Source organism: Sphingomonas baiyangensis, from assembly GCF_005144715.1.
In the GTDB taxonomy this organism is placed as follows: domain Bacteria; phylum Pseudomonadota; class Alphaproteobacteria; order Sphingomonadales; family Sphingomonadaceae; genus Sphingomonas; species Sphingomonas baiyangensis.
The window spans coordinates 115,344-170,973 of the sequence record NZ_SWKR01000001.1; the positions used below are offsets into that span (position 1 = coordinate 115,344).

General features: G+C 68.7%; 55 protein-coding genes, 1 tRNA gene and 2 pseudogenes (1 of these 58 running past the window's edge). 23 read left to right on the forward strand and 35 right to left on the reverse strand.

Annotated features, from left to right (window positions below):
• From FBR43_RS00500 to pheT, 4 genes are all read left to right on the forward strand, one after another.
• On the forward strand, positions 1-88 hold the final stretch of the coding sequence (locus FBR43_RS00500) for an efflux RND transporter permease subunit (protein WP_136941296.1). The gene continues 3,125 nt to the left of window position 1, outside the view; 88 of the gene's 3,213 nt are visible here — the last part of the coding sequence; its start codon lies off the left edge, out of view; it ends in the stop codon at positions 86-88.
• Entirely contained in the window at positions 85-1,560 is a 1,476-nt protein-coding gene (locus FBR43_RS00505; protein WP_249276378.1) for an efflux transporter outer membrane subunit, read from the forward strand. Before FBR43_RS00500 ends, FBR43_RS00505 begins: the two co-directional genes overlap by 4 nt.
• 63 nt (positions 1,561-1,623) lie before the next feature.
• Positions 1,624-2,715 (forward strand): phenylalanine--tRNA ligase subunit alpha, encoded by a 1,092-nt coding sequence (gene pheS, locus FBR43_RS00510; protein WP_136941297.1) that lies wholly within the window; start codon positions 1,624-1,626, stop codon positions 2,713-2,715.
• A 100-nt stretch (positions 2,716-2,815) separates the two neighbouring features.
• The gene (gene pheT, locus FBR43_RS00515) at positions 2,816-5,182 is read left to right on the forward strand and encodes a phenylalanine--tRNA ligase subunit beta (RefSeq protein WP_136941298.1); all 2,367 of its coding nucleotides are present in this window, start codon (positions 2,816-2,818) and stop codon (positions 5,180-5,182) included.
• 31 nt (positions 5,183-5,213) lie between these two features.
• Here pheT and FBR43_RS00520 read toward each other — a convergent pair.
• The 5 genes from FBR43_RS00520 to infA form a co-directional block, all read right to left on the reverse strand.
• Positions 5,214-5,289: transfer RNA gene (locus FBR43_RS00520), tRNA-Phe, on the reverse strand.
• Between the two features lie 29 nt (positions 5,290-5,318).
• On the reverse strand, positions 5,319-5,516 hold the full coding sequence (locus FBR43_RS00525) for a DNA gyrase inhibitor YacG (protein WP_169542417.1): 198 nt from the start codon (positions 5,514-5,516) through the stop codon (positions 5,319-5,321).
• Positions 5,517-5,527: 11 nt separating this feature from the next.
• Complete coding sequence (locus FBR43_RS00530; RefSeq protein ID WP_136941300.1) at positions 5,528-6,472, reverse strand: ribonuclease; 945 nt, start codon at positions 6,470-6,472, stop codon at positions 5,528-5,530.
• Positions 6,465-7,034: a Maf family protein gene (locus FBR43_RS00535; RefSeq protein ID WP_136941301.1), complete on the reverse strand. Its 570-nt coding sequence runs from the start codon at positions 7,032-7,034 to the stop codon at positions 6,465-6,467. The genes FBR43_RS00530 and FBR43_RS00535 overlap by 8 nt, the downstream gene beginning before the upstream one ends.
• A 12-nt stretch (positions 7,035-7,046) precedes the next feature.
• Positions 7,047-7,265: a translation initiation factor IF-1 gene (gene infA / locus FBR43_RS00540; protein WP_066578926.1), complete on the reverse strand. Its 219-nt coding sequence runs from the start codon at positions 7,263-7,265 to the stop codon at positions 7,047-7,049.
• Positions 7,266-7,431: 166 nt separating this feature from the next.
• Here infA and FBR43_RS00545 point away from each other — a divergent pair, with 166 nt between their 5' ends.
• A complete protein-coding gene (locus FBR43_RS00545; protein ID WP_136941302.1) occupies positions 7,432-8,187 on the forward strand; it encodes an energy transducer TonB in 756 nt (251 codons plus the stop codon).
• Positions 8,188-8,218: 31 nt separating this feature from the next.
• Here the strand turns inward: FBR43_RS00545 and FBR43_RS00550 are convergent, their stop codons facing one another.
• Entirely contained in the window at positions 8,219-10,393 is a 2,175-nt protein-coding gene (locus FBR43_RS00550; RefSeq protein ID WP_136941303.1) for a sodium-translocating pyrophosphatase, read from the reverse strand.
• Between the two features lie 124 nt (positions 10,394-10,517).
• Complete coding sequence (gene thiL / locus FBR43_RS00555) at positions 10,518-11,408, reverse strand: thiamine-phosphate kinase (RefSeq protein ID WP_136941758.1); 891 nt, start codon at positions 11,406-11,408, stop codon at positions 10,518-10,520.
• Between the two features lie 79 nt (positions 11,409-11,487).
• Here thiL and FBR43_RS00560 point away from each other — a divergent pair, with 79 nt between their 5' ends.
• Positions 11,488-12,702 carry an MFS transporter gene (locus tag FBR43_RS00560; RefSeq protein ID WP_136941304.1) on the forward strand — a complete coding sequence of 405 codons (1,215 nt, stop codon included), beginning with the start codon at positions 11,488-11,490 and terminating at the stop codon, positions 12,700-12,702.
• 3 nt (positions 12,703-12,705) lie between these two features.
• On the opposite strand, the gene nusB is transcribed toward FBR43_RS00560, so the two are convergent.
• From nusB to hisG, 3 genes are read right to left on the reverse strand one after another with little or no spacing between them, the layout of a single operon-like run.
• Complete coding sequence (gene nusB, locus FBR43_RS00565) at positions 12,706-13,167, reverse strand: transcription antitermination factor NusB (protein WP_136941305.1); 462 nt, start codon at positions 13,165-13,167, stop codon at positions 12,706-12,708.
• A 17-nt stretch (positions 13,168-13,184) separates the two neighbouring features.
• Positions 13,185-14,474 (reverse strand): histidinol dehydrogenase, encoded by a 1,290-nt coding sequence (gene hisD / locus FBR43_RS00570; protein ID WP_136941306.1) that lies wholly within the window; start codon positions 14,472-14,474, stop codon positions 13,185-13,187.
• A complete protein-coding gene (gene hisG, locus FBR43_RS00575; RefSeq protein ID WP_136941307.1) occupies positions 14,471-15,136 on the reverse strand; it encodes an ATP phosphoribosyltransferase in 666 nt (221 codons plus the stop codon). The genes hisD and hisG overlap by 4 nt, the downstream gene beginning before the upstream one ends.
• 127 nt (positions 15,137-15,263) lie before the next feature.
• Here hisG and FBR43_RS00580 point away from each other — a divergent pair.
• Positions 15,264-16,233, forward strand: a pseudogene (locus tag FBR43_RS00580) (DUF2332 domain-containing protein).
• Here the strand turns inward: FBR43_RS00580 and FBR43_RS00585 are convergent.
• Positions 16,230-16,976, reverse strand: coding sequence for a sulfite exporter TauE/SafE family protein (locus FBR43_RS00585; RefSeq protein WP_136941308.1), 747 nt, complete (start codon positions 16,974-16,976; stop codon positions 16,230-16,232). The pseudogene FBR43_RS00580 and the gene FBR43_RS00585 overlap by 4 nt on opposite strands.
• Positions 16,973-17,368: a hypothetical protein gene (locus FBR43_RS00590; RefSeq protein WP_136941309.1), complete on the reverse strand. Its 396-nt coding sequence runs from the start codon at positions 17,366-17,368 to the stop codon at positions 16,973-16,975. Before FBR43_RS00590 ends, FBR43_RS00585 begins: the two co-directional genes overlap by 4 nt.
• A gap of 850 nt (positions 17,369-18,218) precedes the next feature.
• Here FBR43_RS00590 and FBR43_RS00595 point away from each other — a divergent pair.
• Positions 18,219-19,271: a hypothetical protein gene (locus FBR43_RS00595; protein ID WP_136941310.1), complete on the forward strand. Its 1,053-nt coding sequence runs from the start codon at positions 18,219-18,221 to the stop codon at positions 19,269-19,271.
• A gap of 40 nt (positions 19,272-19,311) precedes the next feature.
• Here the strand turns inward: FBR43_RS00595 and FBR43_RS00600 are convergent, their stop codons facing one another.
• The 4 genes from FBR43_RS00600 to FBR43_RS00615 all read right to left on the reverse strand — a co-directional run bounded on the left by FBR43_RS00600 (position 19,312) and on the right by FBR43_RS00615 (position 22,820).
• On the reverse strand, positions 19,312-20,241 hold the full coding sequence (locus FBR43_RS00600; RefSeq protein WP_136941311.1) for an electron transfer flavoprotein subunit alpha/FixB family protein: 930 nt from the start codon (positions 20,239-20,241) through the stop codon (positions 19,312-19,314).
• Positions 20,238-20,987: an electron transfer flavoprotein subunit beta/FixA family protein gene (locus FBR43_RS00605; RefSeq protein ID WP_136941312.1), complete on the reverse strand. Its 750-nt coding sequence runs from the start codon at positions 20,985-20,987 to the stop codon at positions 20,238-20,240. Before FBR43_RS00605 ends, FBR43_RS00600 begins: the two co-directional genes overlap by 4 nt.
• A 188-nt stretch (positions 20,988-21,175) precedes the next feature.
• On the reverse strand, positions 21,176-22,375 hold the full coding sequence (gene sucC, locus FBR43_RS00610; RefSeq protein ID WP_136941313.1) for an ADP-forming succinate--CoA ligase subunit beta: 1,200 nt from the start codon (positions 22,373-22,375) through the stop codon (positions 21,176-21,178).
• A gap of 127 nt (positions 22,376-22,502) precedes the next feature.
• A complete protein-coding gene (locus tag FBR43_RS00615; protein ID WP_136941314.1) occupies positions 22,503-22,820 on the reverse strand; it encodes a hypothetical protein in 318 nt (105 codons plus the stop codon).
• 127 nt (positions 22,821-22,947) lie between these two features.
• On the opposite strand from FBR43_RS00615, the gene FBR43_RS00620 reads away from it, so the two are divergent.
• The 8 genes from FBR43_RS00620 (at position 22,948) to speD (ending at position 29,910) form a co-directional block, all read left to right on the forward strand.
• Positions 22,948-23,940 carry an SPFH domain-containing protein gene (locus FBR43_RS00620; protein ID WP_136941315.1) on the forward strand — a complete coding sequence of 331 codons (993 nt, stop codon included), beginning with the start codon at positions 22,948-22,950 and terminating at the stop codon, positions 23,938-23,940.
• 138 nt (positions 23,941-24,078) lie between these two features.
• Positions 24,079-24,741 carry a DUF4178 domain-containing protein gene (locus FBR43_RS00625; protein ID WP_136941316.1) on the forward strand — a complete coding sequence of 221 codons (663 nt, stop codon included), beginning with the start codon at positions 24,079-24,081 and terminating at the stop codon, positions 24,739-24,741.
• On the forward strand, positions 24,734-26,053 hold the full coding sequence (locus FBR43_RS00630; RefSeq protein ID WP_136941317.1) for a DUF4178 domain-containing protein: 1,320 nt from the start codon (positions 24,734-24,736) through the stop codon (positions 26,051-26,053). Before FBR43_RS00625 ends, FBR43_RS00630 begins: the two co-directional genes overlap by 8 nt.
• Positions 26,053-26,205: a hypothetical protein gene (locus tag FBR43_RS16005; RefSeq protein WP_169542418.1), complete on the forward strand. Its 153-nt coding sequence runs from the start codon at positions 26,053-26,055 to the stop codon at positions 26,203-26,205. The genes FBR43_RS00630 and FBR43_RS16005 overlap by 1 nt, the downstream gene beginning before the upstream one ends.
• A gap of 11 nt (positions 26,206-26,216) precedes the next feature.
• Positions 26,217-26,429, forward strand: a complete 213-nt coding sequence (locus FBR43_RS00635) for a DUF350 domain-containing protein (RefSeq protein WP_136941318.1) — start codon at positions 26,217-26,219, stop codon at positions 26,427-26,429.
• A complete protein-coding gene (locus FBR43_RS00640; protein ID WP_136941319.1) occupies positions 26,422-27,954 on the forward strand; it encodes a polyamine aminopropyltransferase in 1,533 nt (510 codons plus the stop codon). The genes FBR43_RS00635 and FBR43_RS00640 overlap by 8 nt, the downstream gene beginning before the upstream one ends.
• Positions 27,944-29,539 (forward strand): FAD-dependent oxidoreductase, encoded by a 1,596-nt coding sequence (locus FBR43_RS00645; protein WP_136941320.1) that lies wholly within the window; start codon positions 27,944-27,946, stop codon positions 29,537-29,539. The genes FBR43_RS00640 and FBR43_RS00645 overlap by 11 nt, the downstream gene beginning before the upstream one ends.
• Positions 29,536-29,910, forward strand: coding sequence for an adenosylmethionine decarboxylase (gene speD / locus FBR43_RS00650; protein ID WP_136941321.1), 375 nt, complete (start codon positions 29,536-29,538; stop codon positions 29,908-29,910). The genes FBR43_RS00645 and speD overlap by 4 nt, the downstream gene beginning before the upstream one ends.
• A gap of 6 nt (positions 29,911-29,916) precedes the next feature.
• Here the strand turns inward: speD and FBR43_RS00655 are convergent.
• The 5 genes and pseudogenes from FBR43_RS00655 to FBR43_RS00675 form a co-directional block, all read right to left on the reverse strand.
• Positions 29,917-32,412, reverse strand: a pseudogene (locus FBR43_RS00655) (ATP-binding protein); the annotation flags it as partial.
• 164 nt (positions 32,413-32,576) lie between these two features.
• Complete coding sequence (locus FBR43_RS00660) at positions 32,577-33,962, reverse strand: UdgX family uracil-DNA binding protein (RefSeq protein ID WP_136941323.1); 1,386 nt, start codon at positions 33,960-33,962, stop codon at positions 32,577-32,579.
• Positions 33,963-33,968: 6 nt separating this feature from the next.
• Positions 33,969-34,445, reverse strand: coding sequence for a hemerythrin domain-containing protein (locus tag FBR43_RS00665; protein WP_136941324.1), 477 nt, complete (start codon positions 34,443-34,445; stop codon positions 33,969-33,971).
• A 70-nt stretch (positions 34,446-34,515) separates the two neighbouring features.
• Positions 34,516-35,763, reverse strand: coding sequence for a putative DNA modification/repair radical SAM protein (locus FBR43_RS00670; protein WP_136941325.1), 1,248 nt, complete (start codon positions 35,761-35,763; stop codon positions 34,516-34,518).
• Positions 35,732-37,204 carry a hypothetical protein gene (locus FBR43_RS00675; protein ID WP_212611864.1) on the reverse strand — a complete coding sequence of 491 codons (1,473 nt, stop codon included), beginning with the start codon at positions 37,202-37,204 and terminating at the stop codon, positions 35,732-35,734. The genes FBR43_RS00670 and FBR43_RS00675 overlap by 32 nt, the downstream gene beginning before the upstream one ends.
• 147 nt (positions 37,205-37,351) lie before the next feature.
• On the opposite strand from FBR43_RS00675, the gene FBR43_RS00680 reads away from it, so the two are divergent.
• Complete coding sequence (locus FBR43_RS00680) at positions 37,352-37,639, forward strand: hypothetical protein (protein ID WP_249276379.1); 288 nt, start codon at positions 37,352-37,354, stop codon at positions 37,637-37,639.
• A 13-nt stretch (positions 37,640-37,652) separates the two neighbouring features.
• On the opposite strand, the gene FBR43_RS00685 is transcribed toward FBR43_RS00680, so the two are convergent.
• From FBR43_RS00685 to FBR43_RS00725, 9 genes are all read right to left on the reverse strand, one after another.
• Entirely contained in the window at positions 37,653-38,048 is a 396-nt protein-coding gene (locus FBR43_RS00685; RefSeq protein WP_136941326.1) for a hypothetical protein, read from the reverse strand.
• Positions 38,049-38,097: 49 nt separating this feature from the next.
• Entirely contained in the window at positions 38,098-38,637 is a 540-nt protein-coding gene (locus FBR43_RS00690; protein ID WP_136941327.1) for a demethoxyubiquinone hydroxylase family protein, read from the reverse strand.
• The gene (locus tag FBR43_RS00695; RefSeq protein ID WP_136941328.1) at positions 38,634-39,107 is read right to left on the reverse strand and encodes a disulfide bond formation protein B; all 474 of its coding nucleotides are present in this window, start codon (positions 39,105-39,107) and stop codon (positions 38,634-38,636) included. Before FBR43_RS00695 ends, FBR43_RS00690 begins: the two co-directional genes overlap by 4 nt.
• An 11-nt stretch (positions 39,108-39,118) precedes the next feature.
• Complete coding sequence (locus FBR43_RS00700) at positions 39,119-40,441, reverse strand: S41 family peptidase (protein ID WP_136941329.1); 1,323 nt, start codon at positions 40,439-40,441, stop codon at positions 39,119-39,121.
• Positions 40,442-40,558: 117 nt separating this feature from the next.
• Positions 40,559-41,695 carry a murein hydrolase activator EnvC family protein gene (locus tag FBR43_RS00705; protein ID WP_249276380.1) on the reverse strand — a complete coding sequence of 379 codons (1,137 nt, stop codon included), beginning with the start codon at positions 41,693-41,695 and terminating at the stop codon, positions 40,559-40,561.
• 44 nt (positions 41,696-41,739) lie between these two features.
• Complete coding sequence (locus FBR43_RS00710; protein WP_136941331.1) at positions 41,740-42,162, reverse strand: 23S rRNA (pseudouridine(1915)-N(3))-methyltransferase RlmH; 423 nt, start codon at positions 42,160-42,162, stop codon at positions 41,740-41,742.
• A 24-nt stretch (positions 42,163-42,186) separates the two neighbouring features.
• Positions 42,187-42,570 (reverse strand): ribosome silencing factor, encoded by a 384-nt coding sequence (gene rsfS, locus FBR43_RS00715; RefSeq protein WP_136941332.1) that lies wholly within the window; start codon positions 42,568-42,570, stop codon positions 42,187-42,189.
• A 64-nt stretch (positions 42,571-42,634) separates the two neighbouring features.
• Positions 42,635-43,219 carry a nicotinate-nucleotide adenylyltransferase gene (locus tag FBR43_RS00720; protein WP_249276381.1) on the reverse strand — a complete coding sequence of 195 codons (585 nt, stop codon included), beginning with the start codon at positions 43,217-43,219 and terminating at the stop codon, positions 42,635-42,637.
• 14 nt (positions 43,220-43,233) lie between these two features.
• On the reverse strand, positions 43,234-44,481 hold the full coding sequence (locus FBR43_RS00725; RefSeq protein ID WP_136941334.1) for a glutamate-5-semialdehyde dehydrogenase: 1,248 nt from the start codon (positions 44,479-44,481) through the stop codon (positions 43,234-43,236).
• Between the two features lie 82 nt (positions 44,482-44,563).
• Here FBR43_RS00725 and FBR43_RS00730 point away from each other — a divergent pair, with 82 nt between their 5' ends.
• Together FBR43_RS00730 and FBR43_RS00735 are read left to right on the forward strand one after the other, a co-directional pair.
• Entirely contained in the window at positions 44,564-45,625 is a 1,062-nt protein-coding gene (locus FBR43_RS00730) for a DUF3667 domain-containing protein (protein WP_136941335.1), read from the forward strand.
• The gene (locus tag FBR43_RS00735; RefSeq protein ID WP_169542419.1) at positions 45,622-46,092 is read left to right on the forward strand and encodes a hypothetical protein; all 471 of its coding nucleotides are present in this window, start codon (positions 45,622-45,624) and stop codon (positions 46,090-46,092) included. The genes FBR43_RS00730 and FBR43_RS00735 overlap by 4 nt, the downstream gene beginning before the upstream one ends.
• On the opposite strand, the gene FBR43_RS00740 is transcribed toward FBR43_RS00735, so the two are convergent.
• From FBR43_RS00740 to FBR43_RS00750, 3 genes are all read right to left on the reverse strand, one after another.
• On the reverse strand, positions 46,089-46,838 hold the full coding sequence (locus tag FBR43_RS00740; protein ID WP_136941337.1) for a class I SAM-dependent methyltransferase: 750 nt from the start codon (positions 46,836-46,838) through the stop codon (positions 46,089-46,091). The two genes, FBR43_RS00735 and FBR43_RS00740, sit on opposite strands and share 4 nt — an antisense overlap.
• A 61-nt stretch (positions 46,839-46,899) precedes the next feature.
• Entirely contained in the window at positions 46,900-48,189 is a 1,290-nt protein-coding gene (locus FBR43_RS00745) for a homoserine dehydrogenase (RefSeq protein WP_136941338.1), read from the reverse strand.
• A 133-nt stretch (positions 48,190-48,322) separates the two neighbouring features.
• Positions 48,323-49,276 carry an isopenicillin N synthase family dioxygenase gene (locus tag FBR43_RS00750; protein WP_136941339.1) on the reverse strand — a complete coding sequence of 318 codons (954 nt, stop codon included), beginning with the start codon at positions 49,274-49,276 and terminating at the stop codon, positions 48,323-48,325.
• A 184-nt stretch (positions 49,277-49,460) separates the two neighbouring features.
• On the opposite strand from FBR43_RS00750, the gene FBR43_RS00755 reads away from it, so the two are divergent.
• From FBR43_RS00755 to FBR43_RS00765, 3 genes are all read left to right on the forward strand, one after another.
• Positions 49,461-50,690 (forward strand): multidrug effflux MFS transporter, encoded by a 1,230-nt coding sequence (locus FBR43_RS00755; RefSeq protein WP_136941340.1) that lies wholly within the window; start codon positions 49,461-49,463, stop codon positions 50,688-50,690.
• A 126-nt stretch (positions 50,691-50,816) separates the two neighbouring features.
• Positions 50,817-51,155, forward strand: a complete 339-nt coding sequence (locus FBR43_RS00760; RefSeq protein ID WP_169542420.1) for a DNA primase — start codon at positions 50,817-50,819, stop codon at positions 51,153-51,155.
• Positions 51,155-51,664, forward strand: coding sequence for an MliC family protein (locus FBR43_RS00765; RefSeq protein ID WP_136941341.1), 510 nt, complete (start codon positions 51,155-51,157; stop codon positions 51,662-51,664). Before FBR43_RS00760 ends, FBR43_RS00765 begins: the two co-directional genes overlap by 1 nt.
• Here FBR43_RS00765 and FBR43_RS00770 read toward each other — a convergent pair.
• Complete coding sequence (locus FBR43_RS00770; protein WP_169542421.1) at positions 51,661-52,263, reverse strand: phosphatase PAP2 family protein; 603 nt, start codon at positions 52,261-52,263, stop codon at positions 51,661-51,663. The two genes, FBR43_RS00765 and FBR43_RS00770, sit on opposite strands and share 4 nt — an antisense overlap.
• Before the next feature lie 109 nt (positions 52,264-52,372).
• On the opposite strand from FBR43_RS00770, the gene ychF reads away from it, so the two are divergent.
• On the forward strand, positions 52,373-53,473 hold the full coding sequence (gene ychF / locus FBR43_RS00775) for a redox-regulated ATPase YchF (RefSeq protein WP_136941343.1): 1,101 nt from the start codon (positions 52,373-52,375) through the stop codon (positions 53,471-53,473).
• Positions 53,474-53,890: 417 nt separating this feature from the next.
• On the opposite strand, the gene FBR43_RS00780 is transcribed toward ychF, so the two are convergent.
• Positions 53,891-55,561 carry an ATP-binding protein gene (locus FBR43_RS00780; protein ID WP_136941344.1) on the reverse strand — a complete coding sequence of 557 codons (1,671 nt, stop codon included), beginning with the start codon at positions 55,559-55,561 and terminating at the stop codon, positions 53,891-53,893.
• Positions 55,562-55,630: the final 69 nt, after the last annotated feature.

The window sequence follows — 55,630 nt, forward strand, 5'->3', positions numbered from 1 at the left end:
CGGCGCCGAGGAAGCCGAGCGCGAACGCCGCGAGGCCGAGGCCGAGGCCGACGCGGGCACGCGCGATGCCGAGCCGAGGCCCGCATGATGCGCATGCGGGCGATGCTGCTGGCGGCGCTGCCGCTGCTTGCCGCGGGGTGCAGCCTTGCGCCCGACTATGCGCGGCCGGGCGCGCCGGTGCCGCCCGCTTTCCCACAGGGCGGCCCCTACCCCGCCTTGCCCGCGACCGGTGTGGCGCCCGTCGCCTATCCCGACATCTTCCGCGATGCGCGCCTGCAGACTGTTATCGGCCGGGCGCTCGCCAACAACCAGAATCTGCAAGTGGCGCTGGCCAATGTCCGCGCCGCGCGCGGCCAGCTACGCATCGCGCGCGCGGGCCTGCTGCCCGCCTTCGGGCTTTCGGGCGCCGCGTCGATCGCGCGCAACCGCGGCGCGGCGGCGGGCATCAACGGCGGCGGCGGTGGCGTGACCGAGCAATATCGGTTGCAGGCCGGCCTCACCGCATTCGAGATCGACCTGTTCGGCCGCGTACGATCGGGCGCCGAGGCGACGCTCAACGAATATCTGGCGACCGAGGCAGGCAGTCGCGCCGCCCGGCTGACGCTGATCGCCGAGACCGCGAGCGCCTTCTACACGCTCGCCGCCGATCGCAGCCTGCTCACGGTAGCCGAGGAAACGGTGGCCAGCGCGCAGCGCACCGTCGATCTCACCAATGCGCGGCTGCGCGGCGGCATCGTTGCGCGTACCGATCTGCGCCAGGCCGAGACGATCCTTCGGCAGGCCGAATCGGATCGCGCCGATCTGCGCGCGCTGGTGGCGCAGGATCGCAACGCGCTCGAGCTGCTCGTGGGCGCGCCTGTGACCGATGCCGAACTTCCGGTCTCTATTGAAGCCGCCGACGGGCTGATCGCCCCGCCCCCCGCCGGCCTTGATTCGCGCGTGCTGCTTGGGCGGCCTGACGTGGTGCAGGCCGAATATGCGCTGCGTGCCGCCAATGCCCGCATCGGCGTGGCGCGCGCCAATTTCTTCCCAACGCTGAGCCTCACCGGGCTGGCGGGCTTCGCTTCGACCGCGCTCGGCGCGTTGTTCTCGGGCGACAGCCTCATCTACAACGCTGGCGCCAATCTCGACGCGCCGCTGTTCCAGGGCGGCGCGCTCCGCGGCAATCTCGAGCTGACCGAGGCGCAGCGCGATGCGCTGCTCGCGCAATATCGCCTCTCGATCCAGACCGCGTTCCGCGAGGTCGCCGATGCGCTGGCACGGCGCGGCACGATCGAGGAGCAACTGACCGCGCAGCGCGGGCTCGAAGCCGCTGCCGCCGACAGCCTGCGCATCGCCGAGGCGCGCTATCGCGAGGGGATCGACGCCTATCTGCTGACGCTCGATGCCCAGCGCACGCTCTACAATGCGCGGCGCAGCGTGGTGGCGACGCGGCTGGCACGCGCCGACAATCTGGTCGAGCTGTATCGCACGCTGGGCGGCGGCGATCTGATCGTCGAGGCAATCCCCGCCGCACCCGAAACGCCGCGCGCAGGGCCGGTGCTGCGCGGCGAACGCTGATGCGGGGTTGATTTCGTGCGCGCGCTGGGGTTCGACGCTGGCACGCGCAACGGAAGGACCGCCATGCACGACATCGACACGCTCCGCAGCAGCCTGATCGCGCGGATCGACGCCGCCGACACGCCCGATGCGGTGGAGGCACTGCGCGTCGAGGCGCTGGGCAAGCAAGGTGCGGTAACGGCGCTGCTAAAGTCGCTGGGCGCCATGTCGGCTGACGAGCGCCAGACCGCCGGCCCCGCGATCCATAGCCTGCGCGAAAGCGTAACGGCGGCGATCGGCGCGCGCAAGGCCGCGCTCGACCGCGCGCTGCTCGATGCGCGTCTGGCCGCCGAGACGCTCGACATGACGCTCCCCGTCGACGCGGGCACGCCCGGCAGCGTCCACCCCGTCAGCCAGGTGATGGACGAGCTGGCCGAGATCTTCGCCGACATGGGCTTCGCCGTCGCCACCGGCCCCGAGATCGAGGACGACTGGCACAATTTCACCGCGCTCAACATTCCCGAGACGCATCCCGCGCGGGCGATGCACGATACCTTCTACTGCGACGGACCGAGCACCGGCGACGACGGTGCGCGCATGGTGCTGCGCACGCACACCTCGCCGGTGCAGATCCGCACGATGATGACGCAGAAGCCGCCGATTCGCATCATCGCGCCGGGGCGCGTCTATCGATCGGACTCGGATGCCACGCACACGCCGATGTTCCACCAGATCGAAGGGCTGGTGATCGACAAGGGCATCACGCTCGGCCACCTCAAATGGACGCTCGAAACCTTTCTCAAGGCATTCTTCGAGCGCGACGACATCGTGCTGCGGCTACGATCGAGCTATTTCCCCTTCACCGAACCCTCGGTCGAGGTCGATGTCGGCTATTCGATGGTCAAGGGGAAGCGCGTCATCGGCGGCGCGGAAGGCTGGATGGAAGTGCTGGGCAGCGGCATGGTCCATCGCAAGGTGATCGCCAATTGCGGTCTCGATCCCGACGAATGGCAGGGCTTCGCCTTCGGCACCGGCGTCGATCGCCTCGCGATGCTAAAATACGGCATGGACGATCTGCGCGCCTTCTTCGACGGCGACCTGCGCTGGCTTCGGCATTACGGCTTCGCCGCGCTCGACGTGCCGACACTGTCGGGCGGCGTCGGCGTCGCGGCCTAGCAAGACGTCGCCCCAGCGAAGGCTGGGGCCTCCTGGTTGCCACGCGCAACGCCCTATCATGGAAAGACCCCCGCTTTCGCTGGGGTGACGGGTTGAGAAGATGAAGTTCACGCTGAGCTGGCTCAAGGATCACCTTGAAACCACCGCCGATCTCGACACAATCCTCTCCGTGCTCACGCGCATCGGGCTCGAGGTCGAAGGCGTCGAGAACCCCGCCGCGCGCTTCGCGGGCTTTACCGTCGCGCGCGTGCTCACCGCCGAGCGGCATCCGCAGGCCGACAAGCTCCAGGTGCTGACCGTCGATACCCGCAGCGGAGATCCGTTGCAGGTAGTCTGCGGCGCGCCCAATGCCCGCGCGGGGCTGGTGGGCGTGCTCGGCACGCCGGGCGCGGTAGTGCCCGCCAACGGAATGCAGCTCAAGGTCTCGGCGATCCGTGGCGTCGAATCGAACGGCATGATGTGTTCGAGCCGCGAGCTCGAACTCGGCGACGATCATGACGGCATCATCGAACTGGCCGCCGACGCGCCGATCGGCACCGCCTTTGCCGATTTCGCACAGCTAGACGATCCCGTCATCGACGTGTCGATCACGCCTAACCGGCAGGATTGCATGGGTGTGCGCGGCATTGCGCGAGACCTTGCCGCCGCGGGGCTTGGCACGCTCAAGCCGCTCGCCGCCGATCCGGTGCCGGGCGAAGGCCCCGGCCCAGAGGTGCGCACCGACGATGCCGAAGGCTGCCCCGCTTTCTACGCACAGGCCGTCTCGGGCGTCTCCAACGGCGCCTCGCCCGACTGGATGCAGCGCCGGCTGAAGGCGATCGGCCAGAAGCCGATCTCGGCGCTGGTCGACATCACCAATTATGTGATGATCGATCTGGGCCGCCCGCTCCACGTCTACGACCGCGCAAAGCTCACCGGCGCGCTCGTTGCGCGGCGCGCGCGCGAAAGCGAGCAGGTGCTGGCGCTCAACGGCAAGACCTATGCGCTCATGCCTGAAATGACGGTGATCGCCGACGACGCGCACGTGCACGACATCGGCGGCATCATGGGCGGCGAGGATTCGGGAGTGTCGGACACGACGACCGACGTGCTCATCGAATGCGCCTATTTCACGCCCGAGCATATCGCGCGCACCGGCCAGGCACTCAACCTCACCAGCGATGCCCGCCAGCGCTTCGAACGCGGCGTCGATCCCGCCTTTCTCGAGGACGGGCTCGCCATCGCCACGCGCATGGTGCTCGACCTGTGCGGCGGCGAAGCGAGCGGCGTCACGCGCGCCGGAACGCCGCCGGTCGCGATGCCGAGCTTCACCTATGATCCGGCACTCAGCGAGCGGCTGGGTGGGCTGGCGGTGCCTGCCGAGCGGCAGCGCGGGCTGCTGACCGTCCTGGGCTTCGAGGTGACCGACGACTGGCAGGTGACACCGCCGACATGGCGGCGCGACATCGACGGGCCGGCCGATCTGGTCGAGGAAGTCATCCGCCTCGAAGGGCTCGACGAGGTACCGTCGGTGCCGCTGCCGCGCGCCGAAGGCGTCGCGCGACCCACCGCCACGCCCGATCAGAAGCTTGAGCGCCGGCTGCGCCGCGCCGCCGCCGCACGCGGGCTGCACGAGGCGGTGACGTGGAGCTTCATCTCCGAGAAGCACGCCGCGATCTTCGGCGGCGGCGCGTGGACACTGGCCAACCCCATCAGCGAGGACATGAAGGTCATGCGCCCGTCGCTGCTGCCGGGACTGCTCGCAGCGGCGCAGCGCAACCTCGCTCGCGGCGCCACCGGCGTGCGGCTGTTCGAGCTCGGCCGGCGCTACGGTGCCGATGCCGAGCGCGCGACGCTCACGCTGGTGCTGGCAGGCGAACGCAGCCCGCGCGGCTGGCAGCGCGGCAAGGCACAGCGTTTCGACGCCTATGACGCCAAGGCCGAGGCGCTCGGCCTGCTCGAGGCGGCGGGCGCACCGGTGGCCAACCTGCAAGTGATGGGAGAGGCAGGCGATGCCTGGCATCCCGGCCAGTCGGCGACGCTACGGCTCGGCCCCAAGACGGTGCTCGCCGCCTTCGGCATGCTGCACCCGCAGGTGACGCGTGCCTTCGATCTCGATGGCGAGGTCGCGGCGGTCGAGCTCTATCTCGATGCGCTGCCCGCACGGCGCGCATCGGGCTTCATGCGTGCGGCCTATACCCCGCCCGCGCTGCAACCCGTGCGCCGCGACTTTGCGTTCCTCGTGCCAGCGACGCTCGCGGCCGACCAGCTGGTGCGCGCGGTGAAGGGCGCCGAGAAGGCGACGATCGTCGAGGCGCGGCTGTTCGACGTGTTCACCGGTGGCGGCATGGAAGAAGGTACCAAGAGCCTTGCGGTCGAAATCACGCTGCAACCCGGCGAGCGCAGCTTCACCGACGAGGAGCTGAAGGCGGTGTCCGACAAGGTGGTCGCGGCGGCGTCGAAGCTGGGAGCCGTGCTGCGCGGCTGATGAAGCGCCGCCGACGGTTCGCGAGAAACGATGGTGCCCGGGGACGGAGTCGAACCGCCGACACTGCGATTTTCAGTCGCATGCTCTACCAACTGAGCTACCCGGGCATCGCCGATCGGCGTCGGGAGGGGGCCTCTTAGTCGCGGTCGCCGGGCGTGTCCAGCCCGCTTTGCGCGCCTTCGGCATCATCGGGATCGATCGCGGCACCGGGCAGGCGATAACCCTCGCCCAGCCATTGCAGCAGATCGCGATCCTTGCAGCCGCGCGAGCAGAAGGGCGCGTACTCGGCGTGCGTCGGCTGGCCGCAGATCGGGCAGCCCTTGGCCTTTGCCATCAGCGTGTCTCCTACGCGATGAAGGTGATGGCGCGCCCCGTACGCCGCGCCAGCGCGTCGGTCCAGTCGGGACGCTCGGTGAGGCGGCGGGCGATGGCGGGCGGCACACGATAGTCGGTAGCGCCGCCCGGTGGCTCGCGCTCGATGCGGCGCAGCAGAGCGCGCGCGGCATGGCCGACCGGATCGCCGAGGATCGCCTCGGGCAGTGAGGCGCGCGCGCGGCGCCGCACGATCTGCAGGAAACCGAAGCCGTTGAGCGCGGTGCGCTCGAACGGTTGTGGCAGTGCCGCGTCGATCGCGTCGGCCACGGCGTTGCGCTCGGTCTTGCTGGCGAGCGTGGGGAAATCGACGCCGATCGAGCCACCGATACCGTGCCGCTCGATCGCCTGCGCGACGGCGTGCGCGGCGGCGACGGCAAGCGGCCCATGCGGCGGCGGGCCATCGACATCGAACAGCGTCATCGCCGGCGTTACCGCCATGCGCAGGAATCCGCCGGCAAAGGCGATGTCGCCGCTCGTCGCTTCCTCGATCACTTCGGACCAGCCCGCTTCCTCGAGCGCATCGGGTTCGTGCGCGCGCAGCATGCGCACCGGCAGGCCGCTGGCTGCGATGCGTGCGGCGAGGTCGCGCCCGGCGCGCACCGGATCATCGCTGGGCACCGCCTTTGGCAGGCGCAGCCGCCCGCGCTCGATTATGCCCTCGCGCACGATGCGGACATTGAGGTACGCGCCCTGCGTGAGCGCGCGCGGCAGCGGCTCGACCAGCGCCTCGCCGCCGCCGTCGAGCGCGACCTTGCCGGTGCGCTCGCCGCTGCGATCGACCAGCCGCGCGCGCAGCACGGCGTCGACGCGCGGGCCGCCGTCATCGACCTCGATCCGCGCCTTCCAGATGCGCCCGCGCGAGACGAGTGCTGCGCGCGCCTCGCCGATGCCGGCCTCGTACAGCCATTCAGCCAAGCGGAAAGCCGGCAGCTTCGAGCAGCGCGCGCGTGTCGAACAGCGGCAGGCCGACGACGCCCGAATGGCTGCCCGACAGAAAGCGCACGAACGCCTCGGCACGGCCCTGGATGGCATAGCCGCCGGCCTTGCCCAGCCCCTCGCCGCACGCGAGATAGCGCTCGATCTCGGCGTCGCTCAGCCGCTTGAACGCGACCACGGTATCGCTGATGCGCGTACGCGCGCGCCCTTCGCAGTCGATCAAACAAATCGCCGACAGGCAGTGATGCCGCCGGCCCGAAAGCCGGCCGATCAATTCGCGCTGGAGGTCTAGCGTATCGGCGGGCGGCAGGATGCGCCGGCCGAGCGCGATGGTGGTATCGCCGGCGAGCACGATCTCGCCGTCGCCACGCTTCACCGCGCGCGCCTTGGCCTCGGCCAGCCGCAGCGCGTACACCCGCGGCAGCTCGGCCTTGAGCGGATTTTCATCGATATCGGGGGCCTCGATCCGATCGGGCACGACGCCGATGCGCGCAAGCAGATCGCGCCGGCGCGGGCTGGACGAGGCGAGGACGAGCCGCACCGGCGGCACGTCTTACTTGAAGCGGTAGGTGATGCGGCCCTTGGTGAGATCATAGGGTGTCAGCTCGACCAGCACCTCGTCCCCCACCAGCACGCGGATGCGGTTCTTACGCATCTTGCCCGCGGTATGCCCCAATATCTCGTGATCGTTTTCGAGGCGGACGCGGAACATCGCATTGGGGAGCAGTTCCACCACGCGGCCGCGCATCTCGAGCAGTTCTTCCTTGGCCAAACAAAGTCCTCGTCGGTTCGCGAAAAAGTCGCGGGGCTATACGCCGAAGCCCGCGAAAAGGGAAGCAGCACGCGCGGATCGCCACCGGCCGGAACATCAGCCGCGGTTCATCGCTGTTGCTGCAATCCCGATATGGGAAGCCCGGCGGTTTTTTCGAGCAGGTGACATGGCGTATCAGGCGCTTCGACGGGAGCAGCGGGCAGGCAGCGCGGCGGCGGCGCTGCTGGTGACGGGCGCGCTCGGCTGGGCGCTGGTCAATGGCCTGTCGGTCGAGTTCCAGCGGCGCGTGGCCGAGAGCCTGGCGGTGTTCGGCGTCGCGCCCGAGCCGCCCCCCCCGCCGCCCGTCGAGCTCGAACCCAATCCCGTGCGCGACGACCGTCCCGAGGGCGAGGCCGCGCCGCCCAACATCCGCTCGCGTCCTACCGAACTGGTGGCACCGCCGCCCGTCCTCCCCCTGCCCCCGCCGCCGGTGATCGTCGCCGAAAAGGCGGGGCCGGGCGCCGATGCGACGCAAGGGTCGGCCGATATCGTAGGACCAGGTACAGGCGCGGGTGGCGTGGGCGACGGCACGGGCAGCGGCGGCGCGGGCGATGGTGACGGTGCGGGCGGCGAGGAGACGCCGCCGCTGTGGCTCGCGGGCCGCATGCGCTTCGCCGACCTGCCGCGCTCGCTGCGCGGGCAAAATCTCGATGGCCGCGTCGAAGTGCGTTATCTTGTCGCCACCAACGGTCGCATCGAACGCTGCGAGATCGAACGATCGAGCGGCAACCCGCTGCTCGATCGCTCGACCTGCAACATCATCCGCGACCGCTTCCGCTTCGAACCCTCACGCGACGCGCGCGGACGGCCGGTGCCGGCGTGGGTAGTCGAAAGCCACGAATGGGTGATCGAGACCTTCGACGAGGAGGGGCGGCGGCGCTAGGGCCTGAACCCTCACGCGCCGCCCCCGCCCCTCACCCGCCGGCGAGCGCCGCCAGCAGCAGCAGCGCGACGATGTTGGTGATCTTGATCATCGGGTTCACGGCGGGGCCGGCAGTGTCCTTGTAGGGATCGCCCACGGTATCGCCCGTCACCGCCGCCTTGTGCGCTTCGCTACCCTTGCCGCCGTGATTGCCGTCCTCGATATATTTCTTGGCATTGTCCCACGCGCCACCGCCCGAGGTCATCGAAATGGCCACGAACAGGCCCGAGACGATGACGCCCAGCAGCATCGCCCCTAGCGCGGCGAAACCCTGTGCCTGCCCCGCCACCCAGGTGATGATGAAATATACCGCCACCGGGCTGACCACCGGCAGCAGCGAGGGGACGATCATCTCCTTGATCGCGGCGCGCGTCACGATGTCGACGGTGCGGGCATAGTTGGGTCGGCTGGTGCCCGCCATGATGCCGGGGTTCGATCGGAACTGCTCGCGCACATCCTCCACCACATGCCCCGCCGCGCGGCCCACCGCGGTCATCCCGAACGCCCCGAACAGATAGGGCAGCAAGGCTCCCAGCAGCAGCCCGACGATGACGTACGGGTTGGAGAGACTGAAATCGACCGTCAGCTCGGGGAAGAACTCCTTGAGATCAGTCGTGTAGGCGCCGAACAGCACCAGCGCCGCCAGCGCCGCCGATCCGATGGCATAGCCCTTGGTCACGGCCTTGGTGGTGTTGCCTACCGCGTCGAGCGCGTCGGTGCGCTGGCGCACGTCGTCGGGCATGCCTGCCATCTCGGCGATGCCGCCGGCATTGTCGGTGACGGGACCATAGGCATCGAGCGCGACAACCATGCCCGCGAGCGCCAGCAGCGAGGTGGCGGCGAACGCCACGCCGATGATGCCGGCAAGCTGATAGGTGGCGATCACCGCCACCACGATCACCAGCGTGGGCAGCGCGGTCGATTCGAGGCTGATCGCGAGGCCCTGGATCACGTTAGTGCCATGCCCCGTCTCGGATGCCTTGGCGATCGACTTGACCGGGCGATAATTGGTGCCGGTGTAGTATTCGGTGATCCACACCAACAGGCCAGTGACGGCCAGCCCGATCATCATGCACCAGAACAGGTCCCAGCCGTTGAAGCTGGCGCCCGTCGCCTCCACCGCGCCCGGCGTGTCGCCCAGCGCGAAATCGGTGCTGAGCGTGTCGGTGGCGGGTTCGAGGAAGCCGGCGCTGCCGATCGTCGCCGAAAGATCGCCCAGCACATAGGTGCTCGCCAGCCAGATCGCGGGCACCGACAGGATCACCGTGGTCCAGAAGCCCTTGTAGAGCGCACCCATGATCGACTGGCCCTTGCCCAGCCGCACCATATAGGTGCCGATGATCGAGGTGATGATGCACACGCCGCCGACCAGCAGCGGCAGCGCCATCAGCGCCAGCAACTGCTCGGTCGGCGCCTGTACCAGCAGCGCGATCGACACCATCGTCAGACCGAGCGTGACGACATAGGTCTCGAACAGGTCGGCGGCCATGCCCGCGCAGTCGCCCACATTGTCTCCCACATTGTCGGCGATCACGGCGGGATTGCGGGGATCGTCCTCGGGGATGCCGGCTTCGACCTTGCCCACCAGATCGGCGCCGACATCGGCGGCCTTGGTGAAGATGCCGCCGCCCAGCCTCGCGAAGATCGAGATGAGCGAGGCGCCGAAGGCAAGCGCGGTCAGCGTGTCGATGACGCGGCGGCCATTGGGCGCATCGCCGGCAACGGCTACCAGATACCAGAACAGTCCCGCGATCGAGAGCAGGCCGAGGCCCGCTACCAGCATCCCGGTGATCGCGCCCGAGCGGAAGGCGAGCGTGAGGCCGCCCTGCAACGATCCGCGTGCCGCCTCGGCGGTGCGCACGTTCGCACGTACCGAGATGTTCATGCCGACATAGCCCGCGACGCCCGACAGCACCGCACCGATGAGGAATCCGACGGTCGAATAGATGCCGAGCGTCGGCAGCAGGATGACGGCGACGACGACGCCGACGATCGCGATCGTGATATATTGCCGGCCGAGATAGGCCTTGGCGCCTTCCTGGATCGCGGCGGCGATATCCTGCATTCGCGCATCGCCCGCGGGTGCGCGCAGCACCTGTCCGCTAGTGAAAAATCCGTAGACAACGGCCAACACGCCGCACGCAATGGCGAGATACACGATCGTCATGTCGCTCTGTTCCCCTCGTCCTATGGTCGCGCCAAATGCGGTTCATGCCGCATTCGGTCGCGTTGCCATGGGTATAAAGAGCGAAAGTTGCAGCGCAAGCAGGGTCTTGCGCACGCTTGCTGCGTCAGTCGTGCAACCAGCCGAGCGAAGCCGGCAGCGGCAGCGGCGCGCCGGCGCCGTGGATCGAAAGCCCCCTGCCGCCAGCGAACCCGCCGATCCGCGTCGCCGCGACGGGGGGCGCGCGGTCGCCCGCGAGCGCGAACAAGAGCTGATAATCGTCGCCGGCGGTGCATGCCGCGAGGCGGCTTGCGCGCGTATCGCCGGCAAAAGCCGTCAACGCAGCCGAAAGCGGCACCGCCGCGAGATCGATCGAGACGGCACAGCCGCTGGCATCGGCCATGCGCGCGGCGTCGATCAGCAGCCCGTCGGAAACGTCCATCATCGCCGAAACATGCGCCGCGAGCGCCCGCCCCTCGGCCAGCAGCGGCTGCGGCCGGCGATAGGCGGCAAGCAGCGCCGCCGGCCCTTCGCGCCCGCGCGCGATCGCAAGCCCCGCCCCCGCATCGCCGATGCTGCCCGTCACCCACAGCGCATCGCCCGCGCGCGCGCCGCCGCGCAGCGGCGCCGCCGCACTGCGACCGATCGCCGTGAGCGACAGCGTGCGCGGGCCGCTGGTGCGCACGGTGTCGCCGCCCAGCAACGGACAGTCGAGCGCTGCGCACGCCTCGCCCAGCCCTGCGAGGAACGCGCGGTCGAAATCATCGTGGCCCAGCGCATAGCCGAGCAGCGCACCGACGGGCACCGCCCCCTTGGCGGCAAGATCGGACAGATTGGCGGCGAGCAGCTTCCACGCCACATCGCCGGGCGGATCGCCGGGCAGATAGTGCACCCCCTCGACGATCATGTCCTTGGTGAAGATCAGGTCGCCCAGATGCGCGGCATCGTCGGCCAGTCCATGCGCGCCGGGATGCAGCGGCAGGCCACGCAACGCGGCGATGAACTCGGCCTCGGTCATGGCCATGCGTGTAGGCGCGCAGTGGTGACGCGACAATGCGCCTATCGGCGGCCCGCAATCGGCGGCTAGGACGCTGGCGATGGCCGCCACCACCTTCTCGCCGCTGCGCCAGCGATTGTTCGCGATGCTGCTGGCGGCAAGCCTCGTCACGCATCTCGGCAACGCCGCGCAGGCCGTGGGCGCGCAATGGGCGATGACGGCGGCGGGCCAGGGCGCCGACGTGATCGCGCTGGTGCAGAGCGCCACCAACCTGCCGATCATGTTGCTGGCGCTGCCTGCCGGCGCGATGGCCGATCTGTTCGACCGACGTGCTGTGCTGATCGCGGCGGCATCGGCGATGTTCGTGTTGTCGGGCCTGTTGATGGCGGTCACCGCCGCCGGTGCCGCAGGGCCGGCGGCGATCATCGCGCTGACGGCGTTGCTCGCCTGCGGTATCGCGTGCTTCGGCCCGGCGATGGCGGCATCGATCGGCGGCGTGGTGCCGCGTGCCGAGCTTGCCGCAGCGGTCGCGCTCAACATCTTGGCGTTCAACGTCGCGCGCAGCGTCGGCCCGGCACTCGGCGGCGGCATCGTGGCAATCGGTGGCGCGCAGGCGGCGTTCGCGGCGAGTGCGGTGGCCTATCTGGTCGCTGTGGCGATGCTGCGACGTAGCCCTTCGCAAGCGCTGCCTGTCGCCGCCCCGCGCCGCTCGATCGGCGCAACGATTCTCGAAGGCCTGCGCTACGCCGCGAAATCACCGCCGATCCGCACGATCAGCGTGCGCGCGCTCAGCTTCACGCTTACCGGCTGCGCCGCATGGGCATTGATGCCACTGGTCGCACGCGACATGCTTGATGCCGGATCGATCGCGTTCGGCCTGCTGCTCGGCGCGCTGGGCCTGGGCGCGGTGCTGGGCGCGGCCAGCAGCACCGCGCTGCGCGCGCGCTTTTCGAGCGAGGCGCTCGTGCGCGCGGCGGGCATCGTCTATGGCGCCGCGATCATCGGCACGGCGCTGGCGCCCGGCCTGCCGGCGATGTTGACGCTGCTCGTAATTGCGGGCGCCGCATGGGTGCAGGCGCTGTCGGGCTTCGCGGTCGCAGGGCAGCTATGGGCGCCGCGCCCGCTGGTGGGGCGCGTCACCGCGCTGGTCAGCAGCCTCACCTTCGGCGGCATCGCGCTGGGAAGCTGGGCATGGGGTCATTTCGCCGAAGCCCAGGGCGTCGCGGCGGCGCTGATCGCATCGGGCGCGGCGATGATATTGCTGCCGCTGATCGGGCTGGTGTTGCCGATGCCAAGCGGCGCACCCGCCGACTGACGCTCAGCTACGCAGATCCTTCGCCACTGCGTCGAGCAGGCCGTTGACGAAGCCCTTCTCGCGCCGTTCGTAAAAGGCATCGGTCACGTCGAGATATTCGTTGATGACCGCGCCTACGGGCACATCCTGCCGCGCCAGCAGTTCGTAAGTGCCCGCGCGCAGAATCTGGCGCATCGGCTTGTCGAGCCGGTCGAGGCTCCAGCCGGTGGCAAGGCGCGCGGCGATCGCGGCGTCGACCTCGTCGCGGCGCGCGGTGACACCCTTCACCAGATCGTCGAAGAACATCACATCGGCGTCGTGATATTCCGCATCCTCGATCGTCGCGCCCAGTCGGTGCTGGTGGAACTCGTGCAGCAGCGCGGGGATGGCGGTGCCTTCCATCTCGTGCTGGTACAGCGCCTGCACGGCAGCAAGGCGGGCGGCTGCACGCGCCTGCGTGCGGGACTTGGCTTTGGAACTGGGCATTGCAGTCTTTCTATGGTTCAGCGGCCGAGCCGCAGCGCGACCGACAGCGCGTGCGCGGGCAGCCCCTCGGCAGTGGCGAGCGTCACCGCCGCCGGGCCGATCGCCGCGAGGCCATCGGCATCGCACGACAGGAAACTGGTGCGCTTCATGAAATCGAGCACCGACAGCCCGCTGGCGAAGCGCGCGCGCCGGCCGGTGGGGAGCACATGGTTGGGCCCGGCGACGTAATCACCGACCGCCTCGGGCGTGTGCCGCCCCAGGAACACCGATCCGGCGTGGCGCACCTGATCGAACAGCGGCTGCGGATCGGCTACGGCGAGTTCCAGATGCTCGGGCGCGAGGCGGTTGACCAGCGGCATCGCCTCGTCGAGCGTCGGCACGACGATGATCGCGCCATTGGCATCCCATGCCGCACGCGCCACCTGCGCCGTCGCCAGTGTGCCGATCGCGCGATCGACGGCATCGGCCACGGCATCGGCGAAGCCCGCATCGTCGGTAAACAGGATCGACTGGCTGGTGGGATCATGTTCGGACTGGCCGAGCAGATCGGCGGCGATCCATTCGGCGTCGCAATCGCGGTCGGCGACCACCACGATCTCGCTCGGCCCCGCCACCATGTCGATGCCCACCACGCCATAGAGCTGGCGCTTGGCCTCGGCGACCCAGGCGTTGCCGGGGCCGCAGATGACGTCGACGGCGCGGATGCGATCGGTGCCATAGGCGAGCGCGGCTACCGCCTGCGCGCCACCAACGCGCCAGATCTCGTCGATTCCCACCAGCGCGGCGGCGGCGAGCACCAGCGGATTGACGACGCCGCCGGGCGTGGGCGTCACCATCACCAGCCGCTCGACGCCTGCCACCTTCGCCGGAATCGCGTTCATCAACAGCGACGATGGGTACGCCGCGCGCCCGCCGGGCACGTACAGCCCCGCCGCATCGACCGCCCGCCAGCGCGCGCCGGTGCGCACGCCGTGCGCGTCGGTCATCGCCATGTCCTCGGGCCGCTGCTTCTCGTGATAGGCCGTGATGCGATCGCGCGCGAGCTCGAGCGCGGCGCGCAGTTCGGGATCGAGCGCGGCGAGCGCCGCTTCGCAATCGGCACGCTCGATGCGCCAGCCGCTGTCATTCAGGTCATGGCCGTCGAACTTCTGCGTGAAGGCGTGCAGCGCGGCATCGCCCTCACGCCGCACGCTGCCGACGATCATCGCGACGTCGCGCGAGACATCGGCATCGGCCTCGCGCCGGTCGTTCACCAGCGCATCGAAGGCGTGGGCGAAACCGGCGGCGGTGGAATCTAGACGGATCACGCCGCCTGCTCCATGCCCGCCACCGCGCGCCGGAACGCGTCGACCAACGGGACCACGGCCGCACGCGTCTTGAACGCTGCGCGGTTGACGATGAGGCGCGACGAGACTTCGGCGATGGTCTCGACCTCGACCAGCCCGTTCTCGCGCAACGTGCGCCCCGACGATACGAGATCGACGATGCGTGGCGCCAGCCCCAGCACCGGCGCCAGTTCCATCGCGCCGTTCAGCTTGACGCATTCGGCCTGCACGCCGCGCGCTTCGAAATGGCGGCGCGTGATGTGCGGATATTTGGTCGCGACGCGCACATGACTCCAGCCGCGCGGATCGTCGCCGGCAGCCATGTCGGCGGGCTCGGCTACCGAGATTCGGCAATGGCCGATGCCCAGATCGACTGGCGCGTAGAGCTCCGAATAGGCGAATTCGGCAAGCACGTCGGAACCGACGATGCCGAGCTGCGCCGCGCCATGCGCGACGAAAGTCGCGACGTCGAAGGCGCGCACGCGGATGAGATCAATGTCGGCGCGGTTGGTCGCGAAGCGCAGCGCCCGGCTGTCCTCGTCCGAAAATGCCGGCTCGGGCACGATGCCGGCTGCCGCCAGCAGCGGCAACGCCTCGGCCAGGATGCGCCCCTTGGGGACGGCGAGGATGATCGGGTCTGTCATGCGATGCGGCGCTTTACTTGGGGCGTCGCGGCGGCGCAACAAGGGCCGCGAGACGGTATCGGGAGGAAGCATAACTAAGGCGGCGATCCGCGCAGCGTTCGAGACGCAGGCCGCGTTCTGCATGCGCATGGACGCGCCGGTGACCGCGCGTGTGTGCGCGGCGCTTGCCCAGGCGCTTGACGGGGATACGCAGACCGGCCGCCGCGTGCTGGGGTGGTCGGGCGCGCCGATCGAGGATGCGCTGCCGCTGCGGCTGGTGGGTGGGCTCAACGCGCTCGCACAGGCGGGTGACGCCGATGCGGTCGAAGCCTTTGCGCGCGAAAGCGACGCCGCGGCGACGCGGGCGGCACTGGCGCGCGCGATCGCGCGGCACGATGCCGCGCTGCTGGGCTGGCTCGACGGTCCGCCGCAGACCAACGAAGCCGGGCGCGCGGCGCCGCTGATGCTGGGGCTGATGGCAGTCGCGCGCCAGTTCGGGCAGCCGATCGAGATATTCGAGATCGGATCGAGCGCAGGCTTCAACCTGCTGATCGACCGCTTCGGCTTCGACCTGGGCGGGACATTGGTAGGCGACCAAGCCTCTCGCGTGCAGGTTGCGCCGGCATGGCACGGCCCCCCGCCAGCGCCTGCCGGTGCGCGTATCTCCTCGACCGCCGGTGTCGATATCGCACCGATCGACGCCACCGATCCCGCGCAGGCGGCGCGGTTGCGCGGCTATGTCTGGTCCGATGCGCCCGAGCGGCTGGCACGCATGCATCGCGATGCTGCGCGAGCGCCCCGTCGCGCTCGCCTGTGGCGATGCGGCGGATTGGGTTGAAGCACGGCTCGCCGTGCCGCAAGCCGCCGGGCAGACGCGCGTTCTGATGCATTCGGTCGTATGGCAATATCTGGGTGCCGAGCGGCAGACGCGTATCGACGCCGCGATGGTGGCGGCAGGCGCGCGCGCCACTGCCGAGCGCCCGCTCGCATGGGTGCGGATGGAGCCCAACCGCGATCTCGCGCGGCATGAAGTCACGATACGCTGCTGGCCGGGGGCCGAAACGCCGGCGCTGCTCGCGCATACGCATCCGCACGGTACGTGGATCGAGGCCGCCTAGGCGAGCCCGTCCCACAGCAACTTGGCACCCACCAGCACCATCAGCACATAAATGGCGGCATAGAAGCGTTCGGGGGCCACGCGGCGTACCAGCCACACACCGGCAACGGTGGAGGCGATCGCGACCGGCATCAACGCCGCCGCGGTCGCCAGATTCTCGCGCGTGAACTGGCCGAGCGCCCAATAAGCGGGCAGCTTCGCCCAGTTGACGATCGCGAAGAAGATTGCGGTGGTGCCCACCAGCACGTCGCGCGGCAGACCCTGCGGCAGCACCCATAGCTGGAACGGCGGCTGGCCCGCGTGCGCGATATGGCTGGTGAAGCCCGATGCGACGCCCGCCACCGCGCCCATCCATCCCGGCGCATGTGCCGCGACGGGCACGCCGCGTCGCAAAATGGCGAGGCGGTACAGCCCGAACGCGAGCGATATCGCGCCCACCGCCGCCAGCACCCCGCGCGGCTGCACGCTCGCGGCGAAATACCAGCCGAGCGCGATGCCCAGACCCGCGCCAGGCAGCGTCCATGCGAGCACGCGGCCGTTCCACGTCCGCCGGAACGCCCATACGCTCACCACATCCTGCACGATGAGGATCGGCAGCAGGATCGCGGCGGCCTGCACCGGCGAGATGATGAAGGCGAGCGCCGGCAGCGACAGCGCACCGACGCCCGAAAAGCCGCCCTTGGCCAGCCCGAGCAGAATCACCGCCGGCACCGCGACGGCGTAGAAGACCGGATCGGCGATCAGCGGTCGGCTATCCGCGCAAGGCTGGCGGCGATGCGCAGCAGCATGAGGAGCGCGGCGGCCGCGAAGCCTGCAAGCGCCATCACCGCATAGGTCAGCGCCTCGAGCCAGCGCGCCGTCTCGCGATCGGCTGCCGCCTGGCCAGCCGATACGAGCGCCGCGTCAAGTGGCGGCGCAGGGGCCATGTCCTCGCCCGGTGCATCGGGGAAGCGCGGTTCCGGCTCGATCCGATCGGGCGCGGCGGCTTCGATCGCGATACGCTCGCCGGGCGGCGGCACACCCGGCGCGGTCTCGGCGACCTGCGCGATCGCGCCGATCAGTGCCAGCGTCGCGCTGCCGCTCAGCACGAGCAGCGCGATGCGGCCGAGGAAATCGAGCAGTTTCACTTCCATCATCTAGGATGCGCACGCGCAGATGGAATACGCTGCGGCCACTCAGGGTTGCGCGTCGCGGCTGCCCGCGTAGGTTGCCGGCAGTTGCGAGGGGGCGGAAAACCGATGGACGAACAAACGGCGGGGCCAGCACGCGGAATGCTGCCGCCGCTCCGCGCGCGCGCGTTGCAGGCCTATGGCGTCGTGTGGGCAACGGCGATGCTGCTGGCGCTCGCGGTGATCGGCATGGGCACCGCGCAGGGCTACGCCAAGCATGAATATGACTGGCTGAATTACGGCCTCGGCGTCGACGAGGACGGCCGCGTCGTTCAGGCGATCCTCGGCGACGAAGCGCGCGCGAGCGGCCTAGCGCCGGGCGACGCCGTCCTCGCGGTCGATGGCGTGCCCATCGAACGGATCGGCTTCAGCGTCGAGGCGCAGAGCCGCGCGCTAGCCCGGCCCGATGGCGCGCCGATGACGCTCACCGTGCGCGGCGGCGCCGGTAGCACGCGCTCGGTCCGCCTCACGCGCGATGCGCGCAACACCGCCTTGTGGGAACAGGGCCGCCGGCTCGAGGCCACCACGACGGCGCTGATCGTGCTCGCACTGCTCGTTGCCGCGATCCTGCTGTTCCGACGGCGCCGCGAGCCGGTGCCTGCGATCCTCGCGCTGTCGTTCGCGCTGCTGGCCGCAACCGCAACCAACGAGTTCTGGCGCGCGGGCGCTACCGGCGCCAGCATGGCATTGTACCTGACGCTCGCGGGGCGTTGGTTTCGCGCTGATGGTCCTCGGGCTGCTCGCCTTCCCCGACGGCCGTCTCGCGACGCGCACCGGACGCGCCATCGCCATCGCAGCGGCACTGTGGGCGGCAGTGGTGCCGTTGCTGCCGCTCGATCTCACTCGGCTCGTCTGGCCGCTGGGGCTGGCAGCGCTGCTCGGCGCGGTGGGCGTGCGGCAGGTATCGCGCTACTGGCGCATGCCGCCGGGCACGGTGCGCCAGCAGGTGCGCTGGGCGACCTTCGGCTTCGTCTGCGGCATCCTGTTCTTCATCGTGTCGATGCTGTCGGGTCTGTTCGCCGATGCGCTGGGTAGCGACCTGCTGTTCCCGCTCATGGTCGCCTCGGCGATCGCCTCGCTGCTCGCGGTGCTCGCGATCGTCGCCGGACTGCTGCTCTCGCTGCTGCGCTACCGACTCTACGATGCCGATGCGGTGATCGGCCGTTCGGCGGCCTATGGCGTGCTGACGCTGGGCTTCGTCGCGGTGTTCGCTGCCGGGGAAAAGGCGATCGAGGCGCTGGCCGAGGCGTATCTCGGCGGCTCGCTGGGTGCGACCGCAGGCGGAATAGCGGCGGCGCTGGCGGCAGTGGTGGTCGTGCCGCTGCACGAGCGCGTTGGCGCATGGGCCGAGCGGCGCTTCCAGAAGCACTTGCTCGCGCTTCGTCACGATCTGCCGCATCTGGTGGGCGACCTGCGCGAGACGGTGGGCGCCGGGCGCATCGCCGATGCGGCGGTTACCGCTGCAATGGCGGGCGTGCAGGCCAGTCGCGCCGCGATTCTGGCAGGCGATACAGTGCTCGCCGCGCATGGCGCATTGCCCGATGCCGTGGCTTCCTGGGCGCATGGCCGCGAAATTGCCGCCGAACCCGTGGCCAACGCGCAGCGCGATCCCCTCTTCCCCATGCGCGTGCCGCTCGCGAGCGAGGCGATCGGTCAGATCGGCTGGCTGCTGCTCGGCCCGCGCCCCGACGGCAGCCTCTATGGCCGCGACGAGCGCGAGGCGCCGGTCGAGATCGCCGCTCCCGTCGCACGCGCGATCGAGATCGCCCGCGTGCGCGAAGCCCGCGACCGGGCGCTCAACGACCGGATCGCCGCGCTCGAGGCACTGGTTATGCCCGCGCCGCGACGTGATCGCGCCGCGAGCGGCTGAACGCGCGGGATGCGGTGCTGCCCGCATCCCGCATGAAGCGTCAGAGCTTCTCCGTCAGCTCGGGCACGACCTTGAACAGATCGCCCACCAGGCCGATGTCGGCGACCTGGAAGATCGGCGCGTCCTCGTCCTTGTTGATCGCGACGATCGTTTTCGAGTCCTTCATGCCCGCCAGATGCTGGATCGCGCCCGAGATGCCGACCGCGATATAGACTTCGGGCGCCACGATCTTGCCCGTCTGACCGACCTGATAGTCGTTGGGTGCGTAGCCCGCATCGACCGCCGCGCGCGACGCGCCTACCGCCGCGCCGAGCTTGTCGGCAAGCGGATCGATCAGCGCGTGGAACTGCTCGTCCGATCCGAGCGCGCGACCGCCCGAAACGATGATCTTGGCGCTCGTCAGCTCGGGCCGCTCGGATGCGGCGATCTCGGCGCCGACGAACTGCGACAGGCCCTTGTCGCCCGTCGCGCTCACCGCCTCGATCGCGGCCGATCCGCCTTCGGCCGCAGCCTTTTCGAACGCCGTGCCGCGCACCGTCAGCACCTTCTTGGCGTCCGACGACTTTACCGTTGCGATGGCGTTGCCGGCATAGATCGGCCGCGTGAAGGTGTCGTCGCTCTCGACCGAGAGGATTTCGGACACCTGCATCACGTCGAGCAGCGCCGCCACGCGCGGGGCGATGTTCTTGCCCGTGGTGGTGGCGGGGGCGAGGAAGGCGTCGTGATGGCCCATCAGCTCGACCACCAGCGGCGCGACATTCTCGGCCAGCGCATGGCCATAGGCGGCATCGTCGGCGACGTGCACCTTGCCCACGCCGGCGATCTTCGCGGCCGCTTCGGCAACGCCGCCCACATTCGCGCCGGCGACCAGCAGATGCACTTCGCCCAGCTTGCCGGCGGCGGTCACCGTCGCCAGCGTTGCGTCCTTGACGGCGCTGCCGTCATGCTCGACCCAGACAAGCGTCTTCACTTGGCAACTCCCATCGCCTTGAGCTTCGTGACCAGTTCGTCGACGTCGGCGACCTTGGCGCCCGCCTGGCGCTTCGCGGGCTCGGCGACCGAGACGATGGTGAGGCGCGGCGCGGTATCGACGCCGTAATCGGCGGGCGTCTTCTGCGCGAGCGGCTTCGACTTGGCCTTCATGATGTTGGGCAGGCTGGCATAGCGCGGCTCGTTGAGGCGCAGGTCGGTGGTGACGATCGCCGGCGTCGAGAGACTGACGGTCTCGAGCCCGCCATCGACCTCGCGCGTCACCTGCACCTTGTCGCCGTCGACCTCGATCTTGCTGGCGAAGGTGCCCTGCCCCCAGCCCGTGAGTGCCGCGAGCATCTGGCCGGTCTGATTGTTGTCATCGTCGATCGCCTGCTTGCCGAGGATCACCAGTCCCGGCGCTTCCTCGTCGCAGATCGCCTTTAAGAGCTTGGCGACGGCGAGCGGCTCGACCGGCCCTTCGGCGGTGACGAGGATGGCGCGGTCGGCGCCCATCGCGAGCGCCGTGCGCAGCGTTTCCTGCGCCTTGGCCTCGCCGATCGAGACCGCGACGATCTCGGTCGCGACGCCCTTTTCCTTCAGGCGGATCGCTTCCTCGACGGCGATCTCGTCGAACGGGTTCATGCTCATCTTGACGTTGGCCAGATCGACACCCGAGCCATCGGCCTTGACGCGCGGCTTGACGTTATAGTCGAGCACCCGCTTGACCGGGACGATTACCTTCACGTGCGGCTCCTTTCCATCCATCCGTCGTGTTTGCCGATACGGTATGCACCCGTTTCTGGCGATCGGCCGCGCTTTTCGCAAGGCCGGTATGGTTTGGCGCGCTTGCCCTAGGGTCAGGACCGGCGCCGATACGCAAAGGGCCCGGACGCTGCCGCCCGAGCCCCGCTCGCGAATCGCGCTGGCCGGGCTCAGGCGGCGTTCTTGACCTCGGCGACGATCTTCTTGGCGGCATCGCCCAGATCGTTGGCGGGCACGATCGCCAGCCCCGAATTGGCGAGGATCGCCTTGCCTTCCTCCACATTCGTACCTTCGAGCCGAACGACGAGCGGCACCGAAAGGTTCACTTCCTTCGCGGCCGCGACGATGCCGTCGGCGATGATGTCGCAGCGCATGATGCCGCCGAAGATGTTGACGAGGATGCCCTTCACCGCCGGGTCCGACAGGATGATCTTGAACGCCGCCGTCACCTTCTCCTTGTTGGCGCCGCCGCCGACATCGAGGAAGTTGGCGGGGAACATGCCGTTCAATTTGATGATGTCCATCGTCGCCATGGCGAGGCCCGCGCCATTGACCATGCAGCCGATATCGCCATCAAGCTTGATATAGGCGAGGTCGTATTTCGACGCCTCGAGCTCCATCGCGTCTTCCTCGGTGGTGTCGCGGAGCTCCATCAGGTCCTTGCGGCGGAACATCGCGTTGCCGTCGAAGCCGACCTTGGCGTCGAGCACCATCAGCTTGCCATCGTCGGTCACGGCAAGCGGGTTGATCTCGATCTGCTCGGCGTCGGTGCCGAGAAACGCGTCATAGAGCTTCGACGCGACATTGGCCGCCTGCTTGGCGAGATCGCCGGTCAGCTCGAGCGCGGCGGCAACCGCGCGGCCGTGATGCGGCATGAAGCCCGTGGCGGGGTCGATGTCGATCGAGTGGATCTTCTCGGGCGTGTCGTGCGCCACGGTCTCGATATCCATGCCGCCCTCGGTCGAGGCGACCATCGAGACGCGGCCGGTAGCACGGTTGACCAGCAGTGCCAGATAGAATTCCTTGGCGATGTCGACGCCGTCGGTCACGTAAAGGCGGTTGACCTGCTTGCCGGCCTCGCCGGTCTGCACCGTCACCAGCGTATTGCCGAGCATCTCCTCGGCCGCGGCGCGCACTTCCTCGCTGGTGCGCGCCAGCCGCACGCCGCCCTTGGCATCGGGGCCGAGTTCCTTGAACTTGCCCTTGCCGCGCCCGCCGGCATGGATCTGCGCCTTCACGACATAGAGCGGTCCGGGCAGCTTGCCGGCAGCGGCGACGGCCTCGTCCACGCTCATCGCGGCATGACCGGCAGGCACGGGCACGCCGAACTTCGCCAGCAGTTCCTTGGCCTGATATTCGTGGATGTTCATGGGCGGCGATCCTTTGCGAAAAGCTGAGTGCGCGATTTTGCCGATCGCATAAGCACAGAGTGCCCGCCGAATCCACCCCGCACCGAACTGCGCCGACCGCAGGAAGCGATCCGCATTGCGATTGCGTCTAGCTCGCAATACCCGTCGCGCACAAAGCCGCCGAGCTCGCGGTCACGGCGAGGACCTCGGCATCGCCGACCCGCCGCACCAGCGCGACATAGTCGGCGAGCGACAGCTGCCCCAGCGTCTCGCGGTTCTGCCCCGACAACGCCTCGAGCCGCTGCAACTGCGACAGCGTCAGCCGGTCGACCATGCGCGAGGCCATGCAATCGGCGTTGCGCTCCGAAAGCCCGGCATCGATCAGCGCGCTGCGCACGCGCGGTTCGGCGATCTGCGAGCATCCCGCAAGCGCCACGAACGTCGTCAAGAAAAGGGTCCGCCGCATCGTCGCGCTCCTGCTGTCCGCGCGTACAAGCGCGCGATCGGCAACCGCGTTCCCGCGTCGCATTTCGGTTTTCAGTGTACCCCATGGCTGATACACTTGGCGTAATCACTGGAGGGACTATCGCGCCATGGGCATTCTCGACTTCCTCAAGAAGCAGTTCGTCGACGTCATCGACTGGGTCGAGGAGCCCGGCGACCTCGCGGTGCGCTATCCGATGGAGGATCGCGAGATCCAGAACGGCGCCGCGCTGACGGTGCGCGAGGGGCAGGTCGCCTTCTTCTACAATGAAGGCCGGATGGCCGACGCCTTCGGGCCGGGCCAGCACACGCTCGAAACCGCCAACCTGCCGCTGCTCACCGCGTTGCAGAATTGGGACAAGGGCTTCCAGTCGCCGTTCAAGGCCGATGTGCTGTTCTTCAGCCAGAAGGAGCAGGCGGGGCTGAAATGGGGCACCGCGCAGCCGGTTACGGTGCGCGACAAGGAGTTCGGCCCCTTACGCATCCGCGCGTTCGGCGGCTACAGCTTCCGTATCGAGGAGCCGCCGGTGTTCCAGGCCAAGCTGATGGGCACGCTCGAGCGCGTACGGGTCGAGGATGTCGAGCCGCAGCTCCGCTCGGCGATCGCGACGCAGCTGGCGACCTCGCTCGGGCGCAGCGAGTTCGGCTTCGTCGACATGGCCGCCGACCAGGCGGCGATGTCCGAGCGGCTTCGCGAGATGGTGCAGCCCGCCTTCACGCAGTGGGGCCTTTCGTGCCAGACCTTCTTCGTCGAGAGCCTGTCGCTGCCCGACGAGGTGCAGAAATATCTCGACAAGGCATCGTCGATGCGGGTGGTGGGCGATCTCGACCGCTTCGTGAAGTTCCAGAGCGGCGACGCGATCGAAAAGGCCGCGAGCCAGGACGGCGGGATCGCCGGCATGGGCGTGGGCGCGGGTGCCGGCATGGCGATGGGCCAGGCGATGGCCGGTGCGCTCGGTGGCGGTGGCGCATCGGCGGCCGCGCCGGCGAGCGAGGATGCCTATGGCCAGATCGAGAAGCTGCACAAGCTGCTGACGATCGGCGCGATCACGCAGGAGGATTTCGACGCCAAGAAGGCCGAGCTGCTCGGGCGGATACGCTGAGATGACTCCCCTCCCTGCAAGGGAGGGGTCGGGGGTGGGTCGCGTGCGCGCGAAACGGCAGCCGGGATACCCGTCCGCCGCCGTACCACCAGGACCCTACCCACCCCCATCCCCTCCCTTGCAGGGAGGGGGGCGGCAATGCTGACCGTCTCCTGCCCCAATTGCGGCGCGCCCGTCACGTTCCGCTCGGCGAGCCTGCCCAACCGCGTGTGTGACCAGTGCCGCTCGATGCTGGTGCGCAGCGACGATGGCGTGGGCATCGCCGGCGTGCAGGCGGCGCTGCCCTTCGACGTCAGCCCCATCCGGATGGGTACGCGCGGCCGTTTCGACGGCCGGGCCTTCGAGGTGATCGGCCGCGTGCGCTGGCGCTGGACTGACGGCAGCTGGAACGAATGGCTGTGCCTGTTCGGCGACGGCAGCCATGGCTGGCTGGGCGAGGCGATGGGCCAGTTCATGATGACGCACGAGCGTGCGCTCGACACGATCGACCCCGCCTGGCGCCTCAAGCTCACGCGCGACGCGCGCGTCGGCGACACGGTGATGCTCGACGGCGAGGAAATGACCATCGCCGATTCGCGCGAGGTGCTGTGCATCGCCGCCGAGGGCGAGCTGCCCTTCACCGCGCCGCCTGGCTGGCGCATCCATTCGACCGATCTGCGATCGGGCAGCGGCCGCCTCGCCAATGTGCAGCGCGATGGAAGCGAGGTGCATTTCTACGACGGCCGCTATGTGACGCTCGCCGAGCTCAAGCCCACCAACCTGCGCGCGATCGAAGGCTGGAAGGCGCCGGTCTATGGCTGAAGCCGACACGCTGAGCCCCCCCCAGGCCCCCGCCGCGACCGCGATCACCTGCCCTTCGTGCGGCGGCACCGTCGCGATCCGCGCGGCGGGTCACAGCGTCACAGTGGCGTGCGAATATTGCGCGAGCATTCTCGACGTCAGCGAGCCGGCGGTGAAGCTCGTCGTCGAGCATCACCGGCGCCGCGCCGCGCTCGACATTCCGCTCGGCACGCGCGGCACGCTCAAGGGCGTCGAGTGGGAAGTCGTCGGCTGGATGGCGCGCAGCGAGGGCGGCGCCTATCCGTGGGAAGAATATCTGCTGTTCAATCCCTATGAAGGCTATCGCTGGCTTATCTACAATCGCGGCGGCTGGAGCTTCGGCGAGCAGCTTACCGTGGTGCCCGGCGGCGGCTGGGGCGGCCTCGAGCTCGATGGCGCGCATTACAAGCATTTCTTCGCCGAGGGCACCGCGCAGGTCGATCGCGTGGTGGGCGAGTTCTACTGGCGCGTGAAGCAGGGTGATACCGTGCGCACCGACGACTGGGTGCGCCCCGGCTACATGCTCAGCCGCGAGGCCGACGACCGCGAGATCAGCTGGTCGCGCTCCGAATGGATCGACGCGAAGACCGTCGAGGCGGCGTTCGGCATTCGCACCGAGAGCGGGCCATGGCCGCCGCTGCCGCACCAGCCGAGCCCGCATGTCGCGTGGCTCAAACAGGCGCTGGTGATCGCCGGCATCGCCGCGCTCGCGATCATCGCCGCCGCGATGTTTGCCGGCGGGAGCCGCACACTGGCCGAGCAGACGCTGACGATCGCGCGCGACGGGAACGATCAGTCGGCAACGCTCGGCCCCATCACCCTGAGGCGCCCCTATCAGCCGGTATCGGTCCGCGCCGAAGTGCCAAGCCTCTCGAACGGCTGGGTCGACCTCGAATATACGCTGGTCGATCGCGCCACGCAGCGCGCGTTCAATACCTACAAGGCGGCCGAGCGCTATTCGGGGCGCGACAGCGACGGCGACTGGAGCGAGGGATCGCGGCGCACCACAGCCGATTTCGCCTCGGTGCCCGCCGGCACCTATGACCTGGTGGTCGACTACAAGGGAAACAACTGGCTGGGCGCGCAGAGCATCGGCGACTGGCGCAATGCCGCCTTCGCGCCCGAAATGCGCATCACCGTGACGAGCGGCGGCGCGCCGTTCGGCGTCGCGCTGCTGGCACTCATCCTCATCGGCGTGCCCGTGCTGTTCGGCGCGATCCGCCACGCCGCCTTCGAGCAGGCGCGCATGGGCGAGAGCGATTTCGCACCGACATCGAGCGAGGACGACGACTGATGCGCACCGGCACCTTCCTGTTCGCGCTCTACGCGATGGGCATCACCGGGCTGTTCATGCTGGCGACGGCCTATGCCTGGTCGCCCTTCGCCGATACGGGGCGCAGCGGCCCACGGCCCGCCGGCGTGTTCATCGGCCCGACGCACAAATAAGGGGAAAGCACATGGTCACGACGCTTCCGGTCCTGCTTAACAGCCTGCTCTATTCGGCAGTGGGCATCATCGTTTTCGGCCTGGGTTTCTGGGTGCTCGACAAGCTGACGCCGGGCAAATTGTGGGACGAGATTCACGATCAGCGCAACATCGGCGTGGCGATCGTCACCGGCGCGATGGCGCTGGGGCTGGCGATCATCATCGCCGCCGCCATTCATGGCTGAGGCCGATCCCGCCGCACCCCGATTGAAGCTAAGGGCACCGGCGGGGGCGCTGCTGCTCTCGGCATTCGTCGTCGCCACCTGCGGGCTGATCTACGAGCTGCTCGCCTCGACCATCGCCAGCTATCTGCTCGGCGACAGCGTTACGCAATTCTCCACCGTCATCGGCACCTATCTGTTCGCGATGGGCATCGGCTCGTGGTGCTCGCGCTATGTGAAGCGTGACGAACTGCGGCTGTTCGTGCGCACCGAATTGCTGATCGCGGTGCTGGGCGGTTGTTCGGCGGCGGCCTTGTTCCTGCTGTTCCCGCTGGTCGAATATTTCCGGCTGGTGCTCTACGGGCTGGTGTTGGCGATCGGCTTCCTCGTCGGTCTCGAAATCCCGCTGCTGATCCGTATCCTCAGGGACTTCGATTTCCGCGAGACGGTGTCGAGCGTGCTGACGTTCGACTATGTCGGCGCGCTCGCGGCGTCGCTCCTATTCCCGCTGGTGCTAATGCCCTATCTGGGCATGATACGCACCGCCTTCGCCTTCGGCATCGCCAATGCCGCGGTCGCCTTCGCGGTGCTGCTGACGCTGCCGCGCGCAGGCGGCTATCGCGGCGAGAAGATCGCAGCACTCGTCATCCTCGCCGGCCTCGCCGCAGGCTTCGTCGCCGCCGACCGGCTCCAGCGGCTGGGCGAAGTGGCGAGCTATGCCGAGCCGGTGATCTACGCCAAGTCGAGCCGCTACCAGCGCATCGTGCTCACCCGGCGCGGCGACGATCTGCGGCTGTATCTCAACGGCAATCTGCAATTCTCGTCGCGCGACGAATATCGCTATCACGAGGCGCTGGTGCATCCTGCCCTGGGCCGTGTCGGCGATCCGCGCCGCGTGCTGATCCTGGGCGGCGGCGACGGGCTGGCGGCGCGCGAGGTGTTCCGCCACCCGTCAGTCGAGCAGGTGACGCTCGTCGATCTCGACCCCGCAATGACCGCGCTGTTCGGCGCGACGCCGCAGCTCGCCGCGCTCAATCGCGGGTCGCTCACCGATCCGCGGATGACCGTGGTCAATGCCGACGGCTTCCGCTGGGTGCGCGAGGCCGAGGGGCAGTTCGATGCGATCGTCATCGATTTCCCCGACCCCACCGACTATTCGATCGGCAAGCTCTATACGCAGAGCTTCTACGCGCAGGTGCGCCGGCTGCTGGCGCCGGGCGGCGTGATGGCCGTGCAGGCCACCTCGCCGCTGGTAGCGCCCACGGCCTACTGGACCGTAGCGACCACGCTCGAAGCCTCGGGCTTCGCGACGCGCGGCTATCACGCCTATGTTCCGAGCTTCGGCGAATGGGGCTTCCTGCTCGCCGCCGCCGAACCGATCGCGCCGCGCGCCGACATCCTCGAAGGCCGGTTCCTCACCGCCGCGACCGAACCGCTGCTGTTCGCCTTCCCGCCCGACATGGCGCGGCGACCCACGCAAGTGAACCGGCTCGACAATCAGGTGCTGGTACGCGCCTTCGATCGCGAATGGGCAGGCTATGAAGGCTGACCGGCGCACATTGCTGGGCCTCGCGACAGGCGCAGCGGTGCTGGGCGGCACCGGCGCCGCACTGGCATTCGGCGAGAAACCGCTTCCGCCGGGCGCGCTGATGGGCGCCGATCTGGCGCGCGGCCATCGGCTGGGCAGGGGCGGCTTCCCACCGCCCTCGCGCGAGGAGCAGGTGCCGGTGGTGATCGCCGGCGGCGGCATTGCCGGCCTCTCGGCGGGCTGGACACTGGCGGGGGCGGGGTTCGACGATTTCCGCCTGCTCGAGCTCGAGGACTGGGTGGGCGGCAACGCGCGCGCGCGCCGCAACGCAACCAGCGCCTATCCGCTCGGCGCGCACTATCTTCCCGTCGCAAATGCCGAAGCCGCCGATCTGCGCGCGCTGCTCGCCGAGCTCGGCATCATCACCGGCGAGGCCGATGGACGCCCGGTCTACGACCCCACACAGCTTTGCGCCGATTTGCAGGAACGCATCTTCTGGCGCGGCCGCTGGCAGGAGGGGCTGATCCCGGCCACCGGCCTGTCGTCCCGCGATCGTTCGGATCTCGATCGGTTCGCAGCCGCGATGACCGCCTTCTCGGCCGCCATCGGCAGCGACGGAAAGCCCGCCTTCGCCACCCCGATCGCATATAGCAGCACCGATGCCGCGTGGCGCGACCTCGATCGCGTGTCGTTCGCCGACTGGCTCGATGCGCAGAATTATGCATCGCCCCTACTGCGCGCGCATGTGCGCTACGGCATGCGCGACGATTACGGCAGCGAGCCGCGCGACGTATCGGCCTGGGCGGGCATCCATTATTTCGCCGGCCGCCGCGGCCTCGCCGCCAACGGCGCCGGAGACAACGTGCTGACCTGGCCCGAGGGGAATGCGCGCCTCGCCAATGCGATGGCGGCGCGCCTCGGCGATCGTATCGCCGGCGGGCGCATCGTCCACCGCGTCGCGCGTACCGATACCGGCGTTGCGGTCGATCATTTCAATGTGGCGAGCGGCACTACGACCCGCACGCATGCCCGCGCCGTCGTGCTGGCGATGCCGCTGTTCGTCGCGACACGCATCTGTGCCGAGCTGGGCGATGCGCGCGCGTGCAGCTACGCGCCGTGGCTCGTCGCCAACGTGACGGTCGATCGGATGCCCGAGGGCGCCGGCGTACCGCTGGCGTGGGACAATGTTTCGACCACCAGCGACTCGCTCGGCTATGTCGTCGCGACGCACCAGTCGCGCTCGGTGCCGGGCGAGAGCGTGCTCACCTGGTACATGCCGCTTTCGGACATGGCGCCCGCCAGCGCGCGGCGCCTGCTGATCGAGCGGCCAGCCGCCGACTGGAAGCGCGTCGTGCGCGACGATCTGCTCGCGATGCATCCCGAGCTCGACGGGATGCTGCGCCATATCGAGCTGTGGCGCTGGGGTCATGCGATGATCCGGCCGACGCCCGGCTATGTCTGGGGCGCCGCGCGCACCTTCGCACCTGCGTCGCCGCTGTTCCTTGCCCATTCGGACCTGTCGGGCATGTCGCTGTTCGAGGAAGCGCACTGGCATGGCGTGCAGGCGGCGCGTGGCGCGATGGCGCATCTGGGGCACACGGCATGATCGCACCGGCCCTGCCCTATGATGGTCGCCATCTGATCGCCGATCTGCACGATTGCACCGGCCTCGACGATGCCGCGCTGGTCGCCCGCGCTCTCACCGATGCCGCCGCCGCAGCAGGGGCGACGTTGCTCGATCTGCACCTTCACGCTTTCGGGCCGGGTCAGGGAATCACCGGCGTCGCACTGCTCGCCGAATCGCATATCTCGATCCACAGCTGGCCCGAGCATGGCTATGCCGCGATCGACATCTTCCTGTGCGGCCGGCGCTGCGATCCGCAGGCGGCGCTCGACACGATCGTCGCGGCGCTCGGCGCGCGCGCGGTGAACGTGCAGACGATCGTGCGCGGCTACGGCGTCACGATGCCCGCCTAACGCCACTCACGCCATCGCTGCCCAGGTCTCGCGAAGGCCCGCCGCCGTATAGGGCCGGGCCACGATCGCAAGGCGCGGATCGGCGCTCCCCGCCGCTCCTCCGCCGCCCGCGACGATCACCGCAAGATCGGCCTGCAACCCGCGGATCTCGGGCAGCAGCGTCGGCGCGAGCGCACCGTCGAGTACGACGAAGCTGTAATCGCCGCGTGCCACGCGCAACTTGCCCAGCGCCTCGGCCGCATTGGCGGCGCCTTCGGCGGCGAGTCCGCTTGCCGACAGCGCTTCGATCGCCAGATGGCGCAACCCGTCCTCGGTCTCGATCACCAGCACCCGGCCCGAGCGTCCGCGATCGAGCACGTCGCGCACCGTGCGTGCCAGCGCCTCGAAGGTGAAGGGCTTGCCGATCATCTCGACGCCGGGATCGAGCCGCCCGCCATGGACGATGGCGTTGCGCGTATAGCCCGAGGTGTAGAGCACGCGCAGCCCCGCCTGCCGCTCGCGCGCGGCATCGGCAAGCTCGCGGCCCGACATGCCGGGCATCACGACATCGGTGAACAGCAGCTCGATCGGCGCGCCCTGCCGCTCGAGCAGACGCAGCGCCGAAGGGCCGTCATGCGCCTCGAGCACGCGATAGCCGAGTTCGCGCAGGCATTCGACAGTATAGGCGCGCACGTCGTCATCGTCCTCGCACACCAGGATCGTCTCGCGCTGGCGACTGGGTTCGAGGCCGCACACACGCTGCGCCTCCACCTCGTCATCGCGCACGTCGCGCGTCAGGCGCGGCAAGTACAGCCGGATCGTCGTTCCATGGCCGATCTCAGAATAGATCTTCACATGGCCGCCCGACTGCTTGACGAAACCGTAAACCATCGAAAGGCCGAGGCCGGTGCCCTTGCCGACTTCCTTGGTGGTGAAGAAGGGCTCGAACGCGCGCTCGACCTGGTCGGGCGTCATGCCGCAACCGGTATCGGTGACGGCGATAACGACGTAGCTGCCCGGCGCCACTTCGGCATGCTGCGCGGCATAGGCCTCGTTCAGCTTGGCATTTGCGGTCTCGATCGTCAGGCGACCGCCGTCGGGCATCGCATCGCGCGCGTTGACGGCAAGGTTGAGGATCGCAGCCTCGAGCTGGTGCGGATCGGCCTCGACGCGCCACAGGCCCGGCGCGGTGATCGTCTCGGTCGCGACCAGTTCGCCGAGCGAACGCGCGAGCAGATCGGCCATCGATCCGATCAGCCGGTCGACGTCGACGGGCTTGGGCGCGAGCGGCTGGCGGCGCGAGAAGGCGAGCAGGCGCTGCGTGAGCGCGGCGGCACGCTCGGCACCCTTCATCGCGCCTTCGAGCGCCCGCAGCGCACGCGGTTCGTGCACATTTTCCTGCGAAAGGCTGCGCTGCGCGATGCCGATATTGCCCGTCACCACCGTCAGCAGATTGTTGAAATCGTGCGCGATGCCGCCGGTAAGCTGGCCCACCGCCTCCATCTTCTGCGCCTGGCGCAGCGCTTCCTCGGCAAGCATCAGCTGGTCCGATCGTTCCTGCACGCGCTGCTCGAGTGTCGCGGTCAGGTCGCGCAGCTGATCGCGCGTCGTCTTGAGCTCGTGGATGTCGGTGCAGGTGCCGTACCAGCGCGCGATCCTGCCGACCTGGTCGCGCACGCACTGCGCGCGTCCCAGCACCCAGCGATAATCGCCGCTGCGATGCCGCAGACGATACTCGATTTCGTACGGCGCGCCGCTGGCAAGGCTGGCGCGCCAGACCTCCCATGCGCGCGGCTGGTCGTCGGGATGGAAGATCGCGTTCCAGCCCTCGCCGTCGGTCGTGCCGTGCGGCACGCCGGTATATTCGTACCAGCGGTCGTTATAGTAATCGTGGAACCCGTCGGGCTGCGTCGACCAGATCATCTGGTCGATCGAATTGGCGATGGCGGCGAAGCGCGCCTCGCTCTCGGCCAGCGCCGCCTCGGCCGCCCGGCGATCGGCGAGCTCGCGCTCGGCCGCCTCGAACAGCCGGGCGTTGTCGATCGCGATCGCCGCCTGCGCCGCCAGTCCCACCATCAGCCGCTCATGCGCCTGCGCGAACCGCCCCGGCTCGGGATGGCCAAGCAGGATGCCGCCCAGTACCGCGCCCGATCGTCCCGCCACCGGCACCGCCAGATAGCTGCGCACCGGCAGATGCCCGCGCGGCATGCCGCTGTGCGGCGCGTTATGACCATAGCGCGGATCGGTAACGATATCGTCCGATCGCACGATCTTGTTGGCGAAAGTCGGCGCGAACACCCTGGTCGCGCGCGGATGGCCGAACCCCTCGAAATCGGCGCGGCGCGCACCCGACAGCGTGTAGAGCCCCAGCCGCTCGCCGCTTTCGTCCCAAATATTGTGGAAGAACGCGGCGAATGCGGCACCCGTCACTTCGACGCTGGCGTCGGTCACCGCCTGGACGATGCGCTCGACGTCATGGTCGGCGAAAAGCGCCGCAGTCGTGCGCGACAGCAATTCGAGCGCGGTATCGACGGTCTGGAAAGGTTGGACGCTCAGGTCGGACGGCAAGGCAGGTTCCTGGTCGATCTCGAAATTCGGCAGCGGCCCTATGCTGGCGGCAGAGGTCGCGGCCCAGCCTATACGCGCACGATGACCCAAAACTGAACCGGGCAGACGAAGGTTCCGCGCTAATCTTGCAGCAGAGCGTGCGCGTTGCGCAGATCCTCGACGAAGCGCGCGCGCTCGTCCTCGGCCTGCGCGGCGTCGGTGATGCGCAGCAGGAAGCTCGGATGCACCGTGATCCACCCCTGCGTGCCGTCGGCCAGCGCGATCGGGCGCCCGCGCTCCTTGCCAATGGTAACCGTGCGTCCGGTCAGCGAGCGCGCCGCCGTGGCGCCCAGCGCCACCGTCAGTCGCGGCCGCACGAGCAGGCGTTCCTGCTCTACCCACCAGCGACAGGCATCGATCTCGCCCACGCCGGGCTTGGCATGGATGCGCCGCTTGCCGCGCTGTTCGAACTTAAAATGCTTCACGGCATTGGTGACGTACACGCCGGCACGATCGATGCCCGCTTCGGCGAGTGCGGCATCGAACACCTGCCCCGCCGGCCCCACAAAGGGGCGGCCCGCCAGATCCTCCTGATCGCCCGGCTGCTCGCCGACGAACATCAGCGCGGCATCGACGGGGCCTTCGCCGAACACCGTCTGCGTCGCGGGCCGGTGTAGCGGGCAGCGCGTGCAGCCCATCGCTTCCTCGCGCAGCGCCGCCCATGCAGCTTCGCTGTTGCCGCCGGTGGCGGGCTTCACCGTATCGATCATCGCCACCTCGCGTGCGCGTGCGCCGGCGATCAGTTCGCCAACCAGCGCGGTTTCGGGCATGTTCTTCCAGTATTTGCGCGGCATCTCTTTCAGCATCGCGCCCACCTTGAGCCGCGCGGGATTGAAGATCGACGCGTAATAGGTCTTCCATACCGCCTCGGTCGGATCGCCCTCGGGCGCGTCGGCGCGTGACGCGCCCGGTCCCTCGCGCAACGTATCGCCGTCCCAGTGCAATGAAAGCTCGGGCGTCAGGATCGACCAGCGCATTGCGTTGAAGCGATCGACGAAGAAGCGCGCATTGTGCCGCACGATGTGATGCTCGGGCTCGAACCACGCGACGAAACGCTCGCCCTGCTCGTCACTCGCTTCCCGAAAGCGCAGGAAAGCGCGCATCTTGTGAATGTCGCGCCGCACCGCCTTGGCGATGTCCTCGAGCCGGCGGCGCAGCGGATCGGCCATGTCCTCGATCCGGCCGGGCTGCTCGATCAGCCGCAGCAGCATCGCATGGAGCAGCGCGAAGCGTTCGGGATCGGCGTGCATCACCACGCTGCGCGCCAGATCGACGAAGCGGCGCGATACTGCAAAGGCCGGCGCGTCGGGTGGCAGGTCTACTGCTTCGTCGCCGAACAGGTCGGCGGGCACGTCGCCGACCTGCCACACCACCTCGCCCGCCGGAACGCGCGCTGCCACAAGCGCACGTGCCGCGTCGCGCCACCCGTCGAAATCATCGGGCGCGGTCAGCGCGACGATGCGCATCGCGGGTCAGTCGCGATCGTCGCCGGCCTCGCTTTCCTCGGCGATCGCCAGTTCCTTGGGCTTGCGCTTCTCGAATACCTTGGCGAGCCGCGCCGTCTCGTCCTTCGACAGGTCATCGGCGGCGGCGGGGAACATGTCTTCCTCCTCCTCGTCGATATGATGCTCGTAGCGGTGGCGCATCTCATCGAACTTCTCCTTCCATTCGTCCGACGCGGCATCGAGATCGGCCATCTCCTCGAAGAAGTCATCGATCTCCTTGTGCTCGGCCACCGAGTGGCGGGCCTCGTCGCGCAAGTCGGGCTTGGCGAGCATCGTCGCGTAGAGCGATTCCTCCTCGGCGGCGGCATGGGCGGAGACCTCGACACGGAACGCCTCGAACAGGTCGGCGCGCTCGCCGGCATCGGCCTTGTCGATCGTCTTCAGCATCTCGCGGTGACGATCGTGATCCTGCTTCAGGTCTTCAAAGATGCGTGCGTCGGCCATGGCGTGCTCCATTCGATGGTTCGGCCGTTCAACCCGCCGCCCGCACGCGCGTTTCACCTGCGAACCAGTCTCACGCGGCAAACAGCTCGAGCTGCTCGCGGCGGGGCGCGACAAGCGGTTTCAGATCGAGCTTGTCGGCGAGTGCGACCGGCCGCCAGCCCTCGGCGACGATGAACGGTCGCACCTTGGCAACCGAGACGGTAAGCCGCGCCACGTCGTCGAGCCCCAACCGCCGCCAGCGTCGCGCGCGCAGAATGGCATTCACCGCCTTCACCCCCAGCCCCGGCACACGCAACAGCATCTCGCGCGGGGCGCGGTTGATATCGAGAGGAAAATGCTCGCGGAATCTGAGCGCCCAGGCGAGCTTGGGATCGATGTCGAGCGGCAGCATCCCCGTCGACGGGTCGGCGGCCGCCACCACTTCGCGCGGCTGATAGCCGTAGAAGCGCATCAGCCAGTCCGACTGGTACAGCCGATGCTCGCGCATCAGCGGCGGGCGCTGGAGCGGTAGCACCGCGCTCGCATCGGGGATCGGGCTGAACGCCGAATAATAGACGCGCCGAAGCCCGAAACGGCCATAGAGCGACGATGCGCGCGTCACGATATCGCCGTCGGTCGCGGCATCGGCGCCGACGATCATCTGCGTCGACTGGCCCGCTGGTGCGAAGCGCGGCGCCGAGCGATAGCGCGTGCGCGCATCGGCGGTGTCGATAATCGCCGACTTCATGCCCGCCATCGCGCCTTCGATGCGCGTCTCGGACTTCTCGGGCGCAAGCCGCTTCAGCCCGCCCGTCGTCGGCAGTTCGACATTGATCGACACGCGATCGGCATAGAGCCCCGCCTGGTGCACGAGCTCGGGATCGGCATCGGGAATCGTCTTGAGGTGGATATAGCCGCGAAAATCATGATCTTCGCGCAGCGACCGCGCGACCTCGACGATCTGCTCCATCGTGTAGTTCGAGCTTCGGATGATGCCCGAGGAAAGGAACAGCCCCTCGATATAGTTGCGTTTGTAGAAGGCGAGCGTGAGCTGGACGACTTCCTGCGCGGTGAAGCGCGCGCGCCGCACGTTCGAGGATTTGCGATTGATGCAGTAATGGCAGTCGAAGATGCAGCTGTTGGTCAGCAGGATCTTGAGCAGGCTGATGCAGCGGCCATCGGGCGCATAGGCATGGCAGATTCCCATCCCCTCGGTCGAGCCGATGCCCTTGCCGCCCGCCGACTTGCGCTTGGTCGTGCCCGACGACGAGCACGACGCATCGTACTTCGCCGCGTCGGCGAGGATCTCAAGCTTCTGCCGGGTGTCGAGCTGCGCCATGCGTTCGATATATGTTCGCACGCGATCCAAGTCGAGTGATCGAGATCAAGGCGGCGAAGATCGTCGCGGCGAGCACACCCCATAGCGCGAGGCCCGTCCAGGGACTCGTACCGAAGAACTCGTTGGGCACGGTGCGCAGATAGCCCGGCGCGAAGCGCAGCGCCCACACGCCGTCGATCAGCTGGTTGGGCGCGTCGTGCGGCGCGGTGATCTCGGCCGATGCGATCATCAGGTTGATCGCGATACTGAGCGATGCAAGCGCTGCCAGCGCCGCCCTGCCACCTCGCCCCGCCGCCGACCAGGCCGGGGCGAAACCGATCGCGAGGAACGCCACCGCCGGCATCGCATGGCGCGGCCCGGTCGAATTGCCGCCGTCCCAATAGGCGTAGGACGCATTGTAGAGGAACGCCGCCAGCGTGCCGGCCAGCGCCAGCAGCACAAGGTCGCGCCGGCCCCCGCGCCACAGCACGACAAGGCCGGGCAGCGCCGCGACGAGGATCGGCGCGACCCACAGCATTCCCCGCCGCTCGCCCCACAGGATTTCGGCCAGCGCCGCCATGTTCGGACTGGTCAGGCCGAAAAGCCCCTGCTGCATCCCGTCGAAGCCGACGACGCCGCTATAGCCCACGGTGAACGGGTCGCCGAACGCGAACATGTTGTAACCGAGCAGCGGCAGCAGCGCCGCGCTGCCCGCAAGCACCGCATCGACGATGGCGCGCAGGCGTGAGGGGGCGGCAAGCGGCCACATCCGCCACAATGCCCACAGGCCGATGGGGAGCGCGAACAGCAACGCGCTGTGCTCGATCACCAATGCCCAGCCGAGCGCGGAGCCCGCCGCCGCCGCGCGCCAGCCCGGAGCCGTGCCCGGTTGCGTGCCTCGCCAGACGAGCGCGATCGCGATCGTCAGCAGCGAAACCGTGGCGGCATGGCCGAACAGCGTGGTCGACCAGCCCCACAAGGGCGTGCCCAGCGCAAAGGCGACCGCGCCGAACAGCCCCGCCCCCGGCGACCGCGCGATATCGGCGCCCATAGCGAACAGCATCGTCGCGGCGAGCGCCAGCAGCGTCGCGTTGATGATCGCCGCGGCGGCCCATTGGCGAAGCCGGATATAACGGTCGAGGTCCGGATCGCTCTGGTCGAGCAGCTTGCCGCGCTGGTCGTCGCCGGTGAGCAGGTTGATGACGGCTACCACCGGCACCGCCATCAGCGTCATGCCCGGCGCCTTGTCGAGATAATAGCCGTCGGCGAAGCGCGCCTTGTCGATCGTCAGATGCTCGAACTGGTCGATCGTCGCGTCGCCGTCCTCGACGATCGAGATCGCCGCGAACAGGCGCACCGCGCTGTTGGGGTTCCAATGCCACGAGCCGAACCACGCCGCCGACAGCCACACGAGCGCGAACAGCAGGACGCGGGCGCGACGTGGCGGGTAAAAATCGGCCATGGCGCAAGGGGCTAGTCGATTGCTGGGCGATCCTGCAACCGATGGTGCGCTTGTCAGATTATGTTGCGATGCAGCGTACCCGACATGCGCGTTGGCACGTTACCTGTTTCGCGACCGGCTCAACGGCCGCGAAGATGGGAACCGGCGATGCAGATGATGTCACCCGCGCAATGGTCGAAGATGACCACCGATTTCTGGATGCTCGAGCTCGAGGCGTCGAGCGTCATCGCCAGTCGTACGATGATGCTCGCTGCCGGTGGTCCGCTGGCCGATCGCGAAGCGCAGCGCATGGTCAGCGAAAAGATGCAGGCGATGTGGGAGTTGCAGTGGAAGCTGCTGACCGGCGGCCTCGGCACCACGCCGCATAGCGCGGGCACCGGCGCGATCCGCCATTATCGCAGCAAGGTCGCCGCCAATCGCCGCCGCCTGAAATAGCGGCGGCGCGACCTCAGTCGATCGGCAGGTTGCGCTCGGCCTGTCGGCGGGCGCGGCGATCGGCGCGTGCGGCCTCGAACTGCTGGACGTTGCAGCCCGTCATGCCGCCGATGCCTACCGGCGTGCAGCTGCCGATGCCCGAATTGCCGGCGTTGAGCACCTGCTCCTGCTTCGTCGCCCAGGCCTTGTTCTCGGGCGTGATCTCGAGCTCGCGCAGCTCCTGCGGAATACGGAAGCGCTCGGCTTCGCTGCGGCGAACGCAGACGACGATTTCCTCGCCATCGGCGTTGGTGGGGCAGCGGTCGTTGCCATAGATGGTAAGCACGCCATTCTGCACCTGTGCGGCGGCGGGTGCGGGCAGCGCGGGGACGGCGGCAAGCGCGGCGGCAGCGATCAACCAGCGGGTCATGTCATTCCTCCTGGCGCCATCAACGCACCGGACGCGATATTGTCGCATCTCAGACTCGCTTGGAAGCCGCAATCGCGATGCGGCAGCCGGCGCGGATGAGCGCGCTCATCACCGGATAGGCCGGTGCCTGCTCGGCACCATGCGCAAGTGCCGCTTCCTTGTGCTCGAGTTCCTCGTCGCGGAACTGCGCGACCATCGCCTTCAGCTCGGCATCCTCGTCGCCCAGCTCGTCGAGCTGCGCCTGATAATGCCGGTCGATCTCGGTCTCGACCGCGACGGTGCACGCCATCGCCGCCTCGGGGCCGATCGCAGCCGTCACCGCGCCCAATGCGAAGCCCGCAACGTTCCACACCGGTTGCAGCGCCGTCGGGCGCACGCCGCGCCGCGCGATCATCGCGTCGAAATAGGCGCGGTGCCGCTCCTCCTGCTGCGCCATGCCCGCGACCTCGGCGGCATGCGGCCCGCGATCGCCCAGAATCGCGAGCTGGCCGGCATAGATTCGCGTCGCGCCATATTCGCCCGCCTGATCGACACGGATCATCGTGTCCACCGGCTCGCGCCGGTCGCCCGGCCGCCAACGCTTGCTCATGCCGCTTCCTTTCGCATCAGCGCGAAGATGGCGATCGCCCCGCCCAGCGAAAAGAGGGCATTCCATCCGGCGAGCGAAATGCCGAGCAATTCCCATTGCGCCACGTCGCAGCGAATCATCGGCGCGGCGAGGATGGCGCCGAGCAGATCGCCGTCGGCGGGCATCGCGACCGTGCTGGTGCAGGCGGTGATCCCTTCCCACCAGCCATATTCGACGCCGGCATGAAACACCCCGATCGCGCCACTCGCGGCGATCGCCAATGCCGCGAGCCAGACCAGTGTGCGCGCCGCGCCCGCGACCAGAAACGCCCCGAGCGCGAGCACGATCGCGGCATAATGCGGCCAGCGCTGCCACAGGCACATCTCGCACGGATAGAGCCCGCCCACATGCTGCGACAGCAGCGCACCGGCGATCAGCGTGGCAGGCACCGCCAGCGCGAGCGCGCGCGCAAGCACGAAGCGCGGCGTCACCTGAGCGCGCTTCAGCGTCGCGCCGCCGTCTGCGGGCCGCTATTCGCCAGCCGGCCGATCGTCTTCAGCGCATAATCGAGCTGGAAGTCCTCGATCCCCTGCTTCTTCAGGCTCTCGGCGGTGGCGGTGAAGCGCGGATCGGTGGCGGCGTCTTCCTCGAGCGTCTTGTCGTCGACCTTCGCCTCGTTGATGAGGTGGCGTCGCAGATCGGCTTCGCGGAACACCGGGCGGCTCTTGTAGTCCTCGTCGCTTAGCTGCGGGACCATCAGGTCGGGCTCGATGCCGCCTTCCTGCACCGACTTGCCCGAAGGCGTGTAGTAGCGCGCGGTGGTGAGCCGCAGCGCATTGGCGCTGCCGAGCTGGAGCAGCGTCTGCACCGATCCCTTGCCGAAGGTCCGCTCGCCCATCACCACCGCGCGGTGATGATCCTGGAGCGCGCCGGCAACGATCTCGGATGCCGAGGCGGTGCCCGCATCGACGAGCACGATGATCGGCGCACCCTTGGTCAGGTCGCCGGGCCGGGCGTAATAACGCTCGATATCGGTACGCTCGCGCCCGCGCTGCGACACGATCTCGCCGCGCTCGAGGAAGGCGTCGGTGACTTCGATCGCCTGGTTGAGCAGCCCGCCGCCGTTCGAGCGCAGGTCAATGACATAGCCCGTCGGCTGGCGCCCCAGCGACTTCTGGATCGCCATGATCGCGGCACGCGTATCGGCGCCGGTCGAGGCCGAGAAGGTGTTGATGTTGACGATGCCGATGCCGTCCTTGACTTCCCACTTCACCGGCTTCTGCACGATCGTCTCGCGCACCAGCGTCAGCTCCATCGGCTTGTCGCGGCCGGGGCGGACCACGGTGATCGCCACCTTGCTGCCCGCCGGCCCGCGCATCTCGGATACCGCGGCATCGAGCGTCTCGCCGAAGATCAGCTTGCCCGCGACGTGCGTGATATAATCGCCGGCCTTGATGCCCGCGCGGTCGGCGGGCGAATCTTCGGTCGGCGCGATGACTTTCACCGCGCCGTCCTCCTGCGTCACGGTGAGGCCGAGGCCGCCGTAATTGCCCTCGGTCTGGATACGAAGATTCTCGAAGTCGAGCTCGTCGACATAGGAGCTGTGCGGATCGAGCGCCGAGAGCATGCCCTGGATCGCGCCCTTGACCAGCACCTTGTTGTCGACCTGCTCGACATATTCGGCCTTCACGCGATTGTAGACATCCATGAAGATGTCGAGCTCGCGATAGGCGCCGCTGTCGACCTGCGCCATCGCACCGGTGGCGACGGGAACGAGCGCCAGCGCCGCGACGGCGGCGGTAACCTGAAGAAACGGACGGGACATCGAACGCGCTGCCTTTTCAAACTCGAAACCAGGCCCTTTGCGCCAGAATAGCGGCAAGCGGGGTGACAGGCAAAGCCGGTTTTGGGGAGCGGGCCGGCACTAAATCCAGAACGCTTCTCAGCGTAGCAGCGGCACGATATCGAAGGGGCGCCCGCGCCGGCGCAGCTCGACGGTAACGCGCGGCGCGTCGCCCGCCGGCGCACGTCCGATCGCCGCCCCCGCCGCCACGCGCTCGCCGCGCCGCACGGCAGCGGCGTCGAGCCCCGAGACGAGCGAGGTCCAGCCATCGCCGTGATCGAGGATGACGACGGTGCGGTAGCCCGGAAAGCCGCGCGCGAACGCGACGGTGCCGGCGGCGGGCGCGACTGCCGGCGCGCCCGCCCAGGTGGCAATGGTGAGCCCGCGCGAGCGCACGCCGCTCGGCGAAAGTTCACCCAGCCCCGCGACGATGCGTCCTGCCACCGGCAGGCGATAGGGCGGCGGGCCGGCAGACGGCGTGGCTTCGGCCGCAGCGTCGGGGCGCGGCAGCGGGCGCGGCAGCGGGCCGGGCAACGCCTCGAGCGCGCCGCGCGTCGCGATCGCCGCATCGAGCACCGACATGCGATCGACGATGTCGCGCGCTTCCTCGCCCAGCGCCAGCGCGCGATCCGATTCGATGAGCGCGCTGCGCCCCAGATCGCGCGATCGCAATCGACTGGCGGCTTCGAGCTGCAACAGCCCCAGCCGCTCCTCCTCAAGCCGGGCGCGGCCATCGGCGAGGCTGCGCGCGGCAAGCGCGGCGCCCTCGCGCAGCCGGCGCACTTCGGCAAGCTCGCCGCGCACCGCGTCGCTGCGCGCGCGCACCACGGGCACCACCGTCGCCAGCAAGGCGCGGACATGCACCGCGTCGCGCGTCGAACCGGGCTGAAGCAGGCCGAGCGCGGCAGGCCGGCGCGCCAGCGATTGCAGCGCCGCCACCAGCTGCGTGGTCGGCGCGCGGCGCGCTTCCAGTCGCGCGCGCGCCGCTGCGAGTTCACGATCGACGAGCAGGATACGCGCGCGTGCCGCCGCGATATCGGCCTCCGCCTGCTCGGCACGCGCGGCGACGGCGGCACGGCGCGCGGCGGCTTCGGCAGCCTCGTCCCGCGCGGCATCGGCCTGCCGCTCGAGTTCTTCGGAACGGATGCGCGCCAGCCGCGAAGCCTCGTTCGCCGCGGCGAGCGCGCGGCGCTCGTCATCGATCGACGGCGCCTGCGCGCCGGTGGTCGCGGGCATCGCAATCAAGGCCGCGGCTGCGGCGGCGAGGGCAACGCGCCGCATCATCCCTCGCGATGATAGGGGTGGCCGGCGAGGATGCTGGTGGCGCGCCACAATTGCTCGGCGAGCATCGCGCGCGCCATCAGGTGCGGCCACGTCATCGCGCCGAACGCGATCAACAGGTCGGCCGCCGCACGTTCGGCATCGTCGAAGCCGTCGGCCGCGCCGATCAGGAAGCGCGCCTCGCGTACGCCATCGTCACGCCACCGCCCCAGCCGCGTCGCGAACGCCAGCGAGCCGAGCTGCGCGCCCTTCTCGTCGAGCAGCACGCGGCGCGTGCCGGCTTCGATCGGCGGCATGCGTCCGCCGGCATCGGGCAGCTCGGTCACGCGTACCGGCCAGCCGACGCGCTTGATGTAGCGGTCGACCAGCTCGGCCTCGGGACCACGGCCGATGCGCCCGCGTGCGACGATATGCAGCAGCACGCGGGCCGGCGTCCGAACCGGCGTTCAGGGCTGGACGGCGGGCGCGCCGGCGGGCGGCGGCGGCGCATCGCCGAACGCCCACATCCGCTCGAGATTGTAGAAGCTTCGCACCTCGGGGCGGAACAGATGGACGATGACGTCGCCGGCATCGATCAGCACCCAGTCGGCGGTCGGCAGCCCTTCGACGCGCGCCGATCGCCCGAACTCGGCCTTGATCTTCTCGGCGAGCTTCTGCGCCATCGAGGCGACCTGCCGCGTCGAGCGGCCTGATGCGATCACCATGTGATCGGCAAGGCTCGACTTGCCCGCAAGCGGGATCGAGACGACCTCCTCGGCCTGGTCGGCATCGAGCAGATCGAGGACGAGCATATGCAGCGCCTCGGCCCCTTCGGGGTCGGACGACCGCATTGCGTGGGAAGATGTGGCCAAAGTCGCTCCTAGTCCGGTGCTGCTGCAAGATGGGATCGCAGCTTCACGAATCATCCTCGTCGAAGCGGCGGTGCCAGGCGGGATCGGCGCGGCGGATGGCCGTGGCCGACATGGGATCGGGGCGAAAGCGCAGCAACACGAGCGCCGGCAAGCTCCATTGGTCCCATCGTTTCGCCTGGCCTGCGGGCCGCACACCGCGCCGCAGCCAGCCCATCGCGGGACTTGCGAGGGCCGCACCTTCATAGCCCGGTCGCGCGATCACCGCAATCGGCACCATGCGCGCGATCCGTCGCCACGCCTTCCAGCGATCGAAACCGGCCAGATTGTCGGCCCCCATGATCCAGACGAAGCGGTGGCGCGGATGCCGGCGGCGCAGCGCGGCGAGCGTATCGACGGTGTAGCGCGTGCCCTGCTCCGCCTCGATCGTCGAGACGCGGATCGGCGCATGACGCGCCATCCATCGCGCCGATGCGACACGCGCTGCATAGGGCGCCATGTCGCCGGCGCCATCCTTCAGCGGATTGCCCGGCGACACCAGCCACCAGACCTCGTCGAGCCCGAGCGCGCGATGTGCCTGCAACGCGACGCGCCGATGCCCGCGATGCGCCGGATTGAACGATCCGCCCATCAACCCCACGCGCTTCAAGGGCGCCTCTGGCCGCTGCCGCGCACCTGCCATTTGTAGGTCGTCAGCCCCTCGAGCGCCACTGGCCCGCGCGCGTGCAGCCGGCCCGTGGCGATGCCGATCTCGGCGCCCATGCCGAACTCGCCGCCATCGGCGAACTGCGTCGAGGCATTGTGCATCACGATCGCGGCATCGACCTCGGCGAGGAAGCGCTCGGCGGCAGCTTCGTCGTTGGTGACGATCGCCTCGGTATGCCCCGATCCGTGCCGGGCGATGTGCGCGAGCGCCTCGTCGAGCCCGTCGACCATGCGCACCGACAAAATCGCGTCGAGATATTCGGTGTCCCAGTCGACATCGTCGGCGGGCGTCACGCGTGCGTCGATCGCCGCCGCGGCGCGGTCGCCGCGCAAGGCGCAGCCGGCGTCGGCAAGCGCCGCCAGCACCGCTGCGGCATCGGGAAAGCCGGTATCGATCAGCAGCGTCTCGGCGGCGCCGCAGATACCGGTGCGGCGCATCTTGGCGTTCACCGCCAGCGCCGTCGCCATTGCCGGATCGGCGGCGCGGTCTACATACACATGGTTGATGCCGTCGAGATGCGCGAGCACGGGCACGCGCGCTTCGGCCTGCACGCGCGCCACCAGTCCCTTGCCGCCGCGCGGCACGATCAGGTCGATCGCCCCCGCCGCCGCCAGCATCGCGCCCACCGCATTGCGATCGGACGCCGCGATGCGCTGAACCGCGTCGGCCGGAAGGCCCGCTTGCTCGATCCCGCGCACGAACGCCGCATGAATCGCCGCATTGCTCGCCAACGCCTCGGAGCCGCCGCGCAGGATCGCCGCGTTGCCCGCCATCACGCACAAGGCCGCCGCATCGGCAGTCACGTTGGGCCGGCTTTCGTAGATGATGCCGATCACGCCGATGGGCACGCGCACGCGCGTCAGTTCGAGCCCGTTGGGCCGCGTACGCCGGTCGATCACCGCCCCCACCGGATCGTCGAGCGCCGCCACTGCTACGACCGCATCGGCGATCGCCGCTACCCGCGCCGCGTCGAGCCGAAGCCGGTCGCGCATCGCCGGCGGCAGCGCTTGCGCGCCCGCCATGTCCCCGGCGTTGGCCGCGAGGATCGCGTCCAGATCGGCGCGGATCGCGTCCGCCGCCGCGCGAAGCCCCGCGCGTCGCGATGCCGCGGAGCTACGCGCCAGCTCGCGCGCCGCACGCCGAGCATGTTGCCCCATGTCGGCAAGCGTGGCGGTCCAGTCGGTCATGGGCGATGCTCTGCCAGTTTCGCGCGCGCGCCGAAACAAAGATGCGCTCGCACGTGCGAAAGCGAATTGATAGGCTGCCGGCATGGACGGCAATCTCGATGCGAGCGGCGACATCGCCACCGGCATGCTGCTCGCGCGCGCGGTCGAGCGGCAGGGCGGGCACGGCGCGCACGGCGATTCGCCGCTGTGCCTCAACTGCGGCACCGCGCTCATCGGCGCGCATTGCCACCGCTGCGGTCAGGCGGGCCATGTCCACCGCTCGCTCGGCGCGATCTGGCACGATCTGCTGCACGGCGTGCTGCATTTCGAAGGGCGGCTGTGGACGACGCTGCCGATGCTGGCGACGCGCCCCGGCGAGCTGACGCGTCGCTATATCGATGGCGAGCGCGCGCGTTTCGTGTCGCCGATGGCGCTCTTCCTGTTCTCGGTGTTCACGCTGTTCGCCGTGCTGTCGATCCTCGGCATCGCGCCGCCGGCCGAAGTAGGGCCCTCGACCGATCGGATGGCGGCCGAGCTGACGACGCAGCGCGACGCGCTGACACTGGCGCGCGAGCGAGCGGTTCGCGAGGCGAATGATGCGCAGAGTGCTGCGGCAAAGGCGGAGGCGACACGCGAGATAGCCGAATTCGACCGCGACATCGCCGCCCTGAATGCGTCGCTGCCCGTTTTTCGCAACCGTTATGCACGAGACATGACCTTCAAGACGGGCTGGAAGCGCCTCGATTACGGTATCCAGAAAGCGCAGGACAATCCCGGCCTCGCACTCTACAAATTGCAGGCCAACAGCTACAAGTTCAGCTGGCTGCTGATCCCGCTATCGGTGCCGTTCGTGTGGATCATGTTCGCCTGGCGCCGCGAGTTCCGCGCCTATGACCATGCGGTGTTCGTGACCTATTCGATCGCGTTCATGTCGCTGCTGTTCATCGTGCTGACGCTGCTTGGGGCGATCGGCGTGCCGATGTCGGTGCTCGGCACGATCGGGATGCTGATCCCACCCTTCCATATCTACCGCCAGCTTCGCGGCGCCTATCGCCTGCGCCGCCGCTCGGCACTGGCGCGGGCGACGGTGCTGCTGCTGTTCTCGATCCACGTCATCGCCTCGCTGTTTCTCATGCTCGTGGTCGGACTGGGGCTGGTGGGGTGAAAATTGCTCGCCACGGCGTCGATCGCACGACCCGCCTGTTGCTGATCGCCGCGATCTGCGTCGGCCTCGCGCATCATGTCGATCATGTGCTGCGCGTCGATCACAGCGGCTGGCCGTTCACACCGCGCGTCACGCCCTTCACCTTCAGCCTCGCGGCCTATCCAGTGCTGCTGTTTGCGCTTTTGGGGCCGGCGCGGCTGTTCTGGTGGCGCTGGGCACTGATGGTCGCGGGCACCGCCTTCACGCTGTTCGCGCATGTCCGCATCGAGACGCCGCGGATGCAATATGCGATGTGGGCGTTCAATCGCAGCCTCGAGCCGCATCTCGCCGGCGTGCGCAATCTGTGCGGCATCGAATCGGGCGCGCTCGGCTGGCTGTCGATGGGCGTATCGATGGCGCTCAACGTGCTGCTGGTAACGACGGTGATCGTCATGCTGGCCAACCGGCCGGCAGGAGCGAGGCCCTAGCGCTCGCGCACGCCCACCAGCGTGCCCTTGGTGCCCGCCTGCACCAGATCGAAGCGCATGTCGGGCCAGCGCTTGCGCCAGCGCGCGGCGACGATGCGTTCGCCCGGACGCGCGGCATCGTCGAGCAGCACGGTGCCGCCTACGGGCAACCGGTCGAACAGCGTCTCGGCGGCGCCGCGCACATAGGGATGGATCGTCCAGGGCGGGCCGTCGATCACCAGCATGTCGATCCGCTCGGGCAGTCGACCGTGATCGTACCAGATGCCCGGCCACCCACCCGGCGCGGCGACCAGCGGCGTCGCGCGCATATCGGCATCGACGCCGTGCTCGCCCAGCCATTCGCGCGTGGCGGACACGAAATCGGCATGCTGGTCGCAGCTCGTCAGCCGCCCGCCGCCGTTGAGCGCCAGCGCCTTGGCGACGATGAGGCTCGACGCGCCCGATCCCAGCTCGACGACCACTTGCGGTCGCATCGCCTCGATCCGGTCGACGATCAGCGTCAGGAAGCCGGTATCGGCTTTCCAGCTGCCCAGATTGGGCAGCGCATCGGTGGGCAGTTGCAGCCGCTCGAGCAGCGCCGCCTTCACGCTGCGCGATCCCCCCGAAAGACTGCGCAGTAGCCACGGCCATTGCACGGCGCCGATCGCGATAAGTTCGGCGGTCTCGCGCAGCGAGCGGCGCGCATCGGCGGGCCAAGTGCCGTCGTCGCGGCGCGGAAGATAGGAGGTGGCGTCGCGCGTGGTCATGCCGCCGCCCTTGCGCCGCTCGCCGCGCCCGTCAAGGACGGCGCGACGAAGCGAGCGCGGACTATTGCAGGATGTGCATCCACATCGGCTGGCCGACGAGGCTGGTCGATCCGCGCAGCTTCTCGAGCGCCTGCGCGACGCAGCGCTCGGGGCCTTCATGCGTCACGATCGCCACCAGCACGCTGCCATCGGCATGCGCGCCGCGCTGCATGAGGCTTTCGATCGAGACGCCGGCATCGCGCATCGCTGCCGCGATCTCGGCGAGCACGCCCACCTTGTCCTCGACCATGAAGCGTAGATAGGCGCGGCCCCGGCGCTCGCCCGTATCGGCGGGCGTGCCGGCAAGCAGCGACGCGGCGGGCATCGCATAGGGCGGGCCGAACTCGCCGCGCGCGATGTCGATCAGGTCGGCAACGACGGCGCTGGCCGTCGGGCCGTCGCCCGCGCCCGCGCCTTGGAAGAAGAGCCGGCCGACGAAATTGCCCTCGGCCACCACCGCGTTGGTCGCCCCCGTCACATGCGCCAGCGGATGGTCGAGCGGCACCAGATGCGGGTGGACACGCTGGAACAGCCCGTGGCTGTCGGCCTCGGCGATGCCCACCAATCGCACGCGATAGCCGAGCGCTGCCGCCTCGGCGATGTCGGCGGCGATGACGTGGCGGATGCCCGTCGCCGCCACGTCGGCAAAGGCGGGCTGCGTCCCGAAGGCGAGGCTGGCGAGGATCGAGAGTTTGTGGGCGGCATCCACTCCGTCGATGTCGAAGCCCGGATCGGCCTCGGCGAACCCCTTGGCCTGCGCTTCGGCCAGCACCTCGGCGAAATCCCTGCCCTCGGCCTCCATGCGGCTGAGGATGAAATTGCAGGTGCCGTTGAGGATGCCGTAGACGCGCTCGATCTCGTTGGCGGCGGCGCCTTCGCGCAGTCCCTTGATGACCGGAATGCCGCCGGCGACCGCCGCCTCGAACTTGAGCGCGGCATCGCCCGCCTCGGCGGCTTGCGCGAGTTCGAGCCCGTGATGTGCGATCATCGCCTTGTTGGCGGTGACGAACGAACGACCGGCCTTGAGCGTGGCGCGCGCCAGCGCCAACGCCGGCCCGTCCGATCCGCCCACGAGCTCGACCACCACGTCGGCGCGCGGGTGCTGCGCGAGCGCGGTGAAATCGTCGACCCAGTCGAACCGCGCAATGTCGACGCCGCGATCCTTGGCACGGTCGCGCGCCGAAACCGCGACGATCTCGATCGGCCGGCCCGCACGCCTGGCGATCAGCTCGCCATTGGCGTCGATCAGCCGGATGACGCCCGCGCCAACCGTGCCCAGCCCCGCGATCGCCACGCGCAAAGGTTCAACCATTCGAATCCCCGCAATCTTGTCGTCACCCCGGGCTCGACCCGGGGTCCCGCTCGCTTTGCGGACGGTTCAGACAAGCGGGACCCCGGGTCAAGCCCGGGGTGACGAAGAAAAACCGGGTACGGCGATACTATCGCTACGCCTTGATGAGCCCGATCTGCACCAGCCGCTCGTGCAGATAGTCGTGCGCGGTGATCGGCTCGGGGTAGCGGTTGGGATTGTCGGCCGAAACGCAGCCCGGCAGCGTCTTGATGACGAAATCGGGTGCCGGGTGCAGGAAGAACGGCATCGAGTAGCGCGAATGGCCGCGCCGCTCGGGCGGCGGATTGACGACGCGATGCGTCGTCGAGGGCAGCACGTGATTGGTCAGCCGCTGGAGCATGTCGCCGACATTCACCACCAGCGCGCCCTCGGGCGGCTTCACCGCCAGCCAGTTGCCGTCGCGGTCGAGCAGTTCGAGGCCGGCTTCCTCGGCGCCCAGCAGCAGCGTGATGAGGTTGATGTCCTCGTGCGCGCCGGCCCGCACGCCCGGCGCATCGGCCGAGACGGGCGGATAGTGCAGCAGCCGCAGCACCGAATTGCCATCCTTCACCGCCGGATCGAACCAGTCGGGCGCGAGATCGAGATAGCGTGCGATCGCCGACAGCAGCCGGTCGCCGGCGGTATCGAAAGCGGCAAAGAGCTCGAGGAACGTCTCGCGGAAACCCTCGGGCGCCTCGGGCCACACATTGGGCGCCATCACATCGGCGAAGCGGTGGCCGGCGGGCAGCTCGCGGCCGATATGCCAGAATTCCTTGAGGTCGTTCTCCTTGGCGTCCTTGGCGATCTCGATGCCGAACGGCGTGTAGCCGCGCGCGCCGCCGCCGCCCGGCACATGCCCGCGCCGCTTGACCTCGTCGGGCTGGGCATAGAGCTCGGCGGTGAGCTTCCAAGCGCGCTCGATCAGGCCGGCGTCGATGCCGTGGTCGCGCACGATCGCGAAGCCGAAGCGCTCGAACGAGCCGCCGAATGCGCGCGCGAAACCTTCGGGTTCTGCCGCCTGGTCGGCGAGCGAGACGACCTGCACATCGGCAAGGGCTGTTTGGGACATGGGAGTTGCGAATCCGTCATTGCAATATGGGGTCGGGGCACGAAATAGGGCGCGGCGGCGCGATAGAATAGTACCCAACTTGTGTTGCCACCATCGCGGCCGGCCGGAGAGCGGTCTCATCCCTGTCTTGCGTGCCGCGTCGCCGTCTCGACGCCGGCTCGTTGATCGTTCAAAGGTCGTGCCGATGCATCAGCCGCTCCACCCCGCCTCGCTCGACCGCGCGCCCATCCCGTTCGGCGAGTTCGTCGCGATGGCGGCGGCGTTGATGGCGCTGACCGCGCTCGGCATCGATTCGATGCTGCCGGCACTGCCCGCGATCGGCGACAGCCTGGGCGTGGCGGCGGCGAACGATCGGCAATATGTCATCACCGCCTTTCTCATCGGCTTCGCCATCGCGCAGCTCGCGCACGGCCCGCTTGCCGATCGCTTTGGCCGCCGGCCGGTACTCGGCTGCGCGCTGCTGTTCGGCGTCGCGATGAACCTGCTCGCGGCCGTGTCCGACAGTTTCGGGCTGCTGCTGTTCGCGCGCTTTTCCGCCGGCATGGCGATCGCCGGCGCGCGCGTCGTGACGGTGGCGATGGTGCGCGACTGTTTCGCCGGCCGCGCGATGGCGCGCGTGATGAGCCTGGTGTTCGTCGTGTTCATGGCGGCGCCTGTGCTCGCCCCCGCCTTCGGCCAGATCGTGCTGCTGTTCGCGCCGTGGCGCTGGATCTTCGTCGGCAACGCCGTCGTCGCCGCCGCCATCCTCGTCTGGTTCTGGCTGCGGATGCCCGAGACGCTGGCACCCGATGCGCGCAGCCCCATCAGCATCGAGCGGCTGGCCTATGGGGCACGCATGTTCGCGCGTGATCGCTGTGCAGTGGGCTATACCGTCGCCGCGGCTTTGCTCTCGGGCGGGTTGTTCGGCTTCATCAACTCGATCCAGCAGATCATGGCCGACATCTTCGGGCGCGGCGAACTGCTCACCATCGTGTTCGCGTCGGTCGCGGGCACGATGGCGATCGCCAATTTCCTCAATTCGCGCATCGTCATGCGGCTGGGAACGCGGCTGATCTCGCACAGCGCGCTCGCGGGTTTCGTGGTGCTTGCCTGCGTGCATCTGGCGGTATCGGCATCGGGCGCCGAGAATCTGGCGGTCTTCATCATCCTTCAGGCGCTGCTGATGGCGTGTTTCGGACTCGCCACCTCCAATTTCTCGGCGATGGCGATGGAGAATATGGGCGCGATCGCGGGGCGCGCGTCGAGCCTCCAGGGCTTCATCCAGACGCTGGCGGGTGCGCTCATCGGCGCGGTGATCGGTCAGGCGTTCGACGGGACGACGGTACCGCTCTACACGGGCTTCGTGGTCACGGGCTTCGCCGCGCTCGCCGTCGTCGCCGTCGCCGAGCGCGGGCGCATGTTCCGCCCGCGCTGACGCCGCCGCTCGGCGCGGCTCACAAGCATTTCGGCTTGCCTATCGGGAACGCGCGCGGCAGCATGATGGTTCGCCTGCCGATGGGGTGGCAATCGCGCTTTCCCCGAGCAGCGACGAGGTGGCGACATGGGCGGCCGACAGATTCCCGAACAGGGTCCGCAGGACGATGGCTTCAACGAGGAAGGCTATGACGAGAGCCAGCGGGCCGAGATCCTCGAATTCACCCGCGACGGACCGAGCAACGGCGTGATCCTCACCGATGTCGAACCCGATCTGGGCGACGACGACGAGGAAGATGAGGACGAGTTGCTGATGGCCGCCGACGAGACCGGCGAGGAAGACGACGACGCAGAGGTCGACGAGGACGATACCGAGGAAGACGAGCTCCAGGCCGATTTCGACGACGACGACCTCGATGAGGACGACGATCTCGACGACGCCGATCGCGAAGCGCTCGATCCGTGATGGCGGCGCGGCGGGCACGGCATCGCGCCAGCGGCACTGCCGCCGCGCTGCTGCTGCTCGCCGCGTGCGGAGACGAGGCCGGAAACGAGGCCGACGCCAACCGCGTCGACCCCGCGCTGGCCAATGCCGTGACGCCGCTGCCCCCCGAGCCCGTCGCCAATCTCGCGGCACCCGAGGCCAGCATGCCGGGCATCGACGCGCCGCCCGTTCCGGCGCCGCCGCCCCCCGACAGCGACGAGCCCGACCCGGCGGCCGAAGCGCAGCAGACCGGGACGACGGTGCATACCCGCTATCGCTGCGACGACGGCACCTTCGTCGATGCGAAGTTCAACGCCGATGCCAATACCGTGAAGCTGCGCCGCGAAGGCCGCGTGCTCGGTGTGCTCGACGGACAGCCCGCCGCTTCGGGTATTTGGTATCGCGGCAAGGGCTATGAATTGCGTGGCAAGGGCCGTGACGCGACGTTCATCCGCCCCGGCGCTGCCCCCGTCCACTGCCTCGCCGACTAGCCGCGACGCGGCTGTATCCAGGTTTCCAGCTTCCGCTCGAAACCTGCGACGATGCGTTGCGCCGCCCAGCCGATCGCGGCACCTACCACCACGTCGCTGACATAATGCTTGCAGCGTGGCACCTGCACGATGCCGACGCCCGCCGCCAGCAGCCGCATTGGCGCCGCGAGCACCGGCGCGTCGGCCGCCACCGCTTCGGCGACTGCAACCGCGCCCGCCGTGTGGCCCGACGGAAACGACGATAGCTCGTGCGTGTCGCTGTCGCCGCGCTCCATGCGATAGCCCGCCACCAGCGCATGATCGGGCCGCGTGCGATCGACCGATCGCTTGATCGCGGTCTTGATCGCGGTCGCCAGCGCATGCGCCGCGAGCATCCGCGCGCCGGTACGGGCCATGGCAGGCTGGCGCGCAACAAGGCCGCCGACGATGACCGCCGTTGACAGCGCGACGAGCGGCGGCTGGTCGGCGGCCTCGCTCAGCCAGCCGGCGTGCCGCACCTCGGGGCGATGGCGCTGATGCGCGAGCGCCTGCGTGATCGCCAGATCAGCGTCCTCGATCGCGGCGACCGCCTCGATCGCCTGTTGTCTGATTTGCCCCATGTCGATCGCTTGAACGCGCATATGCACGCCGGGGTCCGCGGCACTGGCAATCGGCGGCGCGCGCGGCTATCTGGCCGCGATCTTCCCGCCTTCGCCTTAAGGATTTCGCATGGGTTTCCGCTGCGGCATCGTCGGCCTGCCCAATGTCGGCAAGTCGACACTCTTCAACGCCTTGACCGAGACGGCCGCCGCGCAGGCCGCCAACTATCCCTTCTGCACGATCGAGCCCAATGTCGGCAACGTTGCCGTGCCCGACGAGCGGCTGCAGGCGCTGGCGGCGATCGCAGGATCGGCCAAGATCATCGAGACGCAACTGGGCTTCGTCGACATCGCCGGCCTGGTCCGCGGCGCCTCGAAGGGCGAGGGGCTGGGCAACCAGTTCCTCGGCAACATCCGCGAGGTCGACGCGATCGTCCATGTGCTGCGCTGCTTCGAGAATGACGACATCCAGCATGTCGACAACAAGGTCGATCCGATCGCCGATGCCGAGACGGTCGAGACCGAGCTGATGCTCGCCGATCTCGAAAGCCTCGAAAAGCGCGTTCCCAACCTCGTCAAGAAGGGCCAACAGGGCGACAAGGAAGCCAAGGCCGCCGCGCAGGTGCTCGGCCGCGCGCTCGATCTGCTGCGCGACGGCAAGCCCGCACGTCTCGCCCAGGCGTCCGACCCCGACGAGGCACGCCATCTGGCGCAGGCGCAGCTGCTTACCGGCAAGCCCGTGCTCTATGTTTGCAACGTCAACGAGGAGGACGCCGCCGAAGGCAACGCCTATTCGGCGCGCGTGTTCGAAAAAGCCGCTGCCGAAGGCGCCGAGGCGGTAGTGGTATCCGCCGCGATCGAGGCCGAGATCGCCACCATGCCGCCCGAGGATCGCGCCGAGTTCCTTGCCGAGCTGGGCCTTTCCGAAACCGGCCTCGCGCGCGTCATCCGCGCCGGGTACAAGCTGCTCAACCTCCAGACTTTCTTCACCGTCGGCCCCAAGGAAGCGCGCGCCTGGACCGTGGAAGTCGGCGCGCGCGCACCGCAGGCGGCAGGCGAGATCCACACCGATTTCGAGCGCGGCTTCATCCGCGCCGAAACGATCGCCTATGACGATTATGTCGCGCTGAAGGGCGAGGCCGGCGCACGCGACGCCGGCAAGCTGCGTTCCGAAGGCAAGGACTATGTCGTCAAGGACGGCGACGTGATGCTGTTCCGCTTCAACGTCTGACGCGGGATGCCTGCAAACCGGCCGAATTGCCGGCTAGCGTCGTTTCAAGCTACGCTGAATCACCTTTCACCGTTCGTGCTGAGCCTGTCGAAGCACTGTTCGTTCTTTGAGCGTCGTTGAAGATCGGCACTTCGACAAGGATCTCCTGAGCTTGCCGAAGGGCTCAGTGCGAACGGTGATGGGTACGCGAAGTCAGCACGAAACCTCTATAGAGGCTGAAGCAAGTCCGTTCGTGTCGAGCGAAGTCGAGACAGCCTGCCGAGCGAAGCGAGGCGCGTGCGGCGCTCTCGCGACGCTGGACCTTGTCCCTCGACTGCGCTCGGGACGAACGGGTGTTTTTCCAAAATGTCGGCGGGGGGAAAGCGGCGGATTGCTGTCCGTTGCCGCTTTCCCCCACGCCTTTCCCGTTGGGGAAACTCAGTGCCGCTGGCTGCGCCAGCGCCGTATCGTGCGTTCGATCGTGCCTTCCTCGCCCCCCGTCTGCCGCCACAGATCGGTAAACGAAGGATCGGCCGAGGCCGGCCGGCGATGTTCCTCGAGATCGTCGAACAGCACGCGGATGGGGGTCGATACGCCCTCCCCGCAAATAATGCACTCGCGATTTCGCAATGCCGGAATCGAATCGAGGAAGCCGCGCGCGCCCTCGGGCATCGCCGCGCGGACATAAGCCTGGTCGCGGTCGTTGTTGAGACGCATCGCGATGATTGTGCCGAGCTGCGACAGCACGCCTTCGGCAAGGTCCGAAGGACGCTGCGTGATGAGCCCGAGCGACACGCCGTATTTGCGGCCCTCCTTGGCGATGCGGCTCAGGATTTTGCCCACCGACGATCCGTCGGCATTGCGCTCGTTGGGCACGTAGCGGTGCGCTTCCTCGCAAACGAGCAGGATCGGCCGCGGCGTCTCGCCGCGTGACCAGATCGCGAAGTCGAACACCATGCGGCTCAGCACCGCGACGACGACCGACGTGATCTCGCTCGGCACGCCCGATACGTCGATGATCGAGATGGGCTTGCCGCTGGCGGGCAGGCGGAACATGCGCGAGAGGAACTGCTGCATCGTGTCGGCCACGAGCATGCCCGAGAACATGAAGCTGTAGCGCGGATCGGCCTTGATCTCCTCGATTTTGGTCTTGAGCCGCAGATAGGGCGCGCTGTCGCCGGCCCGGTCCATCTTGCCCATTTCGAGCTGGATCAGGTTGGTGAGGTCGCTCAGCAGATAGGGAATCGGCGAATCGACCGTCAGCTTGACGTCGGCCGAAAGCCGGTTCTTGCCGCGCGCCATCAACAGGCATTTGGAGAGGATGTCGGCGTCGATCTGCCGCTCCGATCCGTCGGCGGTGAGGAACACCTCGCAATGTTCCTCGAAGTTCATCAGCCAGTAGGGCATCGCCAGATTGCCGACGTCGTAGATCGCGCCGTTGTTCTTGAACGCCGCGGCATATTCGCCGTGCGGATCGATCATCACGATATGGCCCTGCGGCGCGGCGTCGCAGATCTTGTGCAGGATGAGCGCCGCGCTCGTCGACTTACCCGTGCCCGTCGAGCCGAGCAGCGCGAAATGCTTGCCGAGCATCGCATCGATATACAGCGCCGCACGGATATCGCGCGAGGGATAGACGGTGCCGATCTCAACGTTCGATCGGTCGTCGGTCGAATAGATCTGCTTAAGGTCGCCGGTCGAGACGGGAAACACCTCGCAGCCGGGCGTGGGATAGCGCGTCACGCCGCGGCGGAACTTGTATAGCTTGCGCGTCAGCCGCTCCTCGTCGCCCTCGCCCAGAAAATCGATCGCCGCGACGATATCGCCATGCGCATCGTTCGACAGCCGCAGCGAGCGGATGTTGGCGACGAGCCAAGTCGTCCCGACGCGCATCTTGACCTGGCTGCCCACCTGCCCCGCGCCCGCGATCGCCGGGTCCGGGTCCGCGCGCAGATGCTCGATCAACTGGCGATCGAGCACGACCTGGCTCGACGATCCGGCAATCTCGGTGACCACGCCGATCGCGGCCGCGCCGCCTGCCATTCCGCCTGCTCCGCCCTGCGGCATCTGCGCGCCGGCAAATCCCCGCGCATCGAGCATCTCGGCCATGCAATCGAACTCCACCACCCTTGTCCGGTCCGGCTATGCCCCATCGAGGGTAAACATACCGTTCGACAT

Coding starts and splice junctions, on each gene's coding strand:
- rsfS (WP_136941332.1), bottom strand. CDS start 42,570: ATGCGGTCGTCCGACCCCGAAGGGGCCGAGGCGCTGCATATGCTCGTC.
- FBR43_RS00625 (WP_136941316.1), top strand. CDS start 24,079: ATGCTGACCGTCTCCTGCCCCAATTGCGGCGCGCCCGTCACGTTCCGC.
- pheS (WP_136941297.1), top strand. CDS start 1,624: ATGCACGACATCGACACGCTCCGCAGCAGCCTGATCGCGCGGATCGAC.
- FBR43_RS00705 (WP_249276380.1), bottom strand. CDS start 41,695: ATGCCCGCGACCACCGGCGCGCAGGCGCCGTCGATCGATGACGAGCGC.
- FBR43_RS00590 (WP_136941309.1), bottom strand. CDS start 17,368: ATGATGGAAGTGAAACTGCTCGATTTCCTCGGCCGCATCGCGCTGCTC.
- FBR43_RS00620 (WP_136941315.1), top strand. CDS start 22,948: ATGGGCATTCTCGACTTCCTCAAGAAGCAGTTCGTCGACGTCATCGAC.
- FBR43_RS00780 (WP_136941344.1), bottom strand. CDS start 55,561: ATGGCCGAGATGCTCGATGCGCGGGGATTTGCCGGCGCGCAGATGCCG.
- FBR43_RS00730 (WP_136941335.1), top strand. CDS start 44,564: ATGGACGGCAATCTCGATGCGAGCGGCGACATCGCCACCGGCATGCTG.
- FBR43_RS00615 (WP_136941314.1), bottom strand. CDS start 22,820: ATGCGGCGGACCCTTTTCTTGACGACGTTCGTGGCGCTTGCGGGATGC.
- ychF (WP_136941343.1), top strand. CDS start 52,373: ATGGGTTTCCGCTGCGGCATCGTCGGCCTGCCCAATGTCGGCAAGTCG.
- FBR43_RS00725 (WP_136941334.1), bottom strand. CDS start 44,481: ATGACCGACTGGACCGCCACGCTTGCCGACATGGGGCAACATGCTCGG.
- FBR43_RS00745 (WP_136941338.1), bottom strand. CDS start 48,189: ATGGTTGAACCTTTGCGCGTGGCGATCGCGGGGCTGGGCACGGTTGGC.
- FBR43_RS00760 (WP_169542420.1), top strand. CDS start 50,817: ATGGGCGGCCGACAGATTCCCGAACAGGGTCCGCAGGACGATGGCTTC.
- FBR43_RS00770 (WP_169542421.1), bottom strand. CDS start 52,263: ATGGGGCAAATCAGACAACAGGCGATCGAGGCGGTCGCCGCGATCGAG.
- thiL (WP_136941758.1), bottom strand. CDS start 11,408: ATGACCGAGGCCGAGTTCATCGCCGCGTTGCGTGGCCTGCCGCTGCAT.
- FBR43_RS00720 (WP_249276381.1), bottom strand. CDS start 43,219: ATGGGCGGATCGTTCAATCCGGCGCATCGCGGGCATCGGCGCGTCGCG.
- FBR43_RS00505 (WP_249276378.1), top strand. CDS start 85: ATGATGCGCATGCGGGCGATGCTGCTGGCGGCGCTGCCGCTGCTTGCC.
- FBR43_RS00525 (WP_169542417.1), bottom strand. CDS start 5,516: ATGGCAAAGGCCAAGGGCTGCCCGATCTGCGGCCAGCCGACGCACGCC.
- FBR43_RS16005 (WP_169542418.1), top strand. CDS start 26,053: ATGCGCACCGGCACCTTCCTGTTCGCGCTCTACGCGATGGGCATCACC.
- sucC (WP_136941313.1), bottom strand. CDS start 22,375: ATGAACATCCACGAATATCAGGCCAAGGAACTGCTGGCGAAGTTCGGC.
- FBR43_RS00675 (WP_212611864.1), bottom strand. CDS start 37,204: ATGGCCGATTTTTACCCGCCACGTCGCGCCCGCGTCCTGCTGTTCGCG.
- FBR43_RS00635 (WP_136941318.1), top strand. CDS start 26,217: ATGGTCACGACGCTTCCGGTCCTGCTTAACAGCCTGCTCTATTCGGCA.
- FBR43_RS00640 (WP_136941319.1), top strand. CDS start 26,422: ATGGCTGAGGCCGATCCCGCCGCACCCCGATTGAAGCTAAGGGCACCG.
- FBR43_RS00630 (WP_136941317.1), top strand. CDS start 24,734: ATGGCTGAAGCCGACACGCTGAGCCCCCCCCAGGCCCCCGCCGCGACC.
- FBR43_RS00550 (WP_136941303.1), bottom strand. CDS start 10,393: ATGACGATCGTGTATCTCGCCATTGCGTGCGGCGTGTTGGCCGTTGTC.
- FBR43_RS00670 (WP_136941325.1), bottom strand. CDS start 35,763: ATGGCGCAGCTCGACACCCGGCAGAAGCTTGAGATCCTCGCCGACGCG.
- pheT (WP_136941298.1), top strand. CDS start 2,816: ATGAAGTTCACGCTGAGCTGGCTCAAGGATCACCTTGAAACCACCGCC.
- FBR43_RS00700 (WP_136941329.1), bottom strand. CDS start 40,441: ATGTCCCGTCCGTTTCTTCAGGTTACCGCCGCCGTCGCGGCGCTGGCG.
- FBR43_RS00755 (WP_136941340.1), top strand. CDS start 49,461: ATGCATCAGCCGCTCCACCCCGCCTCGCTCGACCGCGCGCCCATCCCG.
- FBR43_RS00690 (WP_136941327.1), bottom strand. CDS start 38,637: ATGAGCAAGCGTTGGCGGCCGGGCGACCGGCGCGAGCCGGTGGACACG.
- FBR43_RS00680 (WP_249276379.1), top strand. CDS start 37,352: ATGCAGATGATGTCACCCGCGCAATGGTCGAAGATGACCACCGATTTC.
- FBR43_RS00685 (WP_136941326.1), bottom strand. CDS start 38,048: ATGACCCGCTGGTTGATCGCTGCCGCCGCGCTTGCCGCCGTCCCCGCG.
- nusB (WP_136941305.1), bottom strand. CDS start 13,167: ATGCCCAGTTCCAAAGCCAAGTCCCGCACGCAGGCGCGTGCAGCCGCC.
- speD (WP_136941321.1), top strand. CDS start 29,536: ATGATCGCACCGGCCCTGCCCTATGATGGTCGCCATCTGATCGCCGAT.
- FBR43_RS00665 (WP_136941324.1), bottom strand. CDS start 34,445: ATGGCCGACGCACGCATCTTTGAAGACCTGAAGCAGGATCACGATCGT.
- FBR43_RS00660 (WP_136941323.1), bottom strand. CDS start 33,962: ATGCGCATCGTCGCGCTGACCGCGCCCGATGATTTCGACGGGTGGCGC.
- FBR43_RS00740 (WP_136941337.1), bottom strand. CDS start 46,838: ATGACCACGCGCGACGCCACCTCCTATCTTCCGCGCCGCGACGACGGC.
- FBR43_RS00750 (WP_136941339.1), bottom strand. CDS start 49,276: ATGTCCCAAACAGCCCTTGCCGATGTGCAGGTCGTCTCGCTCGCCGAC.
- FBR43_RS00560 (WP_136941304.1), top strand. CDS start 11,488: ATGGCCGCCACCACCTTCTCGCCGCTGCGCCAGCGATTGTTCGCGATG.
- FBR43_RS00545 (WP_136941302.1), top strand. CDS start 7,432: ATGGCGTATCAGGCGCTTCGACGGGAGCAGCGGGCAGGCAGCGCGGCG.
- FBR43_RS00645 (WP_136941320.1), top strand. CDS start 27,944: ATGAAGGCTGACCGGCGCACATTGCTGGGCCTCGCGACAGGCGCAGCG.
- hisG (WP_136941307.1), bottom strand. CDS start 15,136: ATGACAGACCCGATCATCCTCGCCGTCCCCAAGGGGCGCATCCTGGCC.
- FBR43_RS00765 (WP_136941341.1), top strand. CDS start 51,155: ATGGCGGCGCGGCGGGCACGGCATCGCGCCAGCGGCACTGCCGCCGCG.